40 protein-coding genes are annotated in these 50218 nt (G+C 72.6%); 24 read left to right on the plus strand and 16 right to left on the minus strand.

Features of this window, described 5'->3' with window-relative positions; genetic code table 11:
• The first annotated feature begins 227 nt into the window (after positions 1-227).
• Both ABT127_RS36065 and ABT127_RS36070 read left to right on the plus strand, forming a co-directional pair.
• Positions 228-3356, plus strand: a complete 3129-nt coding sequence (locus ABT127_RS36065) for a sacsin N-terminal ATP-binding-like domain-containing protein (RefSeq protein ID WP_351459743.1) — start codon at positions 228-230, stop codon at positions 3354-3356.
• Positions 3357-3561: 205 nt separating this feature from the next.
• Complete coding sequence (locus ABT127_RS36070) at positions 3562-4506, plus strand: hypothetical protein (RefSeq protein WP_351459745.1); 945 nt, start codon at positions 3562-3564, stop codon at positions 4504-4506.
• A gap of 19 nt (positions 4507-4525) precedes the next feature.
• Here ABT127_RS36070 and ABT127_RS36075 read toward each other — a convergent pair whose 3' ends face one another.
• Complete coding sequence (locus ABT127_RS36075; protein ID WP_351459747.1) at positions 4526-6940, minus strand: HAD-IC family P-type ATPase; 2415 nt, start codon at positions 6938-6940, stop codon at positions 4526-4528.
• A 300-nt stretch (positions 6941-7240) separates the two neighbouring features.
• A complete protein-coding gene (locus tag ABT127_RS36080; protein ID WP_351459750.1) occupies positions 7241-7507 on the minus strand; it encodes a DUF2530 domain-containing protein in 267 nt (88 codons plus the stop codon).
• A 236-nt stretch (positions 7508-7743) separates the two neighbouring features.
• On the opposite strand from ABT127_RS36080, the gene ABT127_RS36085 reads away from it, so the two are divergent.
• Positions 7744-9189: an NCS2 family permease gene (locus ABT127_RS36085; RefSeq protein WP_351459753.1), complete on the plus strand. Its 1446-nt coding sequence runs from the start codon at positions 7744-7746 to the stop codon at positions 9187-9189.
• 19 nt (positions 9190-9208) lie between these two features.
• Here ABT127_RS36085 and ABT127_RS36090 read toward each other — a convergent pair whose 3' ends face one another.
• Entirely contained in the window at positions 9209-9391 is a 183-nt protein-coding gene (locus tag ABT127_RS36090) for a ribbon-helix-helix protein, CopG family (RefSeq protein ID WP_351459756.1), read from the minus strand.
• 167 nt (positions 9392-9558) lie between these two features.
• On the opposite strand from ABT127_RS36090, the gene ABT127_RS36095 reads away from it, so the two are divergent.
• From ABT127_RS36095 to thpR, 3 genes are all read left to right on the plus strand, one after another.
• Entirely contained in the window at positions 9559-9996 is a 438-nt protein-coding gene (locus ABT127_RS36095; RefSeq protein ID WP_111665353.1) for a MarR family winged helix-turn-helix transcriptional regulator, read from the plus strand.
• An 83-nt stretch (positions 9997-10079) separates the two neighbouring features.
• The gene (locus tag ABT127_RS36100) at positions 10080-11426 is read left to right on the plus strand and encodes an MFS transporter (protein ID WP_351459759.1); all 1347 of its coding nucleotides are present in this window, start codon (positions 10080-10082) and stop codon (positions 11424-11426) included.
• A gap of 170 nt (positions 11427-11596) precedes the next feature.
• Positions 11597-12154: an RNA 2',3'-cyclic phosphodiesterase gene (gene thpR, locus ABT127_RS36105; protein WP_351459761.1), complete on the plus strand. Its 558-nt coding sequence runs from the start codon at positions 11597-11599 to the stop codon at positions 12152-12154.
• Positions 12155-12284: 130 nt separating this feature from the next.
• Here the strand turns inward: thpR and ABT127_RS36110 are convergent, their stop codons facing one another.
• Both ABT127_RS36110 and ABT127_RS36115 read right to left on the minus strand, forming a co-directional pair.
• Positions 12285-13274 (minus strand): aldo/keto reductase, encoded by a 990-nt coding sequence (locus ABT127_RS36110; RefSeq protein ID WP_351459763.1) that lies wholly within the window; start codon positions 13272-13274, stop codon positions 12285-12287.
• Positions 13271-14227 (minus strand): AraC family transcriptional regulator, encoded by a 957-nt coding sequence (locus ABT127_RS36115; protein ID WP_351459766.1) that lies wholly within the window; start codon positions 14225-14227, stop codon positions 13271-13273. The genes ABT127_RS36110 and ABT127_RS36115 overlap by 4 nt, the downstream gene beginning before the upstream one ends.
• A 104-nt stretch (positions 14228-14331) precedes the next feature.
• Between ABT127_RS36115 and ABT127_RS36120 the strand changes: the two genes are divergently transcribed.
• A complete protein-coding gene (locus ABT127_RS36120) occupies positions 14332-15231 on the plus strand; it encodes an MBL fold metallo-hydrolase (RefSeq protein WP_351459769.1) in 900 nt (299 codons plus the stop codon).
• A 6-nt stretch (positions 15232-15237) separates the two neighbouring features.
• On the opposite strand, the gene ABT127_RS36125 is transcribed toward ABT127_RS36120, so the two are convergent.
• A complete protein-coding gene (locus tag ABT127_RS36125; RefSeq protein WP_351459771.1) occupies positions 15238-15921 on the minus strand; it encodes an SGNH/GDSL hydrolase family protein in 684 nt (227 codons plus the stop codon).
• A 68-nt stretch (positions 15922-15989) separates the two neighbouring features.
• On the opposite strand from ABT127_RS36125, the gene ABT127_RS36130 reads away from it, so the two are divergent.
• The gene (locus ABT127_RS36130; RefSeq protein ID WP_351459774.1) at positions 15990-16982 is read left to right on the plus strand and encodes a WD40 repeat domain-containing protein; all 993 of its coding nucleotides are present in this window, start codon (positions 15990-15992) and stop codon (positions 16980-16982) included.
• Positions 16983-17115: 133 nt separating this feature from the next.
• Here the strand turns inward: ABT127_RS36130 and serC are convergent, their stop codons facing one another.
• From serC to ABT127_RS36165, 7 genes are all read right to left on the minus strand, one after another.
• Positions 17116-18234 carry a phosphoserine transaminase gene (gene serC / locus ABT127_RS36135; protein WP_351459776.1) on the minus strand — a complete coding sequence of 373 codons (1119 nt, stop codon included), beginning with the start codon at positions 18232-18234 and terminating at the stop codon, positions 17116-17118.
• A gap of 130 nt (positions 18235-18364) precedes the next feature.
• Positions 18365-19609 (minus strand): cytochrome P450 family protein, encoded by a 1245-nt coding sequence (locus ABT127_RS36140; protein ID WP_351459779.1) that lies wholly within the window; start codon positions 19607-19609, stop codon positions 18365-18367.
• A 52-nt stretch (positions 19610-19661) separates the two neighbouring features.
• The gene (locus ABT127_RS36145) at positions 19662-20915 is read right to left on the minus strand and encodes a cytochrome P450 (protein ID WP_351459781.1); all 1254 of its coding nucleotides are present in this window, start codon (positions 20913-20915) and stop codon (positions 19662-19664) included.
• Positions 20912-21562 (minus strand): GTP-binding protein, encoded by a 651-nt coding sequence (locus ABT127_RS36150; protein WP_351459784.1) that lies wholly within the window; start codon positions 21560-21562, stop codon positions 20912-20914. The genes ABT127_RS36145 and ABT127_RS36150 overlap by 4 nt, the downstream gene beginning before the upstream one ends.
• Positions 21543-21902: a DUF742 domain-containing protein gene (locus ABT127_RS36155; RefSeq protein WP_351459787.1), complete on the minus strand. Its 360-nt coding sequence runs from the start codon at positions 21900-21902 to the stop codon at positions 21543-21545. The genes ABT127_RS36150 and ABT127_RS36155 overlap by 20 nt, the downstream gene beginning before the upstream one ends.
• Complete coding sequence (locus tag ABT127_RS36160; protein WP_351459789.1) at positions 21899-22336, minus strand: roadblock/LC7 domain-containing protein; 438 nt, start codon at positions 22334-22336, stop codon at positions 21899-21901. The genes ABT127_RS36155 and ABT127_RS36160 overlap by 4 nt, the downstream gene beginning before the upstream one ends.
• Positions 22333-23826 (minus strand): sensor histidine kinase, encoded by a 1494-nt coding sequence (locus ABT127_RS36165; protein WP_351459792.1) that lies wholly within the window; start codon positions 23824-23826, stop codon positions 22333-22335. The genes ABT127_RS36160 and ABT127_RS36165 overlap by 4 nt, the downstream gene beginning before the upstream one ends.
• A gap of 168 nt (positions 23827-23994) precedes the next feature.
• On the opposite strand from ABT127_RS36165, the gene ABT127_RS36170 reads away from it, so the two are divergent.
• The gene (locus ABT127_RS36170) at positions 23995-26802 is read left to right on the plus strand and encodes an FAD-binding and (Fe-S)-binding domain-containing protein (protein WP_351459795.1); all 2808 of its coding nucleotides are present in this window, start codon (positions 23995-23997) and stop codon (positions 26800-26802) included.
• A gap of 197 nt (positions 26803-26999) precedes the next feature.
• Here ABT127_RS36170 and ABT127_RS36175 read toward each other — a convergent pair whose 3' ends face one another.
• A complete protein-coding gene (locus tag ABT127_RS36175) occupies positions 27000-27863 on the minus strand; it encodes a LysR family transcriptional regulator (RefSeq protein WP_351459798.1) in 864 nt (287 codons plus the stop codon).
• Positions 27864-28025: 162 nt separating this feature from the next.
• On the opposite strand from ABT127_RS36175, the gene ABT127_RS36180 reads away from it, so the two are divergent.
• From ABT127_RS36180 to ABT127_RS36225, 10 genes are all read left to right on the plus strand, one after another.
• Positions 28026-28979: an EamA family transporter gene (locus ABT127_RS36180; RefSeq protein ID WP_351459800.1), complete on the plus strand. Its 954-nt coding sequence runs from the start codon at positions 28026-28028 to the stop codon at positions 28977-28979.
• A gap of 40 nt (positions 28980-29019) precedes the next feature.
• Positions 29020-29685, plus strand: a complete 666-nt coding sequence (locus ABT127_RS36185) for a 4a-hydroxytetrahydrobiopterin dehydratase family protein (RefSeq protein ID WP_351459803.1) — start codon at positions 29020-29022, stop codon at positions 29683-29685.
• 137 nt (positions 29686-29822) lie between these two features.
• Positions 29823-30629 (plus strand): TIGR03084 family metal-binding protein, encoded by an 807-nt coding sequence (locus ABT127_RS36190; RefSeq protein ID WP_351459806.1) that lies wholly within the window; start codon positions 29823-29825, stop codon positions 30627-30629.
• Positions 30626-32344 (plus strand): acyclic terpene utilization AtuA family protein, encoded by a 1719-nt coding sequence (locus ABT127_RS36195; protein WP_351459807.1) that lies wholly within the window; start codon positions 30626-30628, stop codon positions 32342-32344. The genes ABT127_RS36190 and ABT127_RS36195 overlap by 4 nt, the downstream gene beginning before the upstream one ends.
• Complete coding sequence (locus ABT127_RS36200) at positions 32341-33939, plus strand: acyl-CoA carboxylase subunit beta (protein WP_351459810.1); 1599 nt, start codon at positions 32341-32343, stop codon at positions 33937-33939. Before ABT127_RS36195 ends, ABT127_RS36200 begins: the two co-directional genes overlap by 4 nt.
• 8 nt (positions 33940-33947) lie before the next feature.
• Positions 33948-35864, plus strand: coding sequence for an acetyl/propionyl/methylcrotonyl-CoA carboxylase subunit alpha (locus tag ABT127_RS36205; RefSeq protein WP_351459813.1), 1917 nt, complete (start codon positions 33948-33950; stop codon positions 35862-35864).
• Positions 35861-37027 carry an acyl-CoA dehydrogenase family protein gene (locus ABT127_RS36210; protein ID WP_351459815.1) on the plus strand — a complete coding sequence of 389 codons (1167 nt, stop codon included), beginning with the start codon at positions 35861-35863 and terminating at the stop codon, positions 37025-37027. Before ABT127_RS36205 ends, ABT127_RS36210 begins: the two co-directional genes overlap by 4 nt.
• Positions 37028-37099: 72 nt before the next feature.
• Positions 37100-38668: a 4-coumarate--CoA ligase family protein gene (locus ABT127_RS36215; protein WP_351459817.1), complete on the plus strand. Its 1569-nt coding sequence runs from the start codon at positions 37100-37102 to the stop codon at positions 38666-38668.
• 15 nt (positions 38669-38683) lie between these two features.
• On the plus strand, positions 38684-39436 hold the full coding sequence (locus ABT127_RS36220) for an enoyl-CoA hydratase family protein (protein WP_351459819.1): 753 nt from the start codon (positions 38684-38686) through the stop codon (positions 39434-39436).
• The gene (locus ABT127_RS36225) at positions 39424-40011 is read left to right on the plus strand and encodes a TetR/AcrR family transcriptional regulator (protein WP_351459822.1); all 588 of its coding nucleotides are present in this window, start codon (positions 39424-39426) and stop codon (positions 40009-40011) included. The genes ABT127_RS36220 and ABT127_RS36225 overlap by 13 nt, the downstream gene beginning before the upstream one ends.
• A 27-nt stretch (positions 40012-40038) precedes the next feature.
• Here ABT127_RS36225 and ABT127_RS36230 read toward each other — a convergent pair whose 3' ends face one another.
• Positions 40039-40542 (minus strand): nuclear transport factor 2 family protein, encoded by a 504-nt coding sequence (locus ABT127_RS36230; RefSeq protein ID WP_351459824.1) that lies wholly within the window; start codon positions 40540-40542, stop codon positions 40039-40041.
• Positions 40543-40766: 224 nt separating this feature from the next.
• Between ABT127_RS36230 and ABT127_RS36235 the strand changes: the two genes are divergently transcribed.
• The 4 genes from ABT127_RS36235 (at position 40767) to ABT127_RS36250 (ending at position 47571) form a co-directional block, all read left to right on the plus strand.
• The gene (locus tag ABT127_RS36235) at positions 40767-41930 is read left to right on the plus strand and encodes an aspartate aminotransferase family protein (RefSeq protein WP_351459827.1); all 1164 of its coding nucleotides are present in this window, start codon (positions 40767-40769) and stop codon (positions 41928-41930) included.
• A gap of 33 nt (positions 41931-41963) precedes the next feature.
• On the plus strand, positions 41964-45083 hold the full coding sequence (locus ABT127_RS36240) for an amino acid adenylation domain-containing protein (RefSeq protein ID WP_351459830.1): 3120 nt from the start codon (positions 41964-41966) through the stop codon (positions 45081-45083).
• The gene (locus tag ABT127_RS36245; protein ID WP_351459833.1) at positions 45080-45805 is read left to right on the plus strand and encodes a thioesterase II family protein; all 726 of its coding nucleotides are present in this window, start codon (positions 45080-45082) and stop codon (positions 45803-45805) included. The genes ABT127_RS36240 and ABT127_RS36245 overlap by 4 nt, the downstream gene beginning before the upstream one ends.
• 323 nt (positions 45806-46128) lie before the next feature.
• Positions 46129-47571, plus strand: coding sequence for an NsdA family TPR-like regulatory protein (locus ABT127_RS36250; protein WP_351459836.1), 1443 nt, complete (start codon positions 46129-46131; stop codon positions 47569-47571).
• 561 nt (positions 47572-48132) lie between these two features.
• Here ABT127_RS36250 and ABT127_RS36255 read toward each other — a convergent pair.
• Positions 48133-49245, minus strand: coding sequence for a citrate synthase 2 (locus ABT127_RS36255; RefSeq protein ID WP_351459839.1), 1113 nt, complete (start codon positions 49243-49245; stop codon positions 48133-48135).
• A gap of 207 nt (positions 49246-49452) precedes the next feature.
• Here ABT127_RS36255 and pdxH point away from each other — a divergent pair, with 207 nt between their 5' ends.
• Positions 49453-50088 (plus strand): pyridoxamine 5'-phosphate oxidase, encoded by a 636-nt coding sequence (gene pdxH, locus ABT127_RS36260; RefSeq protein WP_351459842.1) that lies wholly within the window; start codon positions 49453-49455, stop codon positions 50086-50088.
• Positions 50089-50218: the final 130 nt, after the last annotated feature.

Here is a 50218-nt window from a genome sequence, read left to right on the forward strand (position 1 = left end):
CTCGAGCGCGACGACGGGGCAGACCGGCGACTTGCCCGCGGCCTCGACGGCCTGAGACGAGCTCCGCTCGCCCAGGGGAGGCTGCGCGTCAGCGCATGCCTCAGGGGCGCGGGGAACTGCGCGGCCAGCCCCCACCGGCCGGCAGCCGGGTACGCGCCTCGCGGGGCAGCCCGCGGCCCGCGATAACGTTCGGGCCGATCGTTGCAGCCGGCCAGAGGAGTGCACCCGTGAGCGTCAGCGAACCCGCGCCGGACGGCATCGACCCGTTCGGCACCGCCAGACTGCGGCGGGGCGTGCTGGACGCCTGGGCGGCCAGCGCGGCCCGGTTCCGGGAGGACGCCAACGCCGAGGAGGACCTCGCGCTCGGCGGCTACCGCGACCGCCTGGTCGTCGAACTCGCCCAGAACGCCGCCGACGCCGCCGCCCGCGCGGACGCCGAGGGCCGCCTCGCCCTCACCCTGAAGGACGGCGTCCTCGCCGCGGCGAACACCGGCGCCCCCCTCGACGCGGCCGGCGTCGAGTCCCTGTCCACCCTGCGCGCCTCGGCGAAGCGGGACGACGCGACGGGCGCCGTGGGCCGCTTCGGCGTCGGCTTCGCCGCGGTGCTGGCCGTCTCCGACGAACCCGCCGTGCTGGGCCGCACCGGCGGCGTCCGCTGGTCCCTCGCCGAAGCCCGGGACGCCGCCGCCGACACCGCAGGGACCAGCCCCGCGCTCGGCGACGAACTGCGCCGCCGCGACGGCCACGTGCCGCTGCTCCGGCTGCCGTTCGCGGCCGAGGGCCAGGCCCCCGGCCCGTACGACACCGTCGTCGTGCTGCCGCTGCGGGACGCCGCCGCCGAGGCGCTCGCCGCCCGGCTGCTCGACGAGGTCGACGACACGCTGCTGCTGGCCCTGCCGGGGCTCGCCGAGGTCACCGTCACCACCGACGCCGGCACCCGCACCCTGCGCCGCACCGCGCCGGACGCCACCACCCCGTACACCGTCATCACCGACGACGCCCGGGACCCCGCCGACGTGCGCTGGCGCACCGTCGGCCACCAGGGCGCGCTCGGTGCCGAGCTGCTCACCGACCGGCCCGTCGAGGAACGCCTCCGCCCGCACTGGTCCGTCACCTGGGCCGTGCCCGTGGACGGCGACGGCGCCCCGCGGCGCCCGGTCAGCGCCCCCGTGCTGCACGCCCCGACGCCCAGCGACGAGCCGCTGGGCGTGCCCGCGCTGCTCATCGCGTCGTTCCCGCTGGACACCGCGCGCCGGCACGTCGCGCCCGGCCCGCTCACCGACCACCTCGTCCAGCGCGCCGCCGACGCCTACGCCGAACTCCTGGAGACCTGGCGCCCGGTGGGCCCCGGCATCCTCGACCTGGTCCCCGGGCCGCTCGGCAAAAGCGAGCTGGACGGCGCCCTGCGCGCCGCGATCCTGGAGCGGCTGACCCGGACACCTTTCCTGCCGCCCGCTCTCGCACCGGACGAGGACGAGGACCGGCCCGACGCCCTCAAGCCGCGGGACGCCGAGGTCGTCGAAGGGGCGGGCGCCGACACCGTGCGGGTCCTCGCCGAGGTCCTGCCGAGCCTGCTGCCGGCCGGCCTCGAACGCCGTACCGAGCTGCGCACCCTCGGCGTCGCCCGGCTGCCGCTGACCGAGGCCGTCGACCGGCTCGCCGGTCTGGAGAAGGAGCCCGGCTGGTGGCGGCGGCTCTACGAGTCCCTGGCCGGGGTCGACCCGGACCGGCTCAGCGGACTGCCCGTGCCGCTCGCCGGCGGCCGCACCACCATCGGCCCGCGCCAGGTGCTGCTGCCCACCGCCGAGGCCGCCGTCCCCGGTGACGCGCTGGCGCGGCTCGGCCTGAAGGTCGCCCACCCCGACGCCACCCACCCGCTCCTGGAGAAGCTGGGCGCGCTGCCCGCCACGCCCCGCGCGGTCCTCACCACCCCGCAGGTCCGCGCGGCCGTCGCCGCCTCCCTCGACGACGAACCCGCCTGGGACGACGACGGCGCGCTGGGCGCCGACGAGTTGGCGGACGTCGTGCTCACCCTGGTCCGCGACGCCCACCTCGACACCGGCGACGAACCCTGGCTCGGCGCCCTCGCCCTGCCCGACGAGGACGGCGAACTCGCCCCCGCCGCCGAACTCCTCCTCCCCGGCAGCCCGCTCGCCGGGGTCATCCGTGAGGGTGAACTGCCCTACGTGGACGAAGAATTCGCCGAGCGGTGGGGCGAGGGCCCGCTCGCCGCGTGCGGAGTGCTCGCCACGTTCGCCCTCGTGCGCGCCACCGACGTCGTCCTCGACCCGGACGAACTCGACCCGCGGGACTCCGACTACCCCGAACCCGACGACCCGGGGCTGCTCGACGCCGTCGACGTGTGGTGCGAGGACGTCCTCGACCGGCTGCCCGACACGCCCGTACCGCCGGTCGCCACCGAACTCGTCGCCGTACGGGACCTGGACCTCGTCGACGAGGACCGCTGGCCGCAGGCGCTCGCGCTGCTCGCGCAGCCGCCCCTGCGCGACGCCCTCACCCAGCCCGTCCGGATCCTGCTGCCCGACGGCACCCACGAACTCGTCCGCCCGTACACGGCCTGGTGGCTGCGCGGCAATCCGGTGCTCGACGGCCGCCGCCCCGCCGGACTGCGCGCGGCGGGCGGCGACCCGCTGCTCGACGGGCTGTACGAGTCCGTGGACGCCGCCGGTTTCGAGGACGAGCAGGTGCTGCGCGCCCTCGGGGTGCGCACCTCCGTCGCGGCCCTCCTCGACGAGCCCGGCGGCGCCGCCGAACTCCTCGACCGGCTCGCCGACCCGGACCGCCCGGTCGGGCCCGCCCAACTCCACGCGCTCTACGGCCTGCTGGCCGATCTCGACCCGGAGCAGGTGACGCTGCCGGACGAGGTGCGGGCCGTGCGGGACGGCGAGGTCGTCGTGGCCGACGCCGCCGACGCGCTGGTCGCCGACGCCCCGGACCTGATCCCGCTGGCCGGCGGGCTGCCGCTGCTGCCGGTCGCCCCGGCGCGGGCGGCCGAACTCGCCGAGCTGTTCCAGGTGCGGCGCCTCGGCGAGGCCGTCGCCGCCGAACCGACCGGCACCGACGCCACCGAGCACCCCGTGCCCGACTCCGTCCGCACGCTCCTGGGGGCCGCGACCCCGGCCACGTACCTGGAGTACGAGGAGCTGTACGTCGGCGGGACCGAGGCCGACTGGCGGCGCACCGCCGACGGCACCGTGCACGCGGCGACCCTGGAGGGGGTCGCCGCCGGTCTCGCCTGGGCGGCGGGGCAGTGGCCGCGCCGGTTCGAGGTGGCGGCGCTCCTGGAGGATCCGTCCCGCACGGCCGAACTGGCGCGGGACCGCTGGTTCGACTGACGCCGCCCGGCCGGTGCCGACTTGTGGAGGTTCTGTGAGGGGTGCGGCCCGAATGTAATCTGGATCACTTACAGAATCTTCATACAGAGTGCAACTTCTTGCGGGGTCCCCACGTCTCACTAGCGAGTCAACAGACTCCTAGACCACTTGGGACCCGCGTGATGGCATCCGCACCGCGGGCCCCCTTCTCCACTGTGGGGAACACATGCGCATTCGTGCCACCGCGGCCGCCGTGACGGTCTCCGGCGCCCTGGCTCTCACCGCGTTCGCCGTCCCGGCCGCCCAGGCCGACAACGGCTGGCAGGGGACGGGCGTCGCCCAGAAGTCCCTGGTCGACCTCGTCAAGGACCACGCTTCCAGCGCCGCCCCGAAGGCCAAGGCGCGCGCCCTGGCCGCCGACGAGCCCTACGCCCTCAACCTGAAGTTCTCCGGCGTCAAGATCAACAACGGCAAGCCGATCGTCGCCGGTACGACCAACAAGGTCACCGTCCCGGTCACCTACAACGTCTCGTTCGGCTCCGACCCGGGCATCTTCGCCGACGACTTCATCATCGGCATCGGCCTGTACTGGTCGAACGCCAGCGAGACGGACGGCAACTACCTGGGCACCAACGGCTCGACCTGCCAGGTCTCCGCCTCGTCGGCCACCTGCAAGGACACGGTGACGATCACCCCGAAGCTCGACCTGTACAACAGCGACGCGGGCGCCAAGTGGACGGCCGAGGGCGTCGCCATCGCCCCCAACGGCGAGGACATCGACAGCGACGACGCCGACCTGAGCAAGGTCGGCTTCGTCTCGCAGGACGGCGTCGCCAAGAAGGTCGCCCTCCAGCGCTACGCCAAGCTGAGCACCAACGCCACCCCGGAGCCCATCAAGAAGGGCAAGACCCTCACGGTCAAGGGCGCCCTCACGCGCGCCAACTGGGACACCGCCAAGTACGCGGGCTACACCCAGCAGAAGGTCACCCTGCAGTACCGCAAGAAGACCTCCAGCACCTACACCACCCTCAAGACGGTCACCTCGGACTCCAAGGGCAACCTGAGCACCACGGTCAAGGCGTCCGCCGACGGCTACTTCCGCTACAAGTTCGCGGGTACGTCCACGACCCCGGCCGTGACGTCCACCAGCGACTTCGTCGACGTCCGCTGAATCTCCGACTGATCAGCCGCTAGACGGGGAAGCGGCGGCCGACCCACCTCCACAGGAGTTCGAGGACGGCCGCCGCCACCACCGAGACACCCACCGCGGTCCACGGCATCACGGCGCCGACCAGCTTCAGGGCGAAGAAGTCCTGGAGCCACGGCACGACCAGGACCAGCAGGAAGCCGAGACCCATCGCCGCCACCAGGCAGATCCGCCACCAGGTGTAGGGGCGGGCGATGATGGCCAGCACCCACATCGAGATCAGGAACAGGGTCAGCGTGGCGGCGCTGGTCTCGGCGTTCAGCGCGTCGGAGCCCGTGTAGTAGTGCCGGGCCACCATGTACATCACGAACGTCGCGATGCCGGCGACGGCGCCGCCCGGAATCGCGTACCGCATCACGCGTTTCACGAAGTGCGGCTTGGCCCGTTCCTTGTTGGGGGCGAGCGCGAGGAAGAACGCGGGGACGCCGATCGTCAGCGTCGACAGCAGCGTCAGGTGCCGGGGCAGGAACGGGTACTCGACCTGGAAGCAGACCACCATCAGTGCGAGCAGCACCGAGTAGACCGTCTTGACCAGGAACAGCGTCGCCACCCGCGTGATGTTGCCGATGACCCGGCGGCCCTCGGCGACCACCGAGGGCAGCGTGGCGAAGCTGTTGTCGAGCAGCACGATCTGCGCGACCGCCCGGGTGGCCTCGGAGCCCGAGCCCATCGAGACCCCGATGTCGGCGTCCTTCAGGGCCAGGACGTCGTTCACCCCGTCGCCCGTCATCGCGACCGTGTGCCCGTGCGACTGGAGCGCCGCGACCATGTCCCGCTTCTGCTGCGGGGTGACCCGGCCGAACACCGTGCCCTCGTCGAGCGCGTCCGCCATCTCGCTCTGCTCGGCCGGCAGGGTACGGGCGTCCACCGTGTTCTCGGCGCCGGGCAGGTCCAGCTTGGCGGCCACGGCGCCGACCGACACCGCGTTGTCCCCGGAGATGACCTTCGCCTTGACGTCCTGCTCGGCGAAGTAGCGCAGGGTGTCACCGGCGTCCGGGCGCAACCGCTGCTCCAGGACGACGAGGGCGGCCGGTTCGGCGCCCTCCTTCACCGCCGGGTCGGCGAGGCTGTCGTGGGTCTTGCCGACGCGGGCGAGCAGCAGGACCCGCAGCCCCTGCCGGTTCAGCTCGTCCACCTCCGCGAGGGCCGGGTCCTCGGCGGGGAGCAGCACGTCGGGCGCGCCGAGCAGCCAGGCGCTGGTCGTGCCGTCGCCCTCGCTGAAGGCGGCGCCGCTGTACTTGCGGGCGGAGGAGAAGGGCAGCGCCTCGGTGCAGCGCCACTCCTCGGCCGCCGGGTAGGCGTCGATGACGGCCTGGAGGGAGGCGTTCGGGCGCGGGTCGGAGTCGCCGAGCGCGCCGAGCACCCGGGCCACGTACTCCTCGCCGAAGGCCGTGCCGTCCAGCGGGCGCAGCTCGGAGACGTCCATGCCGCCCTCGGTGAGCGTGCCCGTCTTGTCCAGGCAGACCGTGTCGACGCGGGCCAGGCCCTCGATGGCCGGAAGTTCCTGCACGAGGCACTGTTTCCGGCCGAGTCTGATGACGCCGATCGCGAAGGCGACGGAGGTGAGCAGCACCAGCCCCTCGGGGACCATGGGCACGATGCCGCCGACGGTGCGCGCGACGGAGTCCTTGAAGCCGTGCTCCTTGACGACCAGCTGGCTGATGACCAGGCCGATCGCGGTCGGGATCATCATCCACTGGACGTACTTGAGGATGGTGGAGATGCCGCTGCGCAGCTCGGACTGGACGAGCGTGAAGCGGCTCGCCTCCTCGGCCAGCTGCGCCGCGTACGCCTCGCGGCCCACCTTCGTCGCGGTGAACGCGCCGCCGCCCGCGACCACGAACGAGCCCGACATCACCGGGTCGCCCGGCTGCTTCACGACCGGGTCGGCCTCGCCGGTCAGCAGCGACTCGTCGATCTCCAGGCCGTCCGCCTCGGCGCAGGTGCCGTCCACGACGATCTTGTCGCCGGGGCCGATCTCGATGAGGTCGCCGAGCACGATCTCGGAGGTGGAGACGGCGGCCGCGACGCCGTCCCGCCGGACCGTGGGCTTCGCCTCGCCGATCACCGCGAGGGAGTCGAGGGTCTTCTTCGCCCGCCACTCCTGGATGATGCCGATGCCGGTGTTGGCCAGGATCACGTAGCCGAAGAGGCTGTCCTGGAACGGGGCGACGGCCAGCATGATCAGCCAGAGCACACCGATGATCGCGTTGAACCGGGTGAAGACGTTGGCCCGGACGATCTCGCTGAGCGAGCGGGAGCTGCGCAGCGGTACGTCGTTGACCTCGCCGCGGCTCCGGCGCTCCTCGACCTCGGCGCCGGTCAGGCCCGTCGCCCTCGTCGGCAGGGGGACCGGGTGCACAGGGTCGAGCTCGGGGCCGGCGTCGATGTGCGTCATGTCTCCGACGGTACGGGTGGATCGGGGGGTTCACCCCTTGGGCGGGGCTTTATCCGACCTGGGGAGGACGCTTGTCCTCCGGGGGGTGTAGGGGCCGTCGGCGGGTGCGCCGCCGTCGTGGCTGGCCGCGCAGTTCCCCGCGCCCCTGAGATGCGCACTTCGTGCGGCATCTCATCAACAGAGGCGCACCTTGGGTGCCCTCTCTTTTGGAGAGGCGCGCGAAGCGCCTGCCTCAGGGGCGCGGGGAACTGCGCGACCAGCCACGACGGCGGCGCGCGTACAGGGAGAGCCGCAGTGGGGTCAGTCGGGAAGGGCGGAGCCGCTTGCGGCGGCGCGCTTCAGAGCCGCGTCGCGGCCGCGGACGTACCAGATGCCGATCAGGCCCAGACCGGCGCCGGCCAGACAGGTCCAGATCCACCACGTGTGCCCGTGGTCGTCGAACCAGCCGTAGAACGGCAGCTGGACGAGGAAGAGGACGAACCACAGGATCGTGCCGCCGGTGATGGTGGCGACGACCGGACCCTCAAGGGGTTCCGGCGCCTCATGCTCAGGTGTCCACTTCGCCATGGGAACAGCTTAACGACACCTCCGAAACCCGTCGCAGCCCCCGCCCCCCATGGGTCTACGCGCGGAGATAGCGATTTCCGGCTCATATGTTCATACTGAAACCGCCTGAGAATGGCTACTTCTGTTCGTACGAAACGCCAATGGGAGCAACGGGGAACCCCGCTGGTGGCCACACGTAGACCAGACTTGATCACATCCTGCCCACTGGGCACCGCTGAAAATCGCTGAGGTCAACCATGTCCACTTCGGCCACCGCCCCGGTCGATGTCAACGAGCAGCCGCCGGAGCCCAAGAACGGCCTCGACCGCTACTTCAAGATCTCCGAGCGCGGCTCGACCGTCCCCCGTGAGATCCGTGGTGGCCTCGCCACGTTCTTCGCGATGGCGTACATCATCGTGCTGAACCCGATCATTCTCGGCAGCGCGAAGGACATGTACGGGCACCAGCTCGACAACGGCCAGCTGGTCACCGCGACCGCCCTGACGGCCGCCTTCACCACGCTGCTCATGGGCGTCATCGGCAATGTGCCGATCGCGCTGGCGGCCGGCCTCGGTGTGAACACCGTCGTCGCGCTGCAGCTCGCCCCGCGCATGTCGTGGCCGGATGCGATGGGCATGGTCGTCCTCGCGGGCTTCGTGGTGATGATCCTGGTCGCCACCGGTCTGCGCGAGCGCGTCATGAACGCAGTGCCGCTCAGCCTGCGCAAGGGCATCGCGATCGGCATCGGCCTGTTCATCATGCTGATCGGTCTCGTCGACTCCGGTTTCGTGAGCCGCATCCCGGACGCCGCGCACACCACGGTGCCGCTCCAGCTCGGCGCCGACGGTCACCTGAACGGGTGGCCGGTGCTCGTCTTCGTCCTCGGCGTACTGCTGACCCTCGCCCTGCTGGTGCGCAAGGTGCCGGGCGCGATCCTCATCTCCATCGTCGTGATGACCGTCGCCGCGGTGATCGTCAACGCCGTCGCCAAGATCCCGTCCTGGGGTCTGACCACGCCGAAGTGGCCGGGCAACCCGGTCGCCACCCCCGACTTCGGGCTCGTCGGCAAGGTCAGCCTGTTCGGCGGCTTCGAGAAGGTCGGCATCCTCACCGGCGTGCTCTTCGTCTTCACCGTGCTGCTGTCGTGCTTCTTCGACGCCATGGGCACGATCATGGGCATCAGCGACGAGGCGCACCTGACCGACGAGAACGGCCAGATGCCCGGCATGAACAAGGTGCTCTTCATCGACGGCATCGCGGTCGCCGCCGGCGGCGCCTCGTCCTCCTCCGCCACCACCTGCTTCGTGGAGTCCACGGCCGGTGTCGGTGAGGGCGCCCGTACGGGTCTGGCCAACGTCGTCACCGGCACGCTCTTCGCCGTCGCGCTGTTCCTCACGCCGATCGCCACGATGGTCCCGTCCCAGGCGGCCACCCCCGCGCTGCTCGCGGTGGGCTTCCTGATCCTGTCGGGCGGCATCCGCGCGATCGACTGGGACGACTGGACGGTCGCCATCCCGGCCTTCATCACGATGCTGATGATGCCGTTCACGTACTCGATCACCAACGGCATCGGGATGGGCTTCATCGCCTTCACCGTGCTGCGCGTGGTCGCGGGCCGGGCCAAGGAGGTGCCGGTCGCGATGTACGCCGTGTCGGCCGTGTTCGCCTTCTACTACCTGATGCCGGCGCTCGGCCTGACCTGATCCCCGTGTCGCGGGGCGGCTAGGCCGCCCCGTAGAACCTCTCCGTCTCCTCGACCGACGTCTTGAAGCGTTCGTCGAAGTCGTCCCGAATGAGCGTCTGGACCACATAGTCCTGGACGCTCATTCCCCTTTTCGCGGCATGCCCCTTGAGCCGGTCGAGCAGCTCACCGTCTATCCGCAGGCTGAGCACAGTCGATCCCATGCGAACAGCGTCGCGGGGCGCCGCGCCCGGGCGTGTCACTTTTCGGATGCGGCTCACTCGTTTGAGTGACGTGAGGTTTCCCGGTGCCCGCGTGCGTGGTGGGGATCACGGGCGGAGGAGTGCCCCCCGGTGGTAGTTAGGCACAGTAATGAGTTACGCTAACGAACATGCCGGACCTCTCCCATGGCGACGATGCCGCCGCCGTGAACTCCCTGCGCTCCGCCGTGATGCGCCTGTCACGCCGACTCAAGCACCAGCGGGTCGACGAATCGCTGAGCCCCACCGAGATGTCGGTGCTCGGCACCCTCGCCGGATGCGGCTCCGCCACCCCGGGTGAGCTGGCCCGCAAGGAGCACGTGCAGCCGCCGTCGATGACCCGCATCGTCGCGCTCCTGGAGGCCAAGGGACTGGTCCGGCTGGAGCCTCATCCCGAGGACCGCCGGCAGAAGGTCGTCACGTCCACCGAGCAGGCCGAGACCATGCTCCTGGAGTCCCGCCGCAAGCGGAACGCGTGGCTGGCGAACCTGGTCGACGGCCTGGACGAGGACGAGTGGGCCAAGCTCCGCGAGGCCGCGCCCGTCCTGGAGAAGCTGGCCCACCTGTGACCGACCGCACCCGAACCCCGTCCGCACAGCCGTCACTGTCACTGACCTCGCGCTGAGCCGACCGCCGAGGAGGCGAACCCACTTTGAGTACGGGATCCGGAGCAGACTCCGCCCCCGCACCTACCCCTACTCTCCCCGCTTCCGGGGGCAAGCCCTCGATGTTCGCCAGCCTGCGCGTGCGCAACTACCGGCTGTTCGCGACCGGGGCCGTCATCTCCAACACCGGCACCTGGATGGCCCGCATCACCCAGGACTGGCTGGTGCTCTCCCTGACCGGTTCGTCCGCCGCCGTCGGTGTCACCACGGCGATGCAGTTCCTGCCGATGCTGCTCTTCGGGCTGTACGGCGGAGTGATCGCCGACCGCTTCAAGCGGCGCAACCTGCTGTTCTGCACCCAGGGCGCGATGAGCCTGTCGGGCCTGTTCCTGGCCGTCCTGACCCTGTCCGGCCACGTACAGGTCTGGCACGTCTACGCCGCCGCCTTCTTCACCGGGCTCGTCACGGTCGTCGACAACCCCTCGCGGCAGTCCTTCGTGTCCGAGCTGGTCGGACCCGACCAGGTCCGCAACGCCGTCTCGCTGAACTCCGCCAACTTCCAGTCCGCCCGGCTCATCGGCCCCGCCGTCGCGTCCGCGCTGACCGCCGCCGTCGGGCCCGGCTGGGCGTTCCTCGCCAACGGCCTGTCCTTCCTCGCGCCGCTCACCGGGCTGCTGCTGATGCGCACCCGTGAGCTGCACGAGATCAAGCGGACGCCGCGCGGCAAGGGGCAGCTCAAGGAGGGGCTGAACTACGTCTCCAAGCACCCCGAGCTGATCTGGCCGATCGTGCTCGTCGGGTTCGTGGGGACCTTCGGGTTCAACTTCCCGATCTGGCTGAGCGCCTTCGCCGACGACGTGTTCCACGGCGGGGTCGGGCAGTACGGCATGTTCAACACGCTCATGGCGATCGGTTCGCTCGCCGGGGCGCTGCTCGCGGCGCGGCGGCGGTCGGCGCGGCTGCGGGTGCTCGTGGGGGCCGCGATCGGGTTCGGGGTGCTGGAGATCCTGGCCGCGTTCGCGCCCGGGGTCTGGCTGTTCGCCCCGCTCGTGGTGATCCTCGGCGTCCTCGGCATCACGACCAACGTCACCGCCAACTCCTCCGTGCAGATGGCGACCGATCCCGAGATGCGGGGGCGGGTGATGTCCCTGTACTTCATGGTGTTCACCGGGGGTACGCCGCTGGGCGGGCCGTTGTTCGGGTGGCTCGCGGACCAGTACGGGGTGCGGGTGAGCTTCATGCTGGGCGGGCTGATCTGTGCCGGGGCCGCGGTGCTGGTGGGGCTGATGCTGGCCCGGGCCGCCAATCTCCGGCTCAAGGTGGATCTGCGGCGCGGGGAGCGGCATGTGCAGTTCGTTCCCCGGGAGCCGGTGCCGGTGGCGGCGGTGGCGTAACCGTCTGCCGGGTGCCTGTTCGTCCGGTGCCTGTTCATCCGGCGGCTGCGGCCCGGTGGCCGCTTCCCGCGCAGTTCCCCGCGCCCCTGAGGGCGAGCTCCGCTCGCTTCAGGGGCGCGGGGAACCGCGCGTTCGGCCACGACGAGAGCCGCACCCGGGAGACTGGCCCCATGAGACTCTTCGCCGCTGTTCTGCCGCCCGCGGAAGTCGTCGACGAACTCGGCGGCCACGTCGACCGGCTGCCGGCCGGGGACGGGCTGCGGTGGACCGGGCGGGGCGGATGGCATCTGACCCTCGCCTTCTACGGAGACGTGCCGGAGGCCACCGTGCCCGACCTGTCGGAGCGGCTGGCCCGGGCCGCCGCGCGCACCGCGGCGTTCGGGATCGGGCTGCGCGGCGGCGGGCACTTCGGCGGGCGGGCCCTGTGGACCGGGGTCGGCGGCGAGACGGCCGCACTGCGACGGCTCGCCGAGCGGGCCGGGGCGGCGGGCAGGAAGACCGGGACCGACGGGGACCACCGGAGCTACCGGCCGCACCTCACCCTCGCCCGCGCCCGCGACACGTACGACTTCGGGCCGTACCTCACCGCGCTCGACACGTTCGCCGGGACACCGTGGACGGTCGCCGAGCTGGCCCTCGTACGCAGCAATCTGCCGAGGTCCGGGGTGCCGGGGGAGCAGCCGCGGTACGAGAAGGTCGGCGGCTGGCCGCTCGCCGGTGCGCGTTAGGCTCGACACGTGGACCCGAAGACGCGGAACCGGATCATGGCCGGTGTGCTTGTGCTGATGTTCGTCGTGGTGGCGGTGGCGGCGGCCGTCGGAAACTGACCCCTTCCCCGGCGGCCGCCGCACCCGCGGACTACCAGGCGAAGGCCTCCGGCGACGGCCCCGGGCCCGGGAAGATCTCGTCCAGCGACGTCAGGACGTCCTCACCCAGCTCCAGCTCGACGGCGCGCAGCGCCGATTCCAGCTGCTCCTTCGTGCGCGGGCCGACGATCGGGCCGGTCACGCCGGGCCGGGTCAGCAGCCATGCCAGGGCCGCCTCGCCGGGCTCGATGCCGTGCTTGTCGAGCAGATCCTCGTACCGCTGGACCTGGTCGCGCACCTTCGTGTTCTCCAGGGCGCTCGCGCTGCGCCCGTCCTTGCGGCGCTTGCCCTCGGCCTCCTTCTTGAGCACGCCGCCGAGCAGACCGCCGTGCAGCGGGGACCAGGGGATGACGCCGAGGCCGTACTCCTGCGCGGCCGGGATGACCTCCATCTCGGCGCGCCGCTCGGCGAGGTTGTACAGGCACTGCTCGCTGACCAGGCCGACGCGGCCGTGCCGGGCGGCCGTCTCGTTGGCCTGGGCGATCTTGTAGCCGGGGAAGTTGGACGAACCGGCGTACAGGATCTTGCCCTGCTGGACCAGGGTGTCGATGGCCTGCCAGATCTCCTCGAAGGGGGTCCGGCGGTCGATGTGGTGGAACTGGTAGATGTCGATGTAGTCGGTCTGGAGCCGCTTGAGCGAGGCGTCGACGGCCCGGCGGATGTTCACCGCGGAGAGCCGGTCGTGGTTGGGCCAGACGTCTCCGTCGCCCGCCATGTTCCCGTAGACCTTGGTGGCGAGGACGGTCTTGTCGCGGCGGCCGCCGCCCTGGGCGAACCAGGTGCCGATGATCTGCTCGGTACGGCCCTTGTTCTCACCCCAGCCGTACACGTTGGCGGTGTCGAAGTAGTTGATGCCACTGGCCTGGGCCGCGTCCATGATGGCGTGGCTGTCGGCCTCGTCCGTCTGCGGTCCGAAGTTCATGGTGCCGAGGACGAGCCGGCTGACCTTGAGTCCCGTGCGTCCGAGCTGCGTGTACTTCATGACTGCTTAGCCAAGGACGTGGAGTGCGCTCTAGGCAAGTGTCCCGCCCGGTACCGCCCCGGTGTCACCCCGAACTCGCGGCGGAAGGCGTGGGAGAGGGCGTAGGGCGTGCCGTAGCCGACCTGGCGGGCCACCGACTCCAGAGGGGCGTCCGCCGTGCGCAGGAGGGTCGCCGCGCGGGTCATGCGCCACCACGTCAGGTACGCCATCGGGGGGCGGCCCACCAGGGCGGTGAAGCGGCGGCCCAGGGTGGCGCGGGAGACGCCCGAGCGGGTGGCCAGGAGACCGGCGGTCCAGGGCGCGGCCGGGTCGCCGTGCAGCAGCCGCAGGGCTTCGGTGACCACGGGGTCGGCGAGCGCGGCGGGCCAGCGGGCGCTGCCGGAGCCCGTCGCCGGGTCCGTGGTCCAGGCCCGGATCATGTAGACGAGCAGCAGGTCGAGCAGGCTCGGGACGGCCGCGCAGGAGCCGGGGCCCGGCGATCCCGCCTCACGGGCCAGCAGGGCGATGGCGGAGCGCAGTTCGGGGTGCGGGTCGGCGCCCGCGCCCTCGCGCGGCAGGTGGACCACGTCGGGGAGTTCGGCGAGCAGCGGGTGGGTGTGGCTGCGGTCGAGGCGGTACTTGCCGCAGAGGAGCTCCACGGCGGGCGCCCCGGAGCGCGGCGGACGGTCGCCCACGGTCTCGAAGGGGGCCGCCCGGGCCACCCTCGCCGCGTCGGCGGGCGCGTCGGCCAGCACATGGCCCGCGCCGTGCGGCAGCAGCACCGCGTCACCGGGGCGCAGGGTGAGCGCGGGGCCGGTGTCGGGGAGCAGCCAGCAGCCGCCCGTCAGCGCCACGTGGAAGCCCGCGCCCTCGTACGGCTCCAGGCGCACGCACCACGTCCCGTTCACCCGCAGGCGGTTCACGGACGGACTGCCCGTCCGCACGGCCGCTATCGCGTCGCTGACCACATCCATGGGCCCAGGGTAGGCAGACGCGAGCGAGCGAGTGAGCCGATCGCGTATCCGGACGAGCCCCACACGCATTGGGGCGCTCGGTCCCGGCGCCTAGCGTCGAAGGCATGGACACGGACATCGAACACAGCAGGCTCGGCGACGTCGAGGTCATCAAGGTCGTCGAGGTGCGCGCGCAGCCCTTCGGCGCGGCCGGCGAGATCGTCCCCGGGATCGAGGACGTCTGGCGGGACGGCCGGGAATGGCTCGCGCCCCGCTTCCAGGAGCCGGGCAGCGGCGCGATCCTGGCCGCCGTGCAGGCCTGGGTGCTGCGCAGCGAGGGCCGCACGATCGTCGTCGACCCGGGCGTCGGCAACGGCCGCGAACGGCCCGGCACCCCGCACTTCTCCGGCCTCGACACCGACTTCCCCGACCGGCTCGCGCGGGCGGGCGTGCGGCCCGAGGACGTCGACCTCGTCGTCAACACCCATGTGCACGGCGACCACGTCGGCTGGAACACCCGCGCCGAGGGCGGGAGTTGGGTGCCCACGTTCCCGAACGCCACCTACCTCGTGCCCCGCGCCGACCACGACTTCTTCGGCCCCGGGGGAGCGGCCCGCACCCGTGAAGACAACCACCGCTTCCTCTTCGCGGACAGCATCGCGCCCGTCGTGGAGGCCGGGCAGGCGGTGCTGTGGGAGGGGCGGTCCCACCGGATCGACGGGCAGTTGACGCTGGAACCCGCACCGGGGCACACCCCGGGCTCGTCCGTGCTGCGGCTCGCCTCCGGCACCGACCGGGCGGTCTTCGTCGGCGATCTGCTGCACACCCCGGCCCAGTTCCTCGCCCCGACGTGCAGCAGCGCGATGTGCGTGGACCCGGCGGAGTCGGCCGCCAGCCGTGTACGGGTGCTCGGACGGGCCGCCGACGAGGGCGAGTTGGTGATCCCCGCGCACTTCCCCGGGCCGGGCGCGGCGGAGATCCGGCGGGAGGGCGCCGGGTTCGCGGTGCGGCGCTGGCAGCTGTAGGGAGGGTCAGGCAGGCCGGCGGTACGGGCCGCCGAGGCCCCAGGCCTGGTGCAGCGCGTCCGCGAAGGCGGCGGCCAGTTTGTGTTCGCCGGAGGCGTTCGGGTGGGTGCCGTCGTACGTGTCGTGGTGGATGTCGTACGCGTCCGGGACCGTCGCCAGCAGGAGCGGCGAGCGGGGTTCGGAGAGGTCGGCGACCGCCTTGGCGAGGAGGGTGTTGAAGTGGGCGACCTCGGCGGCGAAGGGGGCGTCCGACTCGGCCCTGATGTTCGGGATCACCGGGAGCACCACGATGCGGACCGCCGGGTTCGCGGTGCGGGCCTCGGCGACGAAGCGGCGCATGTTCGCCGCGGTCTGCCCGGCGTCCGTGTAGAAGCCGAGGTCTATCAGGCCCAGGTTGACCAGGAGCACGTCCGGGCCGCAGGTGCGCACCGCGTCGGCGACGACCGGCGCCATGTGCAGCCAGCCCTCGCCCCAGCCGGCCAGATGGCGGCGCGGGAAGCCCGGGTCCGCGTACGCCAGGGACGTGGGGGCGTCGGCGGTCTTGTCGTAGAGCGTCTCGCGGGGCCCGACGACCGCGACGGTCCCGTCCTCGCAGGCCGACCGCAGGTGGCACCAGAAGCGGTGCCGCCAGGTGTGCTCCCCGGCGCTGCCGATGGTCTGGCTGTCGCCGACGAACATGAACCTGAGCATCCGCTCATCATCGTCGATCGGCGGGGTCGCGTGCGTGTGAGCCCTGACACGCCTGGCAAGCTGGGGTCATGCGTTCGTATCTGGGTGCGGCCGGGGCCGCGGTCGTCCTCGTGCTCGGTGGCGCCGCGGCGCCCGCGACGGCCGACAGTCCGCCGTCCGTCGGCTCCTCCGGTTTCACCATCGAGGACCCGCGGATCACCGAGTCCAGCGGCCTCGCCGCGTCCCGCGCCCACCCCGGCGTCTACTGGACGCACAACGACAGTTCGGACGGCGCGTACATCTTCGCGATCGACGGCCGCACCGGGAGGACGCTGGCCCGGATCACCCTCACCGGGGTCGGCGCGCCGCGCGACGTCGAGGCCATCTCGGTCGGCCCCGACGGGAACATCTACGTCGGGGACATCGGCGACAACCTCGGCGGCAAGTGGGACCACGTGTGGATCTACAAGCTGCCCGAGCCGAAGAAGCTCGTCGACCAGACCGTGCGGGCCACCCAGTACGTCGTCAAGTACGCGGACGGGCCGCGCAACGCCGAGTCGCTGATGGTCCATCCGAAGACCGGCCGGGTGTACATCATCGAGAAGGGCGAGGACGGCGGCGGCCTCTACGAGGGACCGGCCACGCTCGACTCCGCCGCCACCAACACCTTCCGGCGCATCGGCGACATCGACCTCTGGGCGACCGACGCGGCCTTCTCCCCGGACGGCGAGCAGCTCGCCGTGCGCGGCTACTTCGGCGGCATCTCGTACTCCTGGAACGACGGAAAGCCCAAGCGGCAGGGGCAGTTGCACGTGCCGCTCCAGCCGCAGGGCGAGTCGGTGACGTACACCCTCGACGGCAGGACGCTGCTCTACGGCAGTGAGGGCAAGAACAGTTCCGTGGAGCCGGTGGAGGTCGAGGGGGCCGATACCGACGCATCCGGCGGGGGCGGGAGTTCGGCGTCCGGGGACGGGTCCGATGGTGGGGGCGGGTTCACCGGGAAGGCCGGGGCCGTGGGGGCCGCCGTCGTGCTCATCGCCGTCATCGGGATCGGGCGGCTGGTCCGGAAGCCGCGCAAGTAGTTCGTCGGGCGCGCCACCGTCGTGGCCGGCCGCCACGGAAAAGCCGCGGACGCGACTGCTCGGTCGATCAGCAGACGCGTCCGCGGCTTTCGGCGTGGTTGCTCGCGCAGTTCCCCGCGCCCCTCACGGGGTCTTAGAGCTGGCCGATGACGTGGTCGATGCAGGCCGTCAGGGCCTGGACGTCGGACGGGTCGATGGCCGGGAACATCGCGATGCGGAGCTGGTTGCGGCCCAGCTTGCGGTACGGCTCGGTGTCGACGATCCCGTTGGCGCGGAGCACCTTGGCGACGGCGGCGGCGTCCACCGAGTCGTCGAAGTCGATCGTGCCGATGACCTGCGAGCGCTTGGCGGCGTCCGTGACGAACGGCGTCGCGTACTTCGACTCCTCGGCCCACGAGTAGAGACGGGTCGAGCTGTCCTTCGTACGGGCCGTGGACCAGGCCAGACCGCCCTGGCCGTTGATCCAGTCCAGCTGCTCGGCGAGCAGGAAGAGCGTGGACAGCGCCGGGGTGTTGTACGTCTGGTTCTTGCGGGAGTTGTCGATCGCCGTGGGGAGGCTGAAGAACTCCGGGACGTGACGGCCCGACGCGTGGATGCGCTCGGCGCGCTCGATCGCGGCCGGGGAGAACACGCCGATCCACAGGCCGCCGTCGGAGGCGAAGGACTTCTGCGGGGCGAAGTAGTAGACGTCCGTCTCGGCGATGTCGACCGGCAGGCCGCCCGCGCCGGAGGTGGCGTCCACCAGGACGAGGGAGCCCTCGTCGGCGCCGGCCACGCGCTTGATCGGGGCCGCGACACCGGTCGAGGTCTCGTTGTGGGTCAGGCCGTAGACGTCGACGCCGGCCTCGGCCACGGCCTCCGGGTGGGTGCCCGGGTCCGAGGAGATGACGGTCGGCTCGGCCAGCCAGGGCGCGAGCTTGGACGCCTTGGCGAACTTGGACGAGAACTCGCCGAAGTTCAGGTGCTGCGACTTGTTCTCGATCAGGCCGTGCGTCGCCACGTCCCAGAAGGCCGTGGAGCCGCCGTTGCCCAGGACGACCTCGTAGCCCTCGGGGAGGGAGAAGAGGTCCTTGACACCTTCGCGCACACGGCCGACCAGGTTCTTGACCGGGGCCTGGCGGTGCGAGGTGCCGAGCAGAGAGGTACCGGTGGCGGCCAGCGCGTCCAGCGCTTCCGTCCGCACCTTGGAGGGGCCCGCGCCGAAACGTCCGTCGGCGGGCTTGATGTCAGCGGGAATCTGGATCTCAGCCACGAGCCGGAGGGTATCGCCTCGGTGAAACCGGACGGAAACGTGTCCGTTCGATGAGACGACTCCTCCGGCCCGTGGACTTGTGGAGATCTACGGGGCCGGGGCGGGTACGGCCCCCTGACCAGCCGTCCGATCAGCCGCCGAGCACCACCGGCAGCTCGAAGAGGTCGTTCTGCGTCACCACCGGCTTGTTGCGCAGCTCACCCGGCTCGACCGCCAGCCGCAGGCCGGGGAAGCGGGCGTACAGCGCGGGGAGCGCCACCCCGGCCTCCAGACGGGACAGCGCGGCGCCGGGGCAGACGTGCGGGCCGTGGCCGAAGGAGATGTGCCGGGTCTCCGAGGCGCGGGTGATGTCGAACGAGTCGGCGGTCGGGCCGTGCGCCTGCTCGTCCCGGCCGATCGCCCCGTAGGACACGATCAGGGCGTCACCCTGCTTGATGGTCTTGTCGCCGACCTCGACGTCCTCGGCGGCGAACCGGATCAGGACGTGGGAGGTGGGCGTCGAGTAGCGCAGCGTCTCCTCCACCACCTGCTCCCAGGTGGCCTTGCCGTCGAGGACGAGGGCCAGCTGGTCGGGGTGGGCGGAGAGGTTCACGACCGCGTTGACGATCAGCGAGATCGTCGTCTCGTGGCCGGCCGCGACCATCAGCTGGAGCGTGGAGACGATCTCCGCGTCGGTGAGCCGATCGCCGTTCTCCGACGCCTGGATCAGGGCGCTGGTCAGGTCGTCGCCCGGCTCCTCGCGGCGGGCCGCCACGACCGCGCCCATCATCGCGGCCAGCTCGCCGAGCGTCGCGATGACCTCCTCGGGCGGGGTCTGCGTGGAGAAGAACTTGTCGAACAGGACCTTCAGGCGCGGGTGGTCCGCCTCGTCTATGCCCATCAGGTCGCTGATCACGTACATGGGCAGCGGGTAGGCGAACCCGGCCTTCAGGTCGACCGTCGCGCCCTCGGCGGGCAGCTTGTCCAGGAGGCCGGTGGTCAGCTCCTCGATGCGCTCGCGCATCCGCTCCACCCGGCGCACGGTGAGCGCCTGGGCGACCAGGGCGCGCAGCCGCCGGTGGTCCTCGCCGTCCACGGTCAGCATCGAGCGGCCCGGGTTGGCCAGGCCGATCAGCGGCCAGTCGGCGGGGATCTCGCCGCGCTGCCAGGCGCCCCACACCTCGATGTCCTTCACCAGGCGTCTGTCGGTGAGGAGCCGGCGGGCCTCCGCGTGGTGGGTGACCGCCCACACCGGGACCCCGCCGGGCAGTTCGACCTCCGCCAGCGGGCCCGCCGCGAGCAGCCGGGCGGTCTCGGCGTCCAGATCGGTGACGAAGGGGTCGAGCGGGATGCGGGCGGCGGACGCGTGGGGGCACGTGGCTGCAGATGTCGTCATGACGAGGGCTCCAGGAGTCCGTGGGCGAACGAGAGGGAGAAGCGGTGGATCGTCACAGGGACGCCGACGGCACGGCGGCCGTCGGCGTGAAACGGACCGGCAGATCGGTGAGACCGCGCAGCCACGGCGAGGGGCGGCGGGTCAGCGCGTCCGCCGGGGCGGCCAGATCGATGTCGGGCAGCCGGTCGAGGATCACCTCGATGCCGGTCCGTGCGATGACCTCGGCGACCTCCTGGGCCGGGAACGGGCAGCGGTGCTCGCCGTGCCCGAACGAGAAGTGCGCGTTGTTGCCGCCGGTCAGCACGGAGGCGTCGGTGCGCACCTGCGGATCGGCGTTGGCCGCCGCGATGCCGAGCAGCACCAGGTCGCCGGCCCGGATGTGGCGGTCGCCGAGCCGGGTGTCGCGGGTGGCCCAGCGCCCGGCGACGTTCTGCGTCGGGGCGTCCTCCCACAGCACCTCGTTCATCGCCTCGGCGACGCTGTGCCGCCCGCCGAACAGCGACGCGGCGAACCGGTCGTCGGTCAGCATCAGGCGCAGCGAGTTGCCGATCCAGTCGGCGGTGGGCTGGTGCCCCGCCGCCATCATCACCATCAGGTCCTGGGCGATCTCCTCGTGCGTGAAGCCCGAGGGGTCCTGGAGCATGTACGAGACGACGTCCTCGCCCGGCCGCGCCTGCTTCTCGGCGATCAGCTCGACCATGGACCGGCCCAGGTGCTGCTGGCCCGCGAGCGCCCGCTCCCGCCCGTCGATCATGTCGTTCATCGCCGTGACCAGGGCGGGGCCCGCCTCGTCGGAGAAGCCGTAGATCCGGGCCAGGACGCGGACCGGCAGCATCATCGCGTAGTCGGCGATGATGTCCGTCCCGCCCGCGCCGCAGAAACCGTCGATCAGCTCGTCGGCGAACTGCTCCGCGTGCGCCTTGAGTTCGAACGGGTCGACGGACTCCAGGGCGTGGCTGATCATCGCGGCGCGCTGGCGGTGCCGCTCGCCGACCGTGTAGAGGATCGACGGCTGCTTGTGGCCGATCATCGGCAGCAGCGGCCAGTCGGCGGGGATGTTCTCCCACTGGTTCCACAGGTCGGAGTCGCGGCTGAACAGCGCCGGATCACCGGTGACCTGGTGCAGCTCGCGGTAGCCGACGACCAGCCAGGCCGGGATGTCGCCGTCGAGGACGACGGGTGCGACCGCGCCGTGGTCGCGGCGCATCTCCCGGTACAGCGTGGCGGGTTCGGTGGCGAACCGGGGTCCCGACAGCAGCACGGGAGCGGCGCCGTGCGCGGAGGCGGGGCAGCCGGGGCTTGTCACGGGGCGGCCTCCTGGGGCACGGGCAGCGAACGGGGGCTGGCTTGACGGGCGTACAGGGTCCTGAGGTGCTCCACGAGCGCGATCAGGACGTCCTTGCTGGACTCGCGGTCGCGCGCGTCGCACCGGACCAGCGGCACCTCCGGGTCGAGGTCGAGGGCCTCGCGCAGCTGCTCCAGGGTGTGCGGCGGGCCGCCGAAGTCGTTGTGGGCGACGATGAACGGCGTCCCGTGGTGCTCCAGGCGGTCGATCGCGTAGAAGGAGTCCTCCAGGCGGCGGGTGTCGACGAGGACGACCGCGCCGAGCGTGCCGGAGAACAGCCGGTCCCACAGGAACCAGAAGCGCTCCTGGCCGGGGGCGCCGAACAGGTAGAGGACGTTGCGGGCGTCGAGCGTGATGCGGCCGAAGTCGAAGGCGACCGTCGTCGACGTCTTGCCGCGCACGCCGTCCAGGTCGGCCAGTTCGTCGACGCCCCGGCCGGCCTGCGTCATCGTCTCCTCGGTGTTGAGGGGACGTATCTCGCTCACGGAGCGGACCAGGGTGGTCTTGCCCGCGCCGAAGCCGCCGACGATGACGATCTTCAGACCGTTGTCGGCGCCGGCCGCCAACTCCCGGCGGCCACCGGACGGTTCAGAGGTTGCGGAGTCCAACGAGCACCTGCTCCAGGATGTCGGGATCGGGAAGACGGTGGGGAGTCGCGGCGCTGCGCGGGTGGCGGGCGCCGATGCGGCCCTGCACCAGGAGGTCGGAGAGCAGGACGCGCACGATGCTCACCGGCAGGCCGAGTTCGGCGGCCACCTCCACCACGGCCGTCGGCCGGGCGCACATCCGCAGGATCGCGGCGTGCTCGGACGGCATGCCGGGCGCCGGGTCCGACTCGGCGACGACCAGCGACACCAGGTCGAACGAGACGTCGGAGGCCGGCCGGCTGCGCCCTCCCGTGAGGGTGTACAGCCGGTCGGGGGCGTCGTCCCGGCCCGGCCGGCTCATGACGCCGGGGGCGTGCTGGTGGCGAGGTCGGGGCTGCGGGGCAGGGCGCGCAGGTGCTCGCCGAGCTGCTCGACGAGTTCGACCATGGTGTGGCCGACCAGGCCCGCGTCGGCGTCCTCGGCGGCGAGCACCGCGAGATGGGCGCCCTCGCCCGCCTCGACGATGAACAGGGTGCCGCCGTGGAACTCGGTCATCGACGAGCGGACCCCGCCGCTCCCGTCGCCGAACTCGGCGGAGGCGCCGTGCGCGAGCGCCTGGATCCCGGCGGAGATCGCGGCGAGCTGGTCCGCCTTGTCCGGGGTGAGCTCGGGGGTGTGGCACAGCTTGAGGCCGTCGCGCGACAGGACCAGGGCGCTCCGGGTGCCCGGGGTGCGCGTGAGGAGGCCTTCGAGCAGCCAGGCCAGGCCGGCGCCGGTGGTGGTCGTCCCGGTCATTGGGGGGTGTCGCCTTCCTGCGTGGGTGTGTCGGGGTGCGTGGTGGATCGGGTGCCGGCCGGCTCCGGCGCCTCAGGGGCGGTGCGGACCGCCTGGCTGAAGCTGCTGAAGCGCGACGCGGCGGAGGCCGCGGCCGACGGCTCCGGCCGTGCGGCGGGGGCCTCGGCGCGGGCGCGGCCCTGCTGGGCGGCGGCCAGGGTGCGGCCGCGGGTCCGCTTGGGCAGGGCGCCCTCGGACGACGGGTCGGCGGGGGCGGCCTGCTCGGGGCCCGGCGCCTCCGTCGCGGTCCCGGTGGGGCCGGTGGTCTCCCGCTCACGGGCGGACGGTCCGGGGGCCGTGTCGTCGGCGGTCCCGTGCGCGGGGGAGTCGTCGGCCGAGGTGGAGGCGGAGGCGGTCGCCGGGCCGGTGCCGGTCCCCGCGCCGGTCGCGCGTACGGGCGTCGACTCCGGCGTACGGGACAGCAGTTCCTGCGGGACGAGCAGCAGGACGCCGGTGCCGCCGCGCGCCGACGGGCGGAAGGACACCGTCAGGCCGTGCTTGCGGGCCAGCCGCCCGACGACGGCGAGGCCGAGCCGGGTGCCGGACAGACCGCCCAGCCCCGTCGAGCCCGCGCTGCCCGCCGGATCGCCGGAGACCGCATGCTCGGCGCGGCGCAGCTGCACCGGGCCCATCACCAGGCCCGAGTCCTCGACGGAGACGATGACGCCGGCCGGGACCTCCTCGACGTAGACGTGCACCTCGGCGGTGGGCGGCGAGAAGTTCGCCGCGTTGTCGAGGAGTTCGGCCAGCGCGTGCATCACGCCCTCGGCGGCGTGGCCCGCGACGGCGGCCGAGGTGTTCGCGTGCACCCGCACCCGCTGGTAGCCGCCGATGCGGCCCATCGCGCCGCGCAGGATCGACTCCATGGCGATCGGCCGGGCCCAGCGGCGGCCCGAGCGGGCGCCGGTGAGGACGGCCACCGAGTCGGCGAGCCGGCCCGCCTGGGCGGTGCGGTGGTCGAGGTGGAGCAGGTCGGCGAGGACGTCCTCGTCGGAGTGCCGGTGCTCCATCTCGCGGAGGTCGGCGAGCATGCCGGTGGCCAGGGCCTGCATCCGGCCGGCCGCGTTGGCACAGGCGGCGATGGCGGCGGCGCGCTCGGCGCGGGCGGTGCGCAGCCGGCCGGTCAGCTCGGCGGCCTGCGCGGCCCTGGCGTCCCGTTCCCGGGACAGCTCGCCGGTGATGCGGGCCTGTTCGGCGGCGGCGCGCTCGGCGGTGTGCCGCGTCTCCTCGGCGCGCCGGCGCAGCAGGGCGACGGTCTGACGGGCGTACGCGGCGTGACAGGCCGCCGCGCTGAGGAGGAGTGCGGTGGCGGCGACGCCCCAGGCGAGCGGGGTGCGCACCGAGCCGGGCGCGAGGGCGACTGCCCCCGCGCCGAGCGCTCCGGTGACGACGAGAGCGGCCAGCAGGGTGAGCGCGGCCGGGCGTACGGGGGGCCGGATGGGCGCGGTCATCGGTCGGGTTCCTCGGGGGAGCGGGGGCTACGGGCGACTGGTCTCAGTCAATTCGCGGTCACTATAGGAGAGTTGATGATCGGTTTGGGAATGTTCTGGTCCGGATCGTGAAAAAATGGGCAGCGACCTGTGGCGTAAGGGCCCCTGTGGGGCTGCATCCTGGACGGCATGGATGATCTGGACGGCCTGGAACGGGACCTGCGGACGGCCGTGCGCGGCGGGGTCGACTTCTCCGTCACCGCGCGGGCCCTCAACACGATGGACGCGTCCAACTACCGCCGGGTGCCGCTCGGGGTGCTGACCCCGAGAGACGGCGACGACGTGGCCGCCGCCCTGGAGATCTGCCGGCGGTACGCGGTGCCGGTCGTGGGCCGTGGCGGCGGCACCTCCATCGCCGGCCAGGCGACCGGCACCGGCCTCGTCGTCGACTTCACCCGCCACATGAACGGCCTCGTCGCCCTCGACCCCGAGGCGCGCACGGCCGTCGTGCAGCCCGGGCTTGTGCTCGACCGGCTCCAGGAGGCGGCCGCCCCGCACGGCCTGCGGTTCGGCCCCGATCCGTCCACGCACAGCCGCTGCACCCTCGGCGGCATGATCGGCAACAACTCGTGCGGCTCGCACTCGGTGGCCTGGGGCACCACCGCCGACAGCGTCTCCGCGCTCGACGTGCTCACCTCCGACGGCGCGGCCCACCGGCTCGGGCAGGGCTGGCAGGGCGCCCCGGACGGCCTGCGCGCGCTGGTGGAGCGGGAGTCGGCGACGGTCCGCACCGGCTTCGCCCCGTACGCGGACCTGCCGCGCCGCATCTCCGGCTACGCCGTGGACGCCCTGCTCCCCGAGCACGGCACCGATCTCGCCCGCTTCCTCTGCGGCACCGAGGGCACCCTCGGCCTGGTCACTCGGGCGACGGTCCGGCTGGTCGAGGCGCCGCCCGCGAAGGCCCTCGCCGTCCTGGCGTACGCGGACGAGAGCGCGGCCGCGGAGGCGGCGGCGGGCCTGCTGCCGTACGGGCCGCTGACGGTCGAGGGCATGGCCGCCGACCTCGTACCGGCCGGTTCGGGCCTGCCCAAGGGCGGCGCCTGGCTGTTCGTGGAGACCGGCGGCGCGACGCCCGCCGAGGCGCGGGCGGCGGCGGAACGGATCGTGCGGGCGGCGGACGTCGTGGACTCCCTCGTGGTCGCCGACCCGGTCGGGCAGCGGGCGCTGTGGCGGATCCGGGAGGACGCCTCCGGCACCGCGACCCGGATGCCCGACGGCAGCGAGGCCTGGCCCGGCTGGGAGGACTGCGCGGTGCCGCCCGCGCGACTGGGCCCGTACCTGCGGGACTTCAGGTCGCTGCTCACCGAGCACGGGCTGCGCGGCACCCCGTACGGGCACTTCGGCGACGGCTGCATCCACGTACGCATCGACTTCGACCTGCTGACCGGGCCGGGCGTCGCGCGCTTCCGTCGGTTCTCCGAGGACCTGGCCGCCCTCGTCGTCGCGCACGGCGGCTCACTGTCCGGCGAGCACGGCGACGGGCAGGCACGGGCGGAACTCCTCCCGACGATGTACGGGACCGAGCTTGTCGGCCTCTTCGAGCGCGTCAAGGGGGTCTGGGACCCGGCGGACCTCCTCAACCCCGGGACGCTGGTGCGCCCCGCCCGGCTCGACGAGAACCTGCGCTTCGCCCCGTTGCCGCGCGAGCCCGTCGACGTCGTCTTCGGCTACCCGCACGACGGCGGCGACTTCTCGGCCGCCGTGCGCCGCTGCGTCGGCGTCGCCAAGTGCCGGATCCAGGAAGGCGGTTCGGGCAGCGGGGTGATGTGTCCTTCCTTCCGCGCCACCGGCGGCGACGAGACGCACTCCACGCGCGGCCGGGCCCGGCTGCTGCACGAGATGCTCGCCGGGGAGGTCGTCACCGACGGCTGGCGGTCGACGGAGGTGCGCGACGCGCTCGACCTGTGCCTGTCCTGCAAGGGCTGCAAGAGCGACTGTCCGGTGGGCGTCGACATGGCCACGTACAAGGCGGAGTTCCTGCACCACCACTACGCGGGCCGGCGGCGGCCCGCCGCGCACTACACGATGGGACGGCTGCCGCGCTGGCTGCGGCTGGTGGCGGCGACGCGCACGGCCGCGCTCGTCAACTCCCTCGCCTCGGTACGGCCGTTGGCCGCGCTCGGCAAGCGGCTCGGCGGGGTCGCGGCGGAGCGGGAGATCCCGCGGGTGGCGCGGACGACGTTCAGCGCCGGGTGGCGGGCCGGTGGGCGGCGGGGCGGCGACGGGCCGCGGGTGGCGCTGTGGCCGGACACCTTCACCGAGCACCTGTCCCCGCAGGTGGGGCATGCGGCGGTACGGGTTCTGGAGGCGGCCGGGATCGTGCCGCTGCCGGTTCCGCGGGCGCGGGGGCGGGTCTGCTGCGGTCTCACCTATGTCTCCACCGGGCAGCTCGACCGGGCCCGCGCGGTGCTGAAGCGGACGGTGGAGGTGATGGAGCCGGTGCTCGACGCGGGGGTGCCCGTGGTCGTCCTGGAGCCGTCCTGCGCGGCGGCGCTCCGCTCGGACCTGGCCGAACTCCTTCCCGGTGATCCGCGGGCCCGGCTTCTCGCGGAGCGGGTGGTCACCTTCGCCGAGGCGCTGGAACGGCTGGCTCCCGACTGGGATCCGCCGCGCGTCGATCGCCCTGTCGTGGGTCAGACGCACTGCCATCAGCATGCGGTGCTCGGCGACGCGGCCGATCGGCGGTTGCGGGAGCGGGCCGGGCTGGTGGGGGAGTTGAGCGGCGGGTGCTGTGGGCTGGCTGGGAACTTCGGGTTCGAGGACGGTCACTACGAGGTGTCGGTGGCCTGTGCCGAGGAGCGGCTGCTTCCTGCTGTGCGGTCGGCGGGGGCGGGGGATGTGGTGCTGGCCGACGGCTTCTCCTGCCGGACCCAGCTGGAACAGCTCGGGGACCGGGCCGGTCGGCACATCGCGGAGGTGCTCGCCGAGGGGTTGTGAGGGGTCGTCCCTCGGGTGCGGCTCCGGCGGTGGCTGGTCGCGCAGTTCCCCGCGCCCCTGGGTCGTACGTCGGCTGACGGCCGGTGGCCGCTTCTCGCGCAGTTCCCCGCGCCCCTGAGATGCGCACTTCGTGCGCCATCTCATCAGAGGCGTCCGTCGTGCGCTGCCTCATCAGAGAGGCGCGCGAAGCGCCTGCCTCAGGTGTTGGTGACCTGGTGGGCCAAGGTGATGAGGTCCGGGAGGGAAGGGTGGGTCGGGCCGTGGGGGTGGGCCAGGAGGACCTGGAGAGGGGGCGCGTCCGTCAGGGGGACGTAGACCACCCCGGGATGAGGATGAAGGGCGACCGTGGCGGTCGACGTGACCCCCACCGCCCGGTCGGCCGCGATCGCGGCGAGCCAGTCGTCGGTGTTGGCCACCGTGACCCACCGCCCGGGCCGCGCGTCGTCCGGCCACAGATCGAGCGTGGTGGTGCCGGACACCGTGTTCAGGGCGATGACCTGATCCGCGAGATCGGCCAGCACGAGAGCGGCGCGCTGCGCGAGGGGACTGTCGGAGGGCAGCGCGGCGACCCGCGCCTCCCGGTGCAGCAACGTGGTCACGAGCCCCGTCGCGTCGACCGGCCCGCGCAGCAGGGCCACGTCGACCCGGCCCCCGGCGAGCCCGGCCGTCCGGTCGTCGATGCGGAGCAGCTCCAGCGGCACGTCGGGGTGCTCCTGGCGCCAGCGCCGCAACAGCGGAGTCGTGTAGGCACCGGCGGCCGACCAGGCGTGCCCGAGCCGCAGCGGCCTGCGCGTGGTGGCGACCGCGTCGTCGAACGCGGCGACGGCGGCCCCCGCCCGCGCCCGGAACGCCCGCCCCTCGGCGGTCAGCTCCAGATGATGGGTGGAGCGGTCGACGAGCCGTACCCCGAGCGCCGCCTCCAGCGCGGCGAGGGTGCGCGAGACGGCGGGCTGGGTGAGGCCGAGGCGGGCCGCGGCGCGGGTGACGTTCGCCTCGTCGGCGATGGCGAGGAAGCAGCGCAGGTGGCGCAGCTCCAGGGAGTGGCGCGGATCCCGGGTCATGCTCGCGGAGCATAACGGGAGCGCAGAAGTCATTTCACGCGGCGTGCCGGACGGTTCTAGCGTGGAGGTTCACGCCCGGCATGCAGTGCAGTACCGTAAACAGGTCAGTCGAAAATATTGCACTTGCTGGGGCAGGTCGCAGACGGAAGAGGAACGAGGCCCGTGAACGGCTCGCGCACCGAACAAGCCCAGGCGCCCGCGCCGGAAGCCGCGCTCGTCCAGCCGGAGAGTGCGGGGAGCGAGGGCGTCCCGGCGTCGCGCTGGGGTGCCCTCGGCCCGGTCGGCCTGGTGCTGGCCGGCTGTGTGTCGGTGCAGTTCGGCGGCGCGGTCGCGGTGAGCCTGATGCCGCGCGCGGGCGCCGTCGGCGTGGTCACCCTGCGGCTCGTGGTCGCCGCGGTGATCCTGCTGGTCGTCTGCCGCCCCCGGCTGCGCGGCCACTCGCGCGCCGACTGGGGCACGGTGATCGCGTTCGGCATCGCCATGGGCGGCATGAACCTGCTCTTCTACCAGGCCGCGGCCCGCATCCCGCTCGGCCTCGCGGTCACCTTCGAGGTGCTGGGCCCGCTGGCGCTCTCGGTCATCGCCTCGCGCCGCGCGATCAACCTCCTGTGGGCGGGCTGCGCGCTCGTCGGCGTCTTCCTGCTGGGCGGCGCGGGCAACGGCCTGGGCGGTCTGGACCCGGTCGGTGTCGCCTTCGCCGTCGCGGCGGGCGGCGCCTGGGCCACGTACATCGTCTTCAGTGCCCGCACGGGCCGCCGGTTCCCGCAGGCCGACGGTCTCGCCCTCGCGATGGCGGTGGCGGCCGTGCTCTGCCTGCCCCTCGGCCTCGTGGCGGCGGGCCCCAAGCTCTTCGACCCGACGACGATCGCCCTCGGCTCGGCCGTCGCGGTCATGTCCTCGGTGCTGCCCTACACCCTGGAACTGATCGCCCTGCGCCGCCTGCCCGCGTCCACGTTCGCGGTGATGATGAGCCTGGAGCCGGCCATCGCGGCCCTCGCCGGATTCCTCGTCCTGAGCCAGGCCCTGTCGTGGGTGGAGGCGGCGGCGATCGCCTTCGTCATCGCCGCGAGCATGGGGGCGGTGCGCACCCAGGTGGGCGGCAGGAAGAAGCGCTGAGCCTGCCCCTCCGGGGTGCGCGGTCCGGCAGGATCGCCTCATGGACAAGCTCCGCACCCCCGAGATCCTGGCCGCCATCGCCGACGGGCTGGGCGACTGGCGGCGCATGGCGCAGGCCGTCGTCGCCCGGTACCGCCTTCCCGGACTCCGGGGCGGGGCCGCCTTCGTGGCCGCCGTCGCCGAGGCCGCGGGGAGCGCCGGACGCGAGCCGGAGCTGCGGCTCGGGCCGGGGTTCGCCGAGGTGACGCTCTGCGCGGTCGACGCGGACGGCGGGCGCTGGGTCACCGCGGCCGATCTGGACCTCGCCCGCACCGTGAGCGACCTGGCCGCCCGGCACGGCCTGCGGGCCGTCCCCGGCGAGATCACCCAGCTCGAACTCGGTCTCGACGCCACCGACTTCGACCGCGTCGGCCCCTTCTGGTCGGCCCTGCTCACCGGCTCCCCGGACCACGTGGTCCGGGGCGACGTCATGGACCCCGCCCAGCGCGTCCCCAACGTCTGGTTCCAGCGCACGGACGCCCACGACGTGCCGCGACAGCGCTGGCACCCCGACCTCTGGGTGGCCCCCGAGGAGGCCGAACCCCGCATCCGGGCGGCCCTCGCGGCCGGCGGCGTGCTCGTCGTGCGCTACGACGCCTCGTGCACCGTGCTCGCCGACCCCGAGGGCAACCGGGTGTGCGTGTGCACGGCGGAGGGGCGGGAGTAGCGGCCCACCGCCCGGCGTCCCGAATCGCCGGGCGGAGCCGGGCCTACTTTTCATGCAAGCACGCTTGATTGTTTCCCGGGGCGCTGCCATGCTCCAGGCACGCCGCCGCACATCGCCCTGCCCCGAGGGGAGCGCACGTGTCCGATCAGCCGTCACCGCCGTCCGTCTTCGACGACTTGCGCGACGAGAGCACGGAACTCGACCGCCTGGTCGCCGGATTGGGCCCGGACGGCTGGCGGACCGCAACCCCCGCGCCGCGCTGGACCGTCGCGCACCAGATCGCCCACCTCGCCTGGACCGACCGCGCGGCCCTGCTCGCCATGACCGACCCGGACGCGTTCGCCGGGGAGGTCGAGAAGGCGCTCGCCGCACCCGCGTCGTTCGTCGACGACGGCGCCGACGAGGGCGCCGCCCTGCCGCCGGACGAGCTCCTCGCCCGGTGGCGCGACGGGCGCACCCGGGTGGACGAGGTGCTGCGGGCCGTCGCCGCCGAGAAGCGGAAGTTCCCCTGGTACGGGCCGCCCATGTCCGCCGCGTCCATGGCCACCGGCCGGCTCATGGAGACCTGGGCCCACGGCCAGGACGTCGCCGACGCGCTCGGCGTCGTACGGGCGCCCACCGACCGGCTGCGGCACATCGCCCGGATCGGCGTGCGCGCCCGGGACTTCGCCTTCGGGGTGCGCGGGACGGACGTACCGAAGGACGAGTTCCGCGTCGAACTCGTCCTGCCCAGCGGGGCACTGTGGGCGCTCGGCCCCGAGGACGCCGATCAGCGCGTCACCGGTACCGCGCTCGACTTCTGCCTCCTCGTCACCCAGCGCGCCCACCGCGACGACCTCGACGTCCGGGCCGAGGGCCCCGACGCCGACCGCTGGCTCGGCATCGCGCAGGCCTTCGCCGGTCCGCCGGGACCGGGCCGCGCACCGAAGGGGACCCGCGCATGAGCGCGATACCCCCGCTGCGCATCGGCAACGCCTCCGGGTTCTACGGCGACCGGTTCGACGCGATGCGCGAGATGCTGACCGGCGGCCCGCTCGACGTCCTCACCGGCGACTACCTCGCCGAGCTGACCATGCTCATCCTCGGCCGCGACCGGCTGAAGGACCCCGGGCGCGGCTACGCCCGCACCTTCCTGCGGCAGTTGGAGGAGTGCCTGGGCCTCGCCGCCGAGCGCGGGGTGAAGATCGTCGCCAACGCCGGAGGGCTCAACCCGGCCGGACTCGCCGACGCGGTACGGGAGTTGGCCGACCGGCTCGGCATATCCGTCGCCGTCGCGCACGTCGAGGGCGACGACCTGCTGGCCACCGGCCGCTACCCGGGCGCCCTCACGGCCAACGCCTACCTCGGCGGCGCCGGCATCACCGCCTGCCTGGAGGCGGGCGCCGACATCGTCGTCACCGGCCGCGTCACCGACGCCGCCCTGGTCAGCGGGCCCGCCGCCTGGCACTTCGGCTGGGCCCGCGAGGGGCAGGCCGCGTACGACCGGCTCGCCGGGGCCGTCGTCGCCGGGCACGTCCTGGAGTGCGGCACCCAGGCCACCGGCGGCAACTACGCGCACTTCACCGCGCACCGCCCCGGCACGTTCGTGCGGCCCGGCTTCCCGCTCGCCGAGATCCACGAGGACGGTTCCGCCGTCATCACCAAACACCCCGGCAGCGGCGGCCTCGTCGACCCCGGCACCGTCACCGCCCAGCTCCTGTACGAGACCGGGAGCGCCCGCTACGCCGGACCCGACGTCACCGTACGGCTGGACAGCGTCCGCCTCGACGCCGACGGGCCCGACCGGGTCCGGGTGCACGGCGTGCGCGGCGAGGCGCCGCCGCCCACCCTCAAGGTCGGGCTCAACCGGCTCGGCGGGTTCCGCAACGAGGTCGTGTTCGTGCTGACCGGGCTCGACATCGAGGCGAAGGCCGCGCTCGTACGGGAGCAGATGGATGACGCCTTCGCCCGCGCCGAGTCGACGCCCGAGCACGTGCGCTGGGAGCTGGCCCGCACCGACCGGCCCGACGCCGACACCGAGGAGACCGCCAGTGCCCTGCTGCGGCTCGTCGTCCGCGACCAGCGGCAGGAGGCCGTCGGCCGGGCGCTGAGCGGCGCCGCCGTCGAGCTGGCCCTCGGCTCCTACCCCGGGTTCCACGTCACCGCGCCGCCCGGCAAGGGCGCCCCGTACGGCGTCTTCGAGGCCGCGTACGTGCCCCGCGCCGACGTCCCGCACCTCGCCGTGCTGCCCGACGGCGAGCGGCGCCCCGTCCCCGTACCGGACGGACCCACCCGCCCGCTCGCCCCCGTCCCCGCGCCGGAGCTGCCCGAGCCGCTGCCGCCCGGTCCCACCCGCCGCGCGCCCCTCGGGCTCGTCGCCGGGGCCCGCAGCGGCGACAAGGGCGGCGACGCCAACATCGGCGTGTGGGCCCGCTCCGAGGAGGGCTGGCGGTGGCTCGCGCACACCCTCACCGTCGAGCGGCTGCGTGAACTCCTCCCGGAGACCGCCGGATCGACCGTCACCCGGCACGTCCTGCCGAACCTCCGCGCCCTGAACTTCACCGTCGAGGGGATCCTCGGCGAGGGCGTCGCCGCGCAGGCCCGCTTCGACCCGCAGGCCAAGGGCCTCGGCGAATGGCTGCGCTCCCGCCACCTCGATCTCCCGGAGGCCCTTCTGTGACCGCCCTGGCCAGCGCCCTGGACACCCGGTCCGACGACTACGCGGCGCACCGCGCCGCCCTCCTCGACAAGCTCACCGCGCTCGACGGCGAACACGCGAAGGCCCTCGCGGGCGGCGGCGAGAAGTACGTCCAGCGGCACCGGGGGCGCGGCAAGCTGCTCGCCCGCGAACGCATCGAGCTGCTCCTCGACCCCGACACGCCCTTCCTGGAACTGTCGCCGCTCGCCGCCTGGGGCAGCGACTACACCGTCGGCGCCTCGCTCGTCACCGGCATCGGCGTCGTCGAGGGCGTCGAGTGCCTGATCACCGCCAACGACCCGACCGTGCGCGGCGGCGCCAGCAACCCCTGGTCGCTGAAGAAGGCCCTGCGCGCCAACGAGATCGCGTACGCCAACCGGCTGCCCTGCATCTCGCTCGTCGAGTCCGGCGGCGCCGACCTGCCCTCGCAGAAGGAGATCTTCATCCCGGGCGGCGGGATCTTCCGCGACATCACCCGGCTCTCGGCCGCCGGGATCCCGACCGTCGCCGTCGTCTTCGGCAACTCCACGGCCGGCGGCGCGTACATCCCCGGCATGTCCGACCACGTCATCATGGTCAAGGACCGGGCGAAGGTGTTCCTCGGCGGGCCGCCGCTGGTGAAGATGGCCACCGGCGAGGAGAGCGACGACGAGTCCCTCGGCGGCGCCGAGATGCACGCCCGCACGTCCGGGCTCGCCGACTACTTCGCCCACGACGAGCAGGACGCGATCCGGCAGGCCCGCCGCGTCGTCGCCCGCCTCAACCACCGCAAGGCGTACGGGGATCCAGCGCTCGCCGAGCCGCCCAAGTACGACCCGGAGGAGCTGCTCGGGATCGTCCCCGAGGACCTGAAGGTGCCGTTCGACCCGCGCGAGGTCATCGCCCGGATCGTCGACGGCTCCGACTTCGACGAGTTCAAGCCGCTGTACGGGGCCTCGCTCGTCACCGGCTGGGCGTCCCTGCACGGCTATCCCGTCGGCATCCTCGCCAACGCGCAGGGCGTGCTGTTCAGCGAGGAGTCGCAGAAGGCCGCCCAGTTCATCCAGCTCGCCAACCAGCGCGACATCCCGCTGCTCTTCCTGCACAACACCACCGGCTACATGGTCGGCAAGGAGTACGAGCAGGGCGGCATCATCAAGCACGGCTCGATGATGATCAACGCGGTCTCCAACTCCCGCGTCCCGCACCTGTCCGTCCTCATGGGCGCCTCGTACGGCGCCGGGCACTACGGCATGTGCGGGCGCGCCTACGACCCGCGCTTCCTGTTCGCCTGGCCCAGCGCCAAGTCCGCCGTCATGGGCCCGCAGCAGCTCGCGGGCGTCCTGTCGATCGTGGCCCGGCAGTCCGCCGCCGCCAAGGGACTCCCGTACGACGAGGAGGCCGACGCCGGACTGCGCGCCATGGTCGAGCAGCAGATCGAGACCGAGTCCCTGCCGATGTTCCTGTCCGGACGGCTCTACGACGACGGGGTCATCGACCCGCGCGACACCCGCACCGTCCTCGGCATCTGCCTGTCCGCGATCCACACCGCACCGTACGAGGGCGCCCGCGGCGGCTTCGGCGTCTTCCGCATGTGAGGGACCCCATGATCTCCACCGTCCTCGTGGCCAACCGCGGCGAGATCGCCTGCCGCGTCTTCCGCACCTGCCGTGAGCTGGGCATCCGCACCGTCGCCGTGCACTCGGACCCGGACGCGGACGCCCTGCACGTGCGCGAGGCCGACCTCGCCGTACGGCTCCCGGGCGCCACCCCCGCCGACACCTACCTCCGCGCCGACCTCGTCGTGAAGGCCGCCCTCGACGCGGGCGCCGACGCCGTGCACCCCGGCTACGGCTTCCTTTCCGAGAACCCCGCCTTCGCCCGCGCCGTCACCGACGCCGGGCTCACCTGGATCGGCCCGCCGCCCGAGGCGATCGAGGCGATGGCGTCCAAGACCCGCGCCAAGGAGCTGATGGGCATCGCCCCGCTCGGCGAGGTCACCGCCGCCGACCTGCCCGTCCTCGTGAAGGCCGCCGCGGGCGGCGGCGGGCGCGGCATGCGCGTCGTACGGGAACTCGCCGATCTGGACACCGAGTTGCGGGCCGCCCGGGCCGAGGCGCTGTCCGCCTTCGGCGACGGCGAGGTCTTCGTCGAGCCCTATGTCGAGGGCGGGCGCCACGTCGAGGTCCAGGTCCTCGCCGACACCCACGGCACCGTGTGGGTGCTCGGCACCCGCGACTGCTCGCTCCAGCGCCGCCACCAGAAGGTCGTCGAGGAGGCCCCGGCGCCCGGCATCGGCCCGGAGCTGGAGGCCCGGCTGCACGAGCTGGCCACGCGCGCGGTCCGCTCGGTGTCGTACGTCGGCGCGGGAACCGTGGAATTCCTCGTCGCCGACGGCACCGCGCACTTCCTGGAGATGAACACCCGGCTCCAGGTCGAACACCCCGTCACCGAGACCGTGTTCGGCCTCGACCTCGTCGCGCTCCAGCTGCGGATCGCCGAGGGGGAGGCGCTGGACCCGGAGCCGCCCGAGCCGCACGGCCACGCCGTCGAGGCCCGCCTGTACGCCGAGGACCCGGCCGCGGCATTCGCCCCGCAGACCGGCACCCTGCACCGGCTGGCCGTCCCCGGCGGCGTCCGCCTCGACACCGGCTACACCGACGGCGACACCATCGGCGTGCACTACGACGCCATGCTCGCCAAGGTCGTCGCCCACGCGCCCACCCGCGCCGCCGCCGTCCGCGCCCTCGCCGGCGCCCTGGAACGGGCCGCCGTGCACGGCCCCGTCACCAACCGCGACCTGCTCGTCCGCTCGCTGCGCCACCCCGAGTTCACCGCCGCCCGCATGGACACCGGGTTCTACGAACGCCACCTCGACGACCTCACCGCCCCCGCCGAGGACCCGTACGCCCCGCTCGCCGCCGCCCTCGCCCAGGCCGCCACCGGACACTCGCGCTTCGGCGGCTTCCGCAACGTGCCCTCGCAGCCGCACAGCAGGAGCTACCGCAGCGTGCCGCACGACATCGCCTACGAGGTGCGCTACCGGCACGGCCGGCACGGACTCGAAGGCGTCTCCGTCACCCGCGGCGGGACGGACCCGGACACGGCGACCCTGCACGACGTCGCCGCCGGCGTCCGCGTCCTGCACGCCGCACCCGACCGCGTCGTCCTCGACATCGGCGGCGTGCGCCGGACCTTCGACGTCGCCGCGTACGGCGAAGGCCGGGTGTACGTGAACGGCGCCGCGCTCGTCGCCCTGCCCCGCTTCACCGACCCCAGCGAGCAGCGCGCCCCCGGCTCCCTGCTCGCCCCCATGCCCGGCACCGTCGTCCGCGTCGCCGAAGGACTCGGCGAGGGCTCGGCCGTCACCGCCGGACAGCCCCTGATCTGGCTGGAGGCCATGAAGATGGAGCACCGCATCGTCGCTCCCGCCTCCGGAACGCTCACCGCCCTGCACGCCCTCGTCGGCCACCAGGTCGAGGTGGGCGCCCTGCTCGCCGTCGTCCAGGAGGAACAGTCGTGAACGCTCCCGTCCTCGAAACCGAAGAGCACCGCGCCCTGCGCGCCGCCGTCGCCGCCCTCGGCAAGCGGTACGGCCGCGACTACATGACCCGGATCACCAGCGCCGGAGGCCACCCCGAGGAGCTGTGGGCCGAGGCCGCCAAGCTCGGCTACCTCGGCGTGAACCTCCCCGAGGAGTACGGCGGCGGAGGCGGCGGAATCGGCGAACTCTCCATCGTCCTCGAAGAGTTGGGGGCGGCCGGATCGCCGCTGCTGATGATGGTGGTCTCGCCCGCCATCTGCGGCACCGTCATCTCCCGGTTCGGCACCGAGGAGCAGAAGCGCGCCTGGCTGCCCGGGCTCGCCGACGGCAGCCGCACCATGGCGTTCGGCATCACCGAGCCCGACGCCGGGTCCAACTCGCACCGGATCACCACCACGGCCCGCCGCGACGACGACGGCTCCTGGGTCCTCAACGGCCGCAAGGTGTTCATCTCCGGCGTCGACATCGCCGACGCCACCCTCATCGTGGGCCGCACCTCCGACGCCCGTACCGGAAACCTCAAGCCGTGCCTCTTCATCGTGGAGAGGGACGCGCAGGGCTTCGGCCGCCGCCAGATCGACATGGAGCTCCAGGCGCCCGAGAAGCAGTGGGAGCTGACCCTCGACGACGTCCGGCTGCCCGCCGACGCGCTCGTCGGCGACGAGGACGCGGGGCTGCTCCAGCTGTTCGCCGGGCTCAACCCCGAGCGCATCATGACGGCCGCCTTCGCGATCGGCATGGGCCGCTACGCGCTCGGCCGCGCCGTCGAGTACGCCCGCGACCGCACCGTCTGGAAGTCCCCGATCGGCGCCCACCAGGCCATCGCCCACCCCCTCGCCCAGGTCCACATCGAGCTGGAACTGGCCCGCCTGATGATGCAGAAGGCGGCCACCCTGTACGACGCGGGCGACGACGTCGGCGCCGGTGAGGCCGCCAACATGGCCAAGTACGCCGCCGCCGAGGCCTGCGTGCGCGCCGTCGACCAGTCCGTGCACACCCTCGGCGGCAACGGCCTGACCCGCGAGTTCGGCCTCGCCTCGCTCATCACCGGCTCGCGCGTGGCCCGGATAGCGCCGGTCAGCCGCGAGATGATCCTCAACTACGTGTCCCACCAGACCCTCGGGCTTCCCAAGTCCTACTGAGCACCACTGGGTACTACCGAGTACTACCGAGTACTACTGAGCACAACTGACCTTCAACGACGAGGAGTTGGCATGGTCTTCCGGAGTGAGTACGCGGCCGTGGACGTCGTCGACGAACCCATCCACGACGCCGTGCTCGGGGGTGCCGCGGCCCGCGGCGACACCCCCGCCCTCGTCGACGGGGTGGCCGGCACGACCCTGACCTACGCGCAGGTCGACCAGTTCCACCGCAAGGTGGCGGCCGGGCTCGCCCAGGCCGGGGTGCGCAAGGGCGACGTCGTCGCGCTGCACAGCCCGAACACCATCGCCTATCCGGTCGCCTTCTACGGCGCCACCCGCGCCGGCGCCTCCGTGACGACCGTGCACCCGCTGGCCACCCCGGAGGAGTTCGCCGGGCAGCTCAAGGACAGCGCCGCGCGCTGGATCGTCACCATCACCCCGTTCGCCGCGGCCGCCCGCCGGGCCGCCGAACTCGCGGGCGGCATAAGAGAGATATTCGTCTGCGACCCGGCGGGGGACTCCGGACACCGCTCGCTCCTCGACCTGCTCGGCACCGACGCACCCGAACCCCGTATCGCCCTCGACCCGGCCGACGACGTCGCCGCGCTCCCGTACTCCTCCGGCACCACGGGACGTCCCAAGGGCGTCATGCTCACCCACCGCAACATCGCCACCAACCTGGCCCAGCTCGAACCGATGATGCCGATGGGCCCCGGCGACCGCATCCTCGCCGTGCTCCCGTTCTTCCACATCTACGGCCTCACCGCGCTGATGAACGCCCCGCTGCGGCAGGGCGCCACCGTGGTCGTGCTGCCCCGCTTCGACCTCGACACCTTCCTCGCGGCGATCGAGAAACACCGCATCAACGGCCTCTACGTGGCCCCGCCCATCGTCCTCGCCCTCGCCAAGCACCCGGCCGTGGAGGGCTACGACCTGTCCTCGCTGCGCTACGTCATCAGCGCCGCCGCCCCGCTCGACGCCGACCTGGCACGGGCCTGCTCGGACCGGCTCGGCCTGCCGCCGGTCGGCCAGGCCTACGGCATGACCGAACTGTCGCCCGGCACGCACGTCGTCCCGCTGGCGGCCATGGACACCGCCCCGCCCGGGACCGTCGGCAAGCTGATCCCCGCCACCGAGATGCGGCTGGTCTCCCTCGACGACCCGGCCAGGGACGTCGCGACCGGCGAACCCGGCGAGGTCGTCGTCCGCGGACCGCAGGTCATGAAGGGCTACCTCGGCAAGCCGCAGGCGACCGCCGAGATGATCGACGGCGACGGCTGGCTGCACACCGGCGACGTCGGAACCGTGGACGCCGACGGCTGGCTGTTCGTCGTCGACCGGGTGAAGGAACTCATCAAGTACAAGGGCTTCCAGGTGGCTCCCGCCGACCTGGAGGCCCTGCTCCTCACCCACGACGGCATCGCCGACGCCGCCGTCATCGGCGTCACCGACGAGGACGGCAACGAGATCCCGAAGGCCTTCGTCGTCCGCTCCGACCCGGCGCTCACCGAGGAGGACGTGCTCTCCTACGTCGCCGGACGCGTCGCCCCGTACAAGAAGGTACGCCGGGTGGCGTTCATCGACGACGTGCCCCGGGCCGCTTCCGGCAAAATCCTGCGCCGTCAACTCAGGGAAGGGTGAAGGGAACCCCACGCCATGTCAGCCACGCACCTCGTCCACCACGACCGCACCCGCGGCGTCACGACCCTCACCCTCGACTCGCCCGCCAACCGCAACGCCCTGTCGACGGCCCTCGTCGCCGAGCTGTCCGAGGGCCTGCGCCGGGCCGAAGGCGACGACGGCGTACGCGCCGTCGTCCTCACCCACACCGGCACCACCTTCTGCGCGGGCGCCGACCTCAAGGACCCGCCGGACCCCGCCGCGCTCGTCGCCCTGCTGCGCGGCATCGTCGCGCTGCGCAAGCCGGTGGTGGCCCGCGTCGACGGCCACGTACGGGCGGGCGGCCTCGGGCTCGTGGGGGCCTGCGACATCGCGGCGGCCTCGGCCCGCGCCTCCTTCGCCTTCACGGAGGTGCGCATCGGGGTGGCGCCCGCCGTCATCTCCATGCCGCTGCTGCCCCGCGTGGACCCCCGCGCGGTGGCCCGCTACTACCTCACCGGGGAGCGGTTCGACGCGGCGGAGGCGGCCCGCATCGGTCTGGTGACCGTCGCCGCGGACGGCCCGGACTCCGTGGACACCGCGCTGGAACCGGTCCTCGACGGGCTGCGGCGGTCCGCCCCGCACGCCCTGGCCGAGACGAAGAAGCTGCTCACGGTTAAGGTCCTTCAAGCCCTCGACCGGGACGCGGAGGCGCTGACGGCGCTGTCGGCACGGCTGTTCGCCTCCGACCAGGCCCGGGAAGGGATGACAGCCTTCCTCGAACGACGGGACCCCGCATGGGTGTTGTGACCCCGCCCAAACAGGACCGCTCGCGCGCGACGCGGCGCAAGCTCCTGGAGTCCGCGGTGGCCTGCCTGGCCGAGCGCGGCTGGTCCGGCTCCACCGTGTCCGTCGTCGCCGAGCACGCCGGGGTGTCCCGGGGCGCCGCCCAGCACCACTTCCCGACCCGCGAGGACCTGTTCACGGCGGCCGTCGAGTACGTCGCCGAGGAGCGGTCCACCGCGCTGCGCGGGCTGCGTCCGCAGGGGCGGGCCGAGGCCGTCGCGGCCCTGGTCGACCTCTACACCGGGCCGCTGTTCCGGGCGGCGCTGCACCTGTGGGTCGCCGCGTCCAACGAACCGCAGCTCGGGGGCCGGGTCGTCGACCTGGAGGCCCGGGTCGGCCGCGAGACCCATCGCATCGCCGTCGGACTCCTCGGCGCCGACGAGTCCGTGCCCGGGGTGCGGGAGGTCGTCCAGGGCCTGCTCGACATGGCCCGGGGCCTCGGCCTGGCCAACCTCCTGACGGACGACGCCGCCCGCCGCCGGCGCGTCATCACCGAGTGGACCGCCATCGTGGACCGCGCGCTGACCCCGTCCCGCTGACCGTTCCGGAACGACGGCTGCGTCCCGCTACCGGGTGCCGGTGCCGAGCGGTCCGGGTACCGCCGTGCGGCGGCTCTCCGCCTGTTGGGCGGCGGTCAGCGCCGTGGGTTCCTCCCGCGTGGAGGGCACCCGGTGGATGAGGTCGGTGACCACGTAGCTGTCGACGTACGCCTGGACCTCGACGATCTTGTCGTCGGCGAACCGGCAGGCCCACACGTAGAACGGGTCGTAGGCGTTGTCGTCGTTGGCGGTGGCGACGCCTTCCATGATCACGATCGTCTGTTCCGCGGTTCCGTACATGGCCTTGAGGTCGAAGCTCAGTCCGCCGGAACGGGCGCGCACCTGCTCGAGGGTCCCGTCGAGGAAGTCCCGCTTGTTCCGGTAGGGACCGGCCAGGGGATGGCGGCCGACCATGGTCCACCGGACCTGGTCGGAGACGTGTTCGCCGAAGAACTTGTCGACGGTGGACAGATCACCGAGCAGCTCGAAGACCTCGCGCCGATCTTCGCAGGTGCCGTTGCGCTGCGTCATGAGACTCCTTGGCTCAGAGGGACTTGGCTGCTCAGCCTCCCCGCACCGGCCCGCCTTTTTCACGCGTGACCCGGGTCGTGTGCGTGAACGTGTTGAACGGAGCGCTCCGTTCAACACGTTCACACACGCACTGGTGTCAGTGGTCGCCGGGGCTGGTGGTGATGTGTCGCCATAGAGGTATGGAATACGGCAGTCCGGATCTGTACGAACGACACCGGAAGGTGATGGCGCACTGGCCCCCGCTCTTCTACTCCACGCCGTTGGAGATCGTCGCCGGGGAGGGCCGCGAGCTCCTGGCATCGGACGGGCGCCGCTACCTGGACTTCTACGGCGGTGTGGCGGTCAATCTCCTCGGCTACGCGGACGTCGAGCTGGACAAGGCCGTCAGTGAGCAGATGGCCAGTGGAGTGGTGCACTGTTCGACCTTCTACCTGCATCACAAGCAGGTGGAGCTCGCCGAGGCCATCGCCGCCCGGTCCGGCATCCCCGACGCCGCGGTCTTCTTCACCACGTCGGGGTCCGAGGCGGTGGAGGCGGCGCTGCTCGCGGTGCGGGAGTACCGCAAGGCCGAGCGCGTGCTGGCGGTGGAAGGCTCGTACCACGGGCGGACGTTGGGAGCGCTGGCCTGTACCGGCCAGCCCGGCTGGCAGGGCCAGGTGCGCAACCCGTTCCCGGTGACGTTCCTCGACGAGCAGCAGGATCTGGGCGAAGAGGTCGGTGACGACGTCGCCGCCCTGATCGCCGAGCCGGTGCAGGGAGTCGCCGGTGCGGTGCCGCTGGCGCAGGGCCGCCTGCGCGGCTATCAGGACGTCCTGGCCCCGGCCGGGGTGCCGCTGGTGGTGGACGAGGTGCAGACCGGGTGGGGACGCACGGGCCGCTGGTGGGGCTACCAGTGGCACGGCGTGCGGCCTGACGTGATCGTCTTCGCCAAGGGGCTGGGGGGCGGCTTCACCATCGGCGGGGTGGTCGGCCGGCGGGAGATCCTGAGCGCGCTGCCGATGCCGTCGATCTCGACGTTCGGCGGCGGGCCGCTGGCGGCGGCCGCGGGACTCTGCGTCGTGCAGGCCATCGAGTCACGCGGCCTGGTGGCGCACGCAGGCCGGTTGGGGCGGTCCCTCGCGCACGAGCTGGGCCGCCGCCTGGGCGACCGCGCGCGGGTGCAGGGGCAGGGGCTGCTGCTCGGCATCGCCTTTCACGACGCGGCGGGCGGGCCCGATGCGGCCCTCGCGGCAGCGGTGCACGAGGAGTGCCGCCGTCGTGGACTGCTGGTGGGCCTGGGCGGAACGGCGGGCAACTGCCTGCGCCTGATGCCGCCGTTGACCTTGACCGAAGAGGAGGCACGCTGCGGCACGGAGCTGCTCGTCGCGGCGGTCGCCTCCTGTTCATGACTGTTGTTCGCGACGGGCACTGGAGGAGATCGAATGCAGAGCGAAGCACAGCACTCCGGATCTGCGGAGCGGTTCGCGCTCACCCCGGTTCAGCAGGCCTACCGGCTGGGCCAGGAGGAGGGGCCCCTGGGGGGCGTGGTCTGCCACATGTATTTCGAGTTCGACGGGACCCGGCTGGACACCGGGCGCCTGGCCGCCGCGGTGGAACACGTGCAGGAGCACCACGCGCTGCTGCGGGCGCGATTCGACGATCTCGACCACGCCCGCATCAGCGTCCGCGCACCGGCCGCACTGCGGGTGGAGAACCGGCCATCGGAGCAGGTGCGGGCGGAGATGGCCGTCTCGCACCCGGTGACGGACGGCGGCGGCGGGCTGGACGTGCGGGTGAGCGAGCTGCCCGACGGTGGTTCACGGCTGCATGTCGGTCTGGCTCTGATCGCCGCGGACCCGCCCAGCATCCACACGGTGCTGCGGGACCTGGCGGCGGCCTACCGGCGCGAGCCGCTCACGGATCCCGCGGAGTTCGACTTCTCCGCCTTTGCCGAAGGCCGGGCCGCTGCGCCCGGCACGTGCGAGGCGCCTGAACAGCTGCCGAACCCGCCGAAGCTGCCGTCGTCCGCGTCCGCCGACCACGTCGTCGGCGCTCGTTTCGTACGCCATCATCTGCCGCTCGACGCGCAGGCGATGGAGCGCCTGGACCGCCGGGCCGCGCAGGAGGACGTCGCCGTGACGGACCTGCTGTTCGCCGCCTTCGCCCATACCGTGGACCGCTGGAGCGAGGTGGACGACTTCGTCCTGAACGTTCCCGCCTTCGCCCGCCCCGTCGGCGCCGAGGGCGTGGTCGGCGACTTCAGCACCCTGCGGGCCGTTCAGGTTCCGCTGTCCCGCGCGGACAGCCTGCGAGAGACGGTGTCCCGGGCCGCGGCAGCCCTGCGGTCCCCGGCGCCGACCGTGCACGACCTGGTGTCGTGGGCGCGTGAGCGCGGGCAGGACCTGCGCACACTGGGCGTCGTGTACACCCAGGTCGGCGCGCCGTGGGCGCCCGCATCGTGCACGGAGACCTTCGGCCCGATGAGCTGGATGATCTCTCAGACACCCCAGGTCTACCTGGACTGCCTGGTCGTCCCCTCGTACGAGGGCGGTCCCCTGGAGATGGCCTGGGACGTCGTCGAGGAGATTCTGCCCGCGCCCGTCGCAAAGGCGATGGTCGGCTACTGTGCCGCCACCCTCACGGCGTTGGCCGACGGCGACTGGGATCGGCCCGCGGACCTCCCCCTGCCCCACGACCAGCGGCTCGCACGCGCCGAGGTGAACGCCACGGAAGCGGAGACTTCCAGCCTCCTGCTGCACGAGGCCGTCCTGCGCCATGCCGAACATGAAGGCGACACACCCGCTCTGTTCAGCGACCGCGTCCGCTGGAGTCGGGCCGAGCTCGCCGATGCCGCCCTGCGCACCGCCTCGCTGCTCGTGGACCGCGGTCTGAGCGCCGGCGATCCCGTGGGGGTGTGCCTCAGCGACGGCGTGGACCAGGTCCAGGCCGCGCTCGGGGTCCTGGCGGCGGGCGGCTGTTATGTGCCGATCAGCCCCGAGCAGCCGACGGAGCGCCGCAAGAACGTCCTCAAGCGAGCCGGGGCACGGTTCGTCCTCTGCGACCGGGAACTGGCGGGGGAGAGCGAGGGCGAGCAGTACGCGCAGGACGTCGCGCAGTCGTCTCCCGCGCCGGATGTGCCGGCGGACGTCCCTCTGTTCTACCTGCCGCTTGCCCTCGCCGACCGGGCCACACCCCTGAGCGAGCCGGTGCGGGTCCCGCTGCGATGTCCCGCGTACATCATCTTCACCTCTGGTTCCACGGGCCAGCCCAAGGGTGTGGAGATCTCCCACCGGTCGGCGATGAACAGCATCCTCGACCTCAACCGGCGCTGGGACGTCGGCGCCACCGACAGGTGCCTGCCGATCTCCGCGCTCGACTTCGACCTGTCCGTGTACGAGATCTTCGGCCCGCTCGTGGCCGGGGGTTCCGTCGTCATCGCGGCCCCGGAGCAGCGCCGTGACCCCGCACAGTGGATCCGGCTGATGAACGAACACCGGGTCACCGTCTGGGACTCGGTGCCCGTGCTCCTCGACGTGCTGCTCACCCAGGCCGAGGAGAGCCGCAGGCCCGAGTCGCTGAGGCTCGTGATGACGGGCGGCGACTGGGTGCCGGTGGACCTGCCGGGACGCCTGCACGCGCTGCTCCCGCAGGCACGGTTCGTGGCGTGCGGCGGTGCCACGGAGGGCTCCATCTACTCCAACTTCTACGAAGTCGGGGCGGTCCCCGAGGACCAGACCTCCATCCCGTACGGCTATCCGCTCGCCAACCAGCAGTACCGCGTCGTGGACTCCGCCGGGCGGGACTGTCCGGACCTGGTGCCCGGCGAACTCTGGATCGGCGGCGCGGGAGTCGCCACCGGGTACCGCAACGACGAGGAGCGCACCCGGGAACGGTTCGTGACCGTGAACGGCCACCGCTGGTACCGCTCCGGCGACCTGGGACGCTACCTGCCGGGCGCCGTCATGGAGTTCCTCGGGCGCATCGACCATCAGGTGAAGGTGAACGGCTACCGCATCGAACTGGGCGAGATCGAATCGGTGTTGGGCCAGCACGACGCCGTGGCCCGCGCGGTCGCCCTGGTGGCCGGCGACACATCCGCCCGGCGCATCGTCACCTACCTCCAGCCGCAGACCGGGCAGATCGACACGGACGCGGTGCGCCGGCACGCGACCCAGTGGCTGCCCGAGTACGCGGTGCCCGAGGAGTACCTCCTGCTGCCCGACTTTCCTCTGAACCAGAACGGAAAGATCGACCGCAGGAAGCTCGCCTCCTGGACCACTCCCGACGTCGCGGCCGTCACCGAGGAGCCGGTCCGTGAGGGCACGGAGGCCGCCATCGCCGCCATCTGGTCCGACCTGCTGGGCCAGGAGGTCCGAGCCCGCAACGTCGACTTCGATCGCGTGGGCGGCAACAGCCTGCTGTCCATGCGCCTGACCCAGCGCCTGTCGAAGATCGCCGACACGTCCTTCACGCTGCGGCAGGTGCAGAAGGCCACCACGATCGCCGACCTCGCCCACCTGGTCAGCACCACAGGAGCGCAGGCGAAGGAGCACACCCGATGAGCATCATGCTGCCCGAACCGGCCCGCACGTGGCTGAGGCCCCTCGGCGACGCGGGTGACACCGCCCTGGTCTGCTTTCCCCACGCGGGGGGAAGCGCCGGCGTGTTCGGCTCCTGGAAGAGCCACATGCCGGAACACCTGGCCCTGCTGGGCGTCCAGTACCCCGGTCGCGCGGACCGCGGCGACGAACCGATGTCCGGTCAACTCCAGTCCCTCGCCCAGCAGATCGCCATGGCGCTGCAGTGGGCCCGCTTTCCCTACGTCCTGCTGGGACACAGCATGGGCGCCCTCCTCGCCTACGAGACGTGTCTGAGCCTCGCCGACCTCGGCCTCGGACACCCCGAGCAGCTCATCGTGTCCGCCAGCCCTCCCCCCGACCAGGCCCCGGCGCGCAGCCGGAGCGACGTCAGCAGCCGGGTCCTCACCCTGCCCGGACCCGACGAGGGGGACCGGGACGCCCGTCTGCACTTCGCACAGCTCGTGGAGGCGGATCTCCGGCTCCTGCGGGACTACGAACCCACGGGCCGCCGGGTGCAGGTCCCCCTCACCTGCCTGTACAACACCGACGACCCCGACATGAGCGCTCAGGACGCCGAACAGTGGCGGGCGTTCACCACGGCGGACTTCCGCACCCAGGAGCTGCCCGGAGGGCACTTCTCGTCCGTCGAAGACCCCCAGGCCGTAGGGGAGATGCTGAGACGGCGGCTGAGCCCTCAGGGCTAGGGCCTGTCTCCCAGATCCCTCCGTCCGCCCGAAGGGCGGGCCCTGCGGCGTCTGGTGCGTGCTCTCGGCGTGCCGGGTGCAAGGCCTCGTACTGGATGTACTCGGCCTTGTGCCCGGTGCGGCGAGAGCGCGTGCCAGGCGTCGCGGGGCAGGAGGGATCTGGGAGACAGGCCCTAGGCAGCACGGCGCGAGGCAAGACGGGCGTAACGGCTATTATCCGGGGCATACGAAGAAAGAATTCGCATTACTCCTTATTACTGGCCAAATCTTCCCGTTCGGTAATGCAGGTGCCGAATCCGGTCGACGCGATCGCACGGAGCCCCATGCCGAAGAACCCCAACACCGCGCTCGCGCCCCTGCTTCGCGAGGCGAGGATGTCGAACAGCGACCTCGCCCGCGCTGTCAACCAGCTCGGGACACGGCAGAACTGCCGGTTCCGCTACGACCGCACGGCCGTGGCCCACTGGCTCGGTGGATCACGGCCGCGGCAACCCGTTCCCGACCTCGTGGCTCAGATCCTGTCCATGAGCCTGGGAAGGATCGTTACGCCCGCGGAGACCGGACTCCTCGCGCGAGACACCGCGCAGAGGCCCCCGCACCCCGCGTCCGCCGACCGGGCCCTGCACGAACTGGGCGCGGCGGAAAGCGATCCACAACAGCGCGGAGCCCTTCTCCACCTCCCGTGGTCGGCCTCCTCGTGCACCGCCGGCTCCGCGCCGGACGGTCCGGCAGGCACCGCCGAGGTGGGCGTGGGTCCACGCCCCTTGCGCGGCGTCGACCAGGAGGTACTGAGCCTCTACAGCACGCAGTTCAGCACCCTGTTCGAAGCCCGCGGCAGTGGCGCCGCCCGCACCGCACTGCGCGCCTTCGTCACCGTGGACGCCGTCAGCTATCTCACCTCACAGGCCTCCGCGGCCCAACGGCAGTCCGTACAGCTCTCCGTCGCCCGCCTCGCCCTTCTCCTCGCGTCCGCCACCTTCGACGCTCACCACCTCGGCCTCGCGCAGCGCTACCACAGCGCCGGCCTGGCCCTTGCCCGCGAGGCCGACGACGTCAACCTCCAGGCGATCATCCTGCGCACCATGTCCAACCAGGCGCGCACCATCGGGTTCCTCGCCGACGCCAGGGAACTGGCCGAGGCGGCCGGCCGCCTCCGCCGACAACTTCCCTCCGCCACGCGGGCGTTCCTCCTGACCGGCAGCGCCGCCATCCACGCGGCCGAAGGAGATGAACGCCGCTCACTGAACTGCCTGGACGAAGCCGATCACTTCGTCCAGGCGGCCACAGCCGGGGCGTCCGATCCCTACGCGGCCTACAGCCGGGCCGCCTTCGAGCACCAACGCGGCGAAGCCCTCGCCCTGCTCCGGCACCACGAGCCCGCCATCGCGGCCTTCTCCGCGTCCCTGGAGCGGCGCCCGGACGAGCACCACCGCACGCGAGCCATCACCACCTGCCTGAAGGCGATGACACAACTACGCATGGGACATCTGGAGGCCGCCTGCACCAGCCTGCGCGAGACCCTCCACGAGCGGGCCCAGGTCGATTCCCCCCGGCTGGAACATCTGCTGCACACCCTGCACCAGGAAGTACGGCCCTACCGACGCCACCCCCAGGTCTCCGCACTCCTCCAGCAGCACGGCCCTCACCCGCACGCGGGCACCTCTGCGTCGACGGCGTACCCGGTGCTCCCGCCGCAGTCCTCCGTGACCAGGCGGGGCGGGCGCGCCTCCGCCCGCGTCTGCCCCGGCTCCGGCGCGACGACCTGACCGGTAAGGCCACGGCACTCGCTCGCAACCTGTATCTGCGCCAGCACGAAGGGATCCTGCACAGCTACCTCGTCACCTCGAAGGGGTCTCTGTGTCGAATCTCGGCCGCCGACTCCGGAGCCACCAATCCCCGGTGGCCGATCGAGTGACCGGTCGCGCAATCGCCCGCGCGCGGCTCTCGTCGTGGTTGCTCGCGCAGTTCCCCGCGCCCCTGAGATGCGCACTTCGTGCGGCATCTCATCAGAGAGGCGTGCCTCGTGCGGCACCTCATCGGAGAGGCGCGCGAAGCGCAGCCTCAGGGGGGAGGCTGCGCGTCAGCGCATGCCTCAGGGGCGCGGGGAACTGCGCGAGAAGCGGCCACCGGGCCGCACGCGAAAGAACTACCTGACAGGGGCGCGGGGAACTGCGCGAGAAGCGGCCACCGGGCCGCACGCGAAAGAACTACCTGACAGGGGCGCGGGGAACTGCGCGAGAAGCGGCCACCGGGCCGCACGCGAAAGAACTACCCGACAGGGGCGCGGGGAACTGCGCGATCAGCCCCCGCACCCGCGGGTCCCCGGACTACTGGGAGATGTCGGCGAACCCTCCGATGTCCCGGGGCGAGCGCGACCCCGGGCCCACGTAGCGGGCCGACGGACGGACCAGGCGACCCGTGCGCTTCTGCTCAAGGATGTGCGCCGACCAACCAGCCGTCCGCGCACAGGTGAACATCGACGTGAACATGTGCGCCGGCACCTCGGCGAAGTCGAGCACGATCGCCGCCCAGAACTCCACATTGGTGGCGAGCACCCGATCGGGCCGACGCGCGTGCAGCTCGGCCAGCGCGGCCTTCTCCAGCGCCTCCGCGACCTCGAAGCGCGGAGCCCCGAGCTCCCGGGCGGTCCGCCGCAGCACCCGCGCCCGCGGGTCCTCGGCCCGGTACACCCGGTGCCCGAAGCCCATCAGCCGCTCACCCTTGTCGAGCGCCCGCTTCACATACGCCTCGGCGTCCCCGGTCCGCTCGATCTCCTCGATCATGCCGAGCACCCGCGACGGCGCACCTCCGTGCAGCGGCCCGGACATGGCCCCGACGGCACCCGACAGCGCGGCCGCCACATCGGCCCCGGTGGAGGCGATGACCCGGGCCGTGAACGTGGAGGCGTTCATGCCGTGCTCGGCGGCGGACGTCCAGTAGGCGTCGACGGCCGCGACGTGCTTCGGGTCCGGCTCCCCGCGCCAGCGGATCATGAACCGCTCGACGACCGACTGCGCCTTGTCGATCTCGCTCTGCGGCACCATCGCCACACCCTGCCCGCGCGCCGACTGGGCGACGTACGACAGCGCCATGACGGCGGCCCGCGCCAGATCGTCACGGGCCCGCCGCTCGTCGATGTCGAGCAGCGGCTTCAGGCCCCACACGGGCGCCAGCATGGCCAGCGCGGACTGCACGTCGACGCGGATGTCACCGGAGTGGACGGGGATGGGGAACGGCTCGGCGGGCGGCAGACCGGGATCGAAGGCGCCGTCGACCAGCAGCCCCCACACGTTCCCGAACGACACATGGCCGACCAGGTCCTCGATGTCGACGCCCCGGTACCGCAGGGCGCCGCCCTCCTTGTCCGGTTCGGCGATCTCCGTCTCGAACGCCACGACGCCTTCGAGGCCGGGTACGAAGGACGGATCGAAATCGGACATCAGGCGGCTCCTCTTGATGCGTGGACAGGTCTCCCGGTGATGCCCCGTAGGGCAGGCTGCTCAACCGTTTCGGCACTTGGAAGATAGACCTCGGTGCCACGGATGGCGAGAGTTCGCGGCACTCGGTGCCATGTCTCACTCCGCGTGCGGCCGTGTCCCGCCGTCCGGCAGGATGACGCCGTGAACGACACACCCGACCCGGCCGGCATGCGCGAGCAGTACCGCACCCACGACGGCGGCCTGCACGAGTCCGATCTCGACCCGCACCCCATGCAGCAGTTCACGCGCTGGTTCAAGCAGGCGGCCGCCCCCGGCTCGCCGCTCGCCGAGCCGAACGCCATGGTGGTCTCCACCGCCGACGCCGAGGGCCGCCCCAGCTCGCGGACGGTGCTCCTGAAGTCCTACGACGACGAGGGCTTCGTCTTCTACACCAACTACGGCTCCCGCAAGGCGCACGAACTCGCCGTCAACGCGCACGTCGCGCTGCTCTTCCCCTGGCACCCGGTGAGCAGGCAGGTGCTGGTGACGGGGACGGCGGAGCGGACGTCGCGGGAGGAGACCGAGGCGTACTTCCGGTCCCGGCCGCACGGGTCGCAGCTCGGGGCGTGGGCCAGTGAGCAGTCCGCCGTGCTGGCTTCCCGGGACGAACTGGACGCCGGGTACGCGGAGCTGACCCGGCGCTATCCGGCCGGGACCGAGGTGCCGGTGCCGGATCATTGGGGTGGGTTCCGGGTACGCCCCGAAGCGGTCGAATTCTGGCAGGGCCGCGAGAACCGGCTCCACGACCGTCTCCGCTATGTCCTGGCCGGACCGGCGTGGCGGGTGGAACGCCTGAGCCCGTGACGAGGCGCCGTCGTTGTCCGCGGCCCGGTGGGGCTTCTCGCGCAGTTCCCCGCGCCCCTGAGGCATGCGCTGCGCGCAGCCTCCCCTATGAGATGGCGCACGAAGTGCGCATCTCAGGGGCGCGGGGAAC

Origin of the sequence: Streptomyces sp. NPDC001904 (assembly GCF_040297005.1) — a bacterium.
Taxonomy (GTDB): Bacteria; Actinomycetota; Actinomycetes; order Streptomycetales; family Streptomycetaceae; genus Streptomyces.

What these genes read in the sequence shown, in the direction of transcription:
- ABT127_RS36110 (WP_351459763.1), bottom strand. Translation starts at nt 13,274, where the DNA reads ATGAAGTACACGCAGCTCGGACGCACGGGACTCAAGGTCAGCCGGCTC.
- ABT127_RS36175 (WP_351459798.1), bottom strand. Translation starts at nt 27,863, where the DNA reads ATGACCCGGGATCCGCGCCACTCCCTGGAGCTGCGCCACCTGCGCTGC.
- ABT127_RS36085 (WP_351459753.1), top strand. Translation starts at nt 7,744, where the DNA reads ATGTCCACTTCGGCCACCGCCCCGGTCGATGTCAACGAGCAGCCGCCG.
- ABT127_RS36195 (WP_351459807.1), top strand. Translation starts at nt 30,626, where the DNA reads ATGAGCGCGATACCCCCGCTGCGCATCGGCAACGCCTCCGGGTTCTAC.
- ABT127_RS36140 (WP_351459779.1), bottom strand. Translation starts at nt 19,609, where the DNA reads ATGACGACATCTGCAGCCACGTGCCCCCACGCGTCCGCCGCCCGCATC.
- ABT127_RS36070 (WP_351459745.1), top strand. Translation starts at nt 3,562, where the DNA reads ATGCGCATTCGTGCCACCGCGGCCGCCGTGACGGTCTCCGGCGCCCTG.
- ABT127_RS36250 (WP_351459836.1), top strand. Translation starts at nt 46,129, where the DNA reads ATGCCGAAGAACCCCAACACCGCGCTCGCGCCCCTGCTTCGCGAGGCG.
- ABT127_RS36240 (WP_351459830.1), top strand. Translation starts at nt 41,964, where the DNA reads ATGCAGAGCGAAGCACAGCACTCCGGATCTGCGGAGCGGTTCGCGCTC.
- ABT127_RS36225 (WP_351459822.1), top strand. Translation starts at nt 39,424, where the DNA reads ATGGGTGTTGTGACCCCGCCCAAACAGGACCGCTCGCGCGCGACGCGG.
- ABT127_RS36095 (WP_111665353.1), top strand. Translation starts at nt 9,559, where the DNA reads ATGCCGGACCTCTCCCATGGCGACGATGCCGCCGCCGTGAACTCCCTG.
- ABT127_RS36075 (WP_351459747.1), bottom strand. Translation starts at nt 6,940, where the DNA reads ATGACGCACATCGACGCCGGCCCCGAGCTCGACCCTGTGCACCCGGTC.
- ABT127_RS36090 (WP_351459756.1), bottom strand. Translation starts at nt 9,391, where the DNA reads ATGGGATCGACTGTGCTCAGCCTGCGGATAGACGGTGAGCTGCTCGAC.
- ABT127_RS36205 (WP_351459813.1), top strand. Translation starts at nt 33,948, where the DNA reads ATGATCTCCACCGTCCTCGTGGCCAACCGCGGCGAGATCGCCTGCCGC.
- ABT127_RS36155 (WP_351459787.1), bottom strand. Translation starts at nt 21,902, where the DNA reads ATGAGCCGGCCGGGCCGGGACGACGCCCCCGACCGGCTGTACACCCTC.
- ABT127_RS36170 (WP_351459795.1), top strand. Translation starts at nt 23,995, where the DNA reads ATGGATGATCTGGACGGCCTGGAACGGGACCTGCGGACGGCCGTGCGC.
- ABT127_RS36130 (WP_351459774.1), top strand. Translation starts at nt 15,990, where the DNA reads ATGCGTTCGTATCTGGGTGCGGCCGGGGCCGCGGTCGTCCTCGTGCTC.
- ABT127_RS36115 (WP_351459766.1), bottom strand. Translation starts at nt 14,227, where the DNA reads ATGGATGTGGTCAGCGACGCGATAGCGGCCGTGCGGACGGGCAGTCCG.
- ABT127_RS36080 (WP_351459750.1), bottom strand. Translation starts at nt 7,507, where the DNA reads ATGGCGAAGTGGACACCTGAGCATGAGGCGCCGGAACCCCTTGAGGGT.
- pdxH (WP_351459842.1), top strand. Translation starts at nt 49,453, where the DNA reads ATGCGCGAGCAGTACCGCACCCACGACGGCGGCCTGCACGAGTCCGAT.
- ABT127_RS36230 (WP_351459824.1), bottom strand. Translation starts at nt 40,542, where the DNA reads ATGACGCAGCGCAACGGCACCTGCGAAGATCGGCGCGAGGTCTTCGAG.
- ABT127_RS36165 (WP_351459792.1), bottom strand. Translation starts at nt 23,826, where the DNA reads ATGACCGCGCCCATCCGGCCCCCCGTACGCCCGGCCGCGCTCACCCTG.
- thpR (WP_351459761.1), top strand. Translation starts at nt 11,597, where the DNA reads ATGAGACTCTTCGCCGCTGTTCTGCCGCCCGCGGAAGTCGTCGACGAA.
- ABT127_RS36215 (WP_351459817.1), top strand. Translation starts at nt 37,100, where the DNA reads ATGGTCTTCCGGAGTGAGTACGCGGCCGTGGACGTCGTCGACGAACCC.
- ABT127_RS36245 (WP_351459833.1), top strand. Translation starts at nt 45,080, where the DNA reads ATGAGCATCATGCTGCCCGAACCGGCCCGCACGTGGCTGAGGCCCCTC.
- ABT127_RS36160 (WP_351459789.1), bottom strand. Translation starts at nt 22,336, where the DNA reads ATGACCGGGACGACCACCACCGGCGCCGGCCTGGCCTGGCTGCTCGAA.
- ABT127_RS36185 (WP_351459803.1), top strand. Translation starts at nt 29,020, where the DNA reads ATGGACAAGCTCCGCACCCCCGAGATCCTGGCCGCCATCGCCGACGGG.
- ABT127_RS36235 (WP_351459827.1), top strand. Translation starts at nt 40,767, where the DNA reads ATGGCGCACTGGCCCCCGCTCTTCTACTCCACGCCGTTGGAGATCGTC.
- ABT127_RS36120 (WP_351459769.1), top strand. Translation starts at nt 14,332, where the DNA reads ATGGACACGGACATCGAACACAGCAGGCTCGGCGACGTCGAGGTCATC.
- ABT127_RS36125 (WP_351459771.1), bottom strand. Translation starts at nt 15,921, where the DNA reads ATGCTCAGGTTCATGTTCGTCGGCGACAGCCAGACCATCGGCAGCGCC.
- ABT127_RS36255 (WP_351459839.1), bottom strand. Translation starts at nt 49,245, where the DNA reads ATGTCCGATTTCGATCCGTCCTTCGTACCCGGCCTCGAAGGCGTCGTG.
- ABT127_RS36220 (WP_351459819.1), top strand. Translation starts at nt 38,684, where the DNA reads ATGTCAGCCACGCACCTCGTCCACCACGACCGCACCCGCGGCGTCACG.